At 72.2% G+C, this 57,016-nt stretch carries 50 protein-coding genes, 1 tRNA gene and 1 pseudogene (1 of these 52 cut by a window edge); 31 read left to right on the forward strand and 21 right to left on the reverse strand.

Annotated features, from left to right (window positions below; genetic code table 11):
* The 3 genes from ACFQE5_RS19315 to trxA all read left to right on the forward strand — a co-directional run.
* On the forward strand, positions 1-853 hold an 853-nt coding region (locus ACFQE5_RS19315), incomplete at its 5' end, for an alpha/beta fold hydrolase (RefSeq protein WP_379586965.1).
* 52 nt (positions 854-905) lie between these two features.
* A complete protein-coding gene (locus ACFQE5_RS19320; RefSeq protein ID WP_379586966.1) occupies positions 906-1,076 on the forward strand; it encodes a hypothetical protein in 171 nt (56 codons plus the stop codon).
* 262 nt (positions 1,077-1,338) lie between these two features.
* Complete coding sequence (gene trxA / locus ACFQE5_RS19325; RefSeq protein ID WP_379586968.1) at positions 1,339-1,719, forward strand: thioredoxin; 381 nt, start codon at positions 1,339-1,341, stop codon at positions 1,717-1,719.
* A 32-nt stretch (positions 1,720-1,751) separates the two neighbouring features.
* Here the strand turns inward: trxA and ACFQE5_RS19330 are convergent.
* The 6 genes and pseudogenes from ACFQE5_RS19330 to ACFQE5_RS19355 form a co-directional block, all read right to left on the reverse strand.
* Positions 1,752-3,457, reverse strand: a pseudogene (locus tag ACFQE5_RS19330) (acyclic terpene utilization AtuA family protein).
* Positions 3,454-4,260: a TIGR03084 family metal-binding protein gene (locus ACFQE5_RS19335; protein ID WP_379586970.1), complete on the reverse strand. Its 807-nt coding sequence runs from the start codon at positions 4,258-4,260 to the stop codon at positions 3,454-3,456. The pseudogene ACFQE5_RS19330 and the gene ACFQE5_RS19335 overlap by 4 nt, the downstream one beginning before the upstream one ends.
* Position 4,261: 1 nt before the next feature.
* Positions 4,262-4,390 (reverse strand): hypothetical protein, encoded by a 129-nt coding sequence (locus ACFQE5_RS19340; RefSeq protein WP_379586972.1) that lies wholly within the window; start codon positions 4,388-4,390, stop codon positions 4,262-4,264.
* Positions 4,387-6,381, reverse strand: coding sequence for an acetyl/propionyl/methylcrotonyl-CoA carboxylase subunit alpha (locus ACFQE5_RS19345; protein WP_379586974.1), 1,995 nt, complete (start codon positions 6,379-6,381; stop codon positions 4,387-4,389). The genes ACFQE5_RS19340 and ACFQE5_RS19345 overlap by 4 nt, the downstream gene beginning before the upstream one ends.
* 8 nt (positions 6,382-6,389) lie before the next feature.
* Positions 6,390-7,988 (reverse strand): acyl-CoA carboxylase subunit beta, encoded by a 1,599-nt coding sequence (locus tag ACFQE5_RS19350; RefSeq protein ID WP_379586976.1) that lies wholly within the window; start codon positions 7,986-7,988, stop codon positions 6,390-6,392.
* 149 nt (positions 7,989-8,137) lie between these two features.
* A complete protein-coding gene (locus ACFQE5_RS19355; RefSeq protein WP_379586978.1) occupies positions 8,138-9,289 on the reverse strand; it encodes an acyl-CoA dehydrogenase family protein in 1,152 nt (383 codons plus the stop codon).
* Between the two features lie 67 nt (positions 9,290-9,356).
* On the opposite strand from ACFQE5_RS19355, the gene ACFQE5_RS19360 reads away from it, so the two are divergent.
* A complete protein-coding gene (locus ACFQE5_RS19360) occupies positions 9,357-9,983 on the forward strand; it encodes a TetR/AcrR family transcriptional regulator (RefSeq protein WP_379586980.1) in 627 nt (208 codons plus the stop codon).
* On the opposite strand, the gene ACFQE5_RS19365 is transcribed toward ACFQE5_RS19360, so the two are convergent.
* Complete coding sequence (locus ACFQE5_RS19365; protein WP_379586982.1) at positions 9,973-10,140, reverse strand: hypothetical protein; 168 nt, start codon at positions 10,138-10,140, stop codon at positions 9,973-9,975. The two genes, ACFQE5_RS19360 and ACFQE5_RS19365, sit on opposite strands and share 11 nt — an antisense overlap.
* 491 nt (positions 10,141-10,631) lie before the next feature.
* Between ACFQE5_RS19365 and ACFQE5_RS19370 the strand changes: the two genes are divergently transcribed.
* From ACFQE5_RS19370 to ACFQE5_RS19385, 4 genes are all read left to right on the forward strand, one after another.
* Positions 10,632-11,045, forward strand: coding sequence for an STAS domain-containing protein (locus ACFQE5_RS19370; protein ID WP_379586984.1), 414 nt, complete (start codon positions 10,632-10,634; stop codon positions 11,043-11,045).
* A gap of 282 nt (positions 11,046-11,327) precedes the next feature.
* A complete protein-coding gene (locus ACFQE5_RS19375) occupies positions 11,328-12,380 on the forward strand; it encodes a hypothetical protein (RefSeq protein WP_379586986.1) in 1,053 nt (350 codons plus the stop codon).
* Between the two features lie 377 nt (positions 12,381-12,757).
* Positions 12,758-13,510, forward strand: coding sequence for a helix-turn-helix domain-containing protein (locus ACFQE5_RS19380; protein ID WP_379586988.1), 753 nt, complete (start codon positions 12,758-12,760; stop codon positions 13,508-13,510).
* The gene (locus ACFQE5_RS19385) at positions 13,507-14,163 is read left to right on the forward strand and encodes a hypothetical protein (RefSeq protein WP_379586989.1); all 657 of its coding nucleotides are present in this window, start codon (positions 13,507-13,509) and stop codon (positions 14,161-14,163) included. Before ACFQE5_RS19380 ends, ACFQE5_RS19385 begins: the two co-directional genes overlap by 4 nt.
* 28 nt (positions 14,164-14,191) lie before the next feature.
* Here the strand turns inward: ACFQE5_RS19385 and ACFQE5_RS19390 are convergent, their stop codons facing one another.
* On the reverse strand, positions 14,192-14,650 hold the full coding sequence (locus tag ACFQE5_RS19390; protein ID WP_379586991.1) for a TIGR03618 family F420-dependent PPOX class oxidoreductase: 459 nt from the start codon (positions 14,648-14,650) through the stop codon (positions 14,192-14,194).
* 132 nt (positions 14,651-14,782) lie between these two features.
* Between ACFQE5_RS19390 and ACFQE5_RS19395 the strand changes: the two genes are divergently transcribed.
* Positions 14,783-16,195: a S1C family serine protease gene (locus ACFQE5_RS19395; protein ID WP_379586992.1), complete on the forward strand. Its 1,413-nt coding sequence runs from the start codon at positions 14,783-14,785 to the stop codon at positions 16,193-16,195.
* A gap of 53 nt (positions 16,196-16,248) precedes the next feature.
* Here the strand turns inward: ACFQE5_RS19395 and ACFQE5_RS19400 are convergent, their stop codons facing one another.
* The 3 genes from ACFQE5_RS19400 to ACFQE5_RS19410 all read right to left on the reverse strand — a co-directional run bounded on the left by ACFQE5_RS19400 (position 16,249) and on the right by ACFQE5_RS19410 (position 18,841).
* Positions 16,249-17,409: a CaiB/BaiF CoA transferase family protein gene (locus ACFQE5_RS19400; RefSeq protein WP_379587187.1), complete on the reverse strand. Its 1,161-nt coding sequence runs from the start codon at positions 17,407-17,409 to the stop codon at positions 16,249-16,251.
* Positions 17,410-17,543: 134 nt separating this feature from the next.
* Positions 17,544-18,329: an E3 ubiquitin ligase family protein gene (locus tag ACFQE5_RS19405; protein ID WP_379586994.1), complete on the reverse strand. Its 786-nt coding sequence runs from the start codon at positions 18,327-18,329 to the stop codon at positions 17,544-17,546.
* Positions 18,330-18,430: 101 nt separating this feature from the next.
* A complete protein-coding gene (locus tag ACFQE5_RS19410) occupies positions 18,431-18,841 on the reverse strand; it encodes a pyridoxamine 5'-phosphate oxidase family protein (RefSeq protein ID WP_379586996.1) in 411 nt (136 codons plus the stop codon).
* 170 nt (positions 18,842-19,011) lie between these two features.
* Between ACFQE5_RS19410 and ACFQE5_RS19415 the strand changes: the two genes are divergently transcribed.
* Positions 19,012-20,457 (forward strand): MFS transporter, encoded by a 1,446-nt coding sequence (locus ACFQE5_RS19415; RefSeq protein ID WP_379586998.1) that lies wholly within the window; start codon positions 19,012-19,014, stop codon positions 20,455-20,457.
* 30 nt (positions 20,458-20,487) lie between these two features.
* Here the strand turns inward: ACFQE5_RS19415 and ACFQE5_RS19420 are convergent, their stop codons facing one another.
* On the reverse strand, positions 20,488-20,874 hold the full coding sequence (locus ACFQE5_RS19420) for a VOC family protein (RefSeq protein WP_379587000.1): 387 nt from the start codon (positions 20,872-20,874) through the stop codon (positions 20,488-20,490).
* Positions 20,875-21,090: 216 nt separating this feature from the next.
* On the opposite strand from ACFQE5_RS19420, the gene ACFQE5_RS19425 reads away from it, so the two are divergent.
* The 4 genes from ACFQE5_RS19425 (at position 21,091) to ACFQE5_RS19440 (ending at position 30,621) form a co-directional block, all read left to right on the forward strand.
* Entirely contained in the window at positions 21,091-22,380 is a 1,290-nt protein-coding gene (locus ACFQE5_RS19425; RefSeq protein ID WP_379587002.1) for a bifunctional 3,4-dihydroxy-2-butanone-4-phosphate synthase/GTP cyclohydrolase II, read from the forward strand.
* Positions 22,377-22,862, forward strand: coding sequence for a flavin reductase family protein (locus ACFQE5_RS19430; RefSeq protein WP_379587003.1), 486 nt, complete (start codon positions 22,377-22,379; stop codon positions 22,860-22,862). The genes ACFQE5_RS19425 and ACFQE5_RS19430 overlap by 4 nt, the downstream gene beginning before the upstream one ends.
* A gap of 79 nt (positions 22,863-22,941) precedes the next feature.
* Positions 22,942-24,936: a 3-oxoacyl-[acyl-carrier-protein] synthase III C-terminal domain-containing protein gene (locus tag ACFQE5_RS19435; protein WP_379587005.1), complete on the forward strand. Its 1,995-nt coding sequence runs from the start codon at positions 22,942-22,944 to the stop codon at positions 24,934-24,936.
* Positions 24,937-24,987: 51 nt separating this feature from the next.
* Complete coding sequence (locus ACFQE5_RS19440; RefSeq protein WP_379587007.1) at positions 24,988-30,621, forward strand: ATP-binding protein; 5,634 nt, start codon at positions 24,988-24,990, stop codon at positions 30,619-30,621.
* A 74-nt stretch (positions 30,622-30,695) separates the two neighbouring features.
* Here ACFQE5_RS19440 and ACFQE5_RS19445 read toward each other — a convergent pair whose 3' ends face one another.
* The 4 genes from ACFQE5_RS19445 to ACFQE5_RS19460 form a co-directional block, all read right to left on the reverse strand.
* Entirely contained in the window at positions 30,696-31,901 is a 1,206-nt protein-coding gene (locus tag ACFQE5_RS19445) for a glycoside hydrolase family 3 N-terminal domain-containing protein (RefSeq protein WP_379587009.1), read from the reverse strand.
* A gap of 184 nt (positions 31,902-32,085) precedes the next feature.
* The gene (gene pcaG / locus ACFQE5_RS19450; RefSeq protein WP_379587011.1) at positions 32,086-32,646 is read right to left on the reverse strand and encodes a protocatechuate 3,4-dioxygenase subunit alpha; all 561 of its coding nucleotides are present in this window, start codon (positions 32,644-32,646) and stop codon (positions 32,086-32,088) included.
* The gene (gene pcaH, locus ACFQE5_RS19455) at positions 32,639-33,358 is read right to left on the reverse strand and encodes a protocatechuate 3,4-dioxygenase subunit beta (protein WP_379587013.1); all 720 of its coding nucleotides are present in this window, start codon (positions 33,356-33,358) and stop codon (positions 32,639-32,641) included. The genes pcaG and pcaH overlap by 8 nt, the downstream gene beginning before the upstream one ends.
* Positions 33,355-34,542: a 4-hydroxybenzoate 3-monooxygenase gene (locus ACFQE5_RS19460; protein WP_379587015.1), complete on the reverse strand. Its 1,188-nt coding sequence runs from the start codon at positions 34,540-34,542 to the stop codon at positions 33,355-33,357. The genes pcaH and ACFQE5_RS19460 overlap by 4 nt, the downstream gene beginning before the upstream one ends.
* Before the next feature lie 67 nt (positions 34,543-34,609).
* Between ACFQE5_RS19460 and ACFQE5_RS19465 the strand changes: the two genes are divergently transcribed.
* The 4 genes from ACFQE5_RS19465 to ACFQE5_RS19480 all read left to right on the forward strand — a co-directional run bounded on the left by ACFQE5_RS19465 (position 34,610) and on the right by ACFQE5_RS19480 (position 38,191).
* On the forward strand, positions 34,610-35,362 hold the full coding sequence (locus ACFQE5_RS19465) for an IclR family transcriptional regulator (RefSeq protein WP_379587016.1): 753 nt from the start codon (positions 34,610-34,612) through the stop codon (positions 35,360-35,362).
* Between the two features lie 92 nt (positions 35,363-35,454).
* Positions 35,455-36,465 (forward strand): acetamidase/formamidase family protein, encoded by a 1,011-nt coding sequence (locus ACFQE5_RS19470; protein ID WP_379587018.1) that lies wholly within the window; start codon positions 35,455-35,457, stop codon positions 36,463-36,465.
* Positions 36,466-36,478: 13 nt separating this feature from the next.
* A complete protein-coding gene (locus ACFQE5_RS19475; protein ID WP_379587020.1) occupies positions 36,479-37,240 on the forward strand; it encodes an SDR family NAD(P)-dependent oxidoreductase in 762 nt (253 codons plus the stop codon).
* Positions 37,241-37,555: 315 nt separating this feature from the next.
* Positions 37,556-38,191, forward strand: coding sequence for a hypothetical protein (locus ACFQE5_RS19480; RefSeq protein WP_379587021.1), 636 nt, complete (start codon positions 37,556-37,558; stop codon positions 38,189-38,191).
* A gap of 92 nt (positions 38,192-38,283) precedes the next feature.
* Here the strand turns inward: ACFQE5_RS19480 and ACFQE5_RS19485 are convergent, their stop codons facing one another.
* Both ACFQE5_RS19485 and ACFQE5_RS19490 read right to left on the reverse strand, forming a co-directional pair.
* Positions 38,284-39,483 carry an FIST signal transduction protein gene (locus ACFQE5_RS19485; RefSeq protein WP_379587023.1) on the reverse strand — a complete coding sequence of 400 codons (1,200 nt, stop codon included), beginning with the start codon at positions 39,481-39,483 and terminating at the stop codon, positions 38,284-38,286.
* A 138-nt stretch (positions 39,484-39,621) separates the two neighbouring features.
* Positions 39,622-40,941, reverse strand: coding sequence for a competence/damage-inducible protein A (locus ACFQE5_RS19490; protein WP_379587024.1), 1,320 nt, complete (start codon positions 40,939-40,941; stop codon positions 39,622-39,624).
* A 154-nt stretch (positions 40,942-41,095) separates the two neighbouring features.
* Between ACFQE5_RS19490 and ACFQE5_RS19495 the strand changes: the two genes are divergently transcribed.
* The 4 genes from ACFQE5_RS19495 (at position 41,096) to ACFQE5_RS19510 (ending at position 43,568) form a co-directional block, all read left to right on the forward strand.
* On the forward strand, positions 41,096-41,482 hold the full coding sequence (locus ACFQE5_RS19495; RefSeq protein WP_379587026.1) for an STAS domain-containing protein: 387 nt from the start codon (positions 41,096-41,098) through the stop codon (positions 41,480-41,482).
* 24 nt (positions 41,483-41,506) lie between these two features.
* A tRNA-Sec gene (locus ACFQE5_RS19500) sits at positions 41,507-41,602 on the forward strand.
* Between the two features lie 63 nt (positions 41,603-41,665).
* A complete protein-coding gene (locus ACFQE5_RS19505; RefSeq protein ID WP_379587028.1) occupies positions 41,666-42,226 on the forward strand; it encodes a hypothetical protein in 561 nt (186 codons plus the stop codon).
* A 25-nt stretch (positions 42,227-42,251) separates the two neighbouring features.
* Complete coding sequence (locus tag ACFQE5_RS19510; RefSeq protein WP_379587030.1) at positions 42,252-43,568, forward strand: amidase; 1,317 nt, start codon at positions 42,252-42,254, stop codon at positions 43,566-43,568.
* Positions 43,569-43,706: 138 nt separating this feature from the next.
* Here the strand turns inward: ACFQE5_RS19510 and ACFQE5_RS19515 are convergent, their stop codons facing one another.
* The gene (locus ACFQE5_RS19515) at positions 43,707-45,113 is read right to left on the reverse strand and encodes an alkaline phosphatase PhoX (protein WP_379587032.1); all 1,407 of its coding nucleotides are present in this window, start codon (positions 45,111-45,113) and stop codon (positions 43,707-43,709) included.
* A gap of 295 nt (positions 45,114-45,408) precedes the next feature.
* Here ACFQE5_RS19515 and ACFQE5_RS19520 point away from each other — a divergent pair, with 295 nt between their 5' ends.
* Together ACFQE5_RS19520 and ACFQE5_RS19525 are read left to right on the forward strand one after the other, a co-directional pair.
* Positions 45,409-46,134, forward strand: coding sequence for a hypothetical protein (locus ACFQE5_RS19520; RefSeq protein ID WP_379587033.1), 726 nt, complete (start codon positions 45,409-45,411; stop codon positions 46,132-46,134).
* Positions 46,131-49,367 carry a bifunctional cytochrome P450/NADPH--P450 reductase gene (locus ACFQE5_RS19525; RefSeq protein ID WP_379587035.1) on the forward strand — a complete coding sequence of 1,079 codons (3,237 nt, stop codon included), beginning with the start codon at positions 46,131-46,133 and terminating at the stop codon, positions 49,365-49,367. The genes ACFQE5_RS19520 and ACFQE5_RS19525 overlap by 4 nt, the downstream gene beginning before the upstream one ends.
* Positions 49,368-49,390: 23 nt before the next feature.
* On the opposite strand, the gene selD is transcribed toward ACFQE5_RS19525, so the two are convergent.
* Positions 49,391-50,434 carry a selenide, water dikinase SelD gene (selD, locus tag ACFQE5_RS19530; RefSeq protein WP_379587037.1) on the reverse strand — a complete coding sequence of 348 codons (1,044 nt, stop codon included), beginning with the start codon at positions 50,432-50,434 and terminating at the stop codon, positions 49,391-49,393.
* Positions 50,435-50,526: 92 nt separating this feature from the next.
* Between selD and ACFQE5_RS19535 the strand changes: the two genes are divergently transcribed.
* The 5 genes from ACFQE5_RS19535 (at position 50,527) to ACFQE5_RS19555 (ending at position 55,468) form a co-directional block, all read left to right on the forward strand.
* Positions 50,527-51,237 (forward strand): hypothetical protein, encoded by a 711-nt coding sequence (locus ACFQE5_RS19535; RefSeq protein ID WP_379587039.1) that lies wholly within the window; start codon positions 50,527-50,529, stop codon positions 51,235-51,237.
* A gap of 146 nt (positions 51,238-51,383) precedes the next feature.
* Entirely contained in the window at positions 51,384-52,706 is a 1,323-nt protein-coding gene (selA, locus tag ACFQE5_RS19540; RefSeq protein WP_379587041.1) for an L-seryl-tRNA(Sec) selenium transferase, read from the forward strand.
* Between the two features lie 48 nt (positions 52,707-52,754).
* Positions 52,755-54,566 (forward strand): selenocysteine-specific translation elongation factor, encoded by a 1,812-nt coding sequence (gene selB / locus ACFQE5_RS19545; protein WP_379587042.1) that lies wholly within the window; start codon positions 52,755-52,757, stop codon positions 54,564-54,566.
* Positions 54,567-54,616: 50 nt separating this feature from the next.
* A complete protein-coding gene (locus tag ACFQE5_RS19550; RefSeq protein WP_379587044.1) occupies positions 54,617-55,030 on the forward strand; it encodes an anti-sigma factor antagonist in 414 nt (137 codons plus the stop codon).
* Between the two features lie 144 nt (positions 55,031-55,174).
* Positions 55,175-55,468, forward strand: a complete 294-nt coding sequence (locus ACFQE5_RS19555; RefSeq protein ID WP_379587046.1) for a WhiB family transcriptional regulator — start codon at positions 55,175-55,177, stop codon at positions 55,466-55,468.
* A gap of 19 nt (positions 55,469-55,487) precedes the next feature.
* Here the strand turns inward: ACFQE5_RS19555 and ACFQE5_RS19560 are convergent, their stop codons facing one another.
* Positions 55,488-55,949: a hypothetical protein gene (locus ACFQE5_RS19560; protein ID WP_379587048.1), complete on the reverse strand. Its 462-nt coding sequence runs from the start codon at positions 55,947-55,949 to the stop codon at positions 55,488-55,490.
* 325 nt (positions 55,950-56,274) lie between these two features.
* Between ACFQE5_RS19560 and ACFQE5_RS19565 the strand changes: the two genes are divergently transcribed.
* Both ACFQE5_RS19565 and ACFQE5_RS19570 read left to right on the forward strand, forming a co-directional pair.
* Positions 56,275-56,811, forward strand: coding sequence for an ATP-binding protein (locus ACFQE5_RS19565; RefSeq protein WP_379587050.1), 537 nt, complete (start codon positions 56,275-56,277; stop codon positions 56,809-56,811).
* Positions 56,808-57,016 carry the 5' portion of a SigB/SigF/SigG family RNA polymerase sigma factor gene (locus ACFQE5_RS19570; RefSeq protein WP_379587051.1) on the forward strand. 571 nt of this gene lie beyond the right edge of the window, so the window shows 209 of its 780 coding nt (coding positions 1-209); it begins with the start codon at positions 56,808-56,810; its stop codon lies off the right edge, out of view. Before ACFQE5_RS19565 ends, ACFQE5_RS19570 begins: the two co-directional genes overlap by 4 nt.

A 57,016-nucleotide genomic window follows, 5' to 3' on the forward strand; every position in this document is an offset into this window, starting at 1 on the left:
CCGGCTGTGGGCCGAACAGCTCGGCCCGGAGATCGCCGCGGACGCCGGCGCACCCGACCCGATTCTCCTGATCATGGGAGCCAACGCCTCCGGGCTGGCCTGGCCGGACGCACTGGTCTCGCGGCTGGCCGAACGGCATCCGGTGATCCGGTACGACCATCGCGACACCGGCCGCTCGACCTGGGCCTTCGACCGGATCCCCTACCGGGTGGCCGACCTCGCCGAGGACGCCGTCGCCGTTCTCGACGCGTTCGGCATCGAGCGCGCACACGTCGTCGGCATGTCGATGGGCGGGATCCTCGTGCAGCTGCTGCTGCTCGACCACCCCGACCGGCTGCTGACCGCCACCATGCTGTGCACGTCCGCGCTGGGCACCGGCCTCGCCGGCGCCGCTGCCGGCCTGCCCGGACCCGATCCGGCCCTGCTGCGGCTGTGGCAGGAGATGGACGACCCCCGTGACGCCGAGCGGGAGATCGCCTGGCGGGTCGAGCACTGGCGGCTGCTCAACGGCACCGGCACCCCCTTCGATCCCGTGGAGTTCCGGGCGCTGGAGGAGCGGATCATCGAGCACACCGGCTGGTACGACTGCCCGTCGGCGCACGCCCGGGCAGATCCTAGCGGGCTCGAGCGCGGCGCCGAGCTCGCCACGGTCGACGTGCCGACGCTGGTCATCGAGGCGCCGGAGGATCCGGTGAATCCGCCTCCGCACTCCGGGCACCTGGCCAGGGCGATCGGCGACGCCCGGATGGTGCGCGTGCCCGGGATGGGCCACGCGCTCAACGCGACCGTCGTGGAGCCGGTGGCGGCGGCGATCCTCTCCCACGCCGCGCGAGCGACGGCGAGCACGTCGTGAGCCGCGCCCGCAAGCGGGTGTAACGGCGCACCCAACCGGATATCCGGCCGTCATGGGCATCGAGGATCCCGACGAGGACGTGCTCGAGCAGCAGCAGACGGTGCAGCCGGACTCCGAGGACGAACCGGCCGATGAGGAGGTGCCGGGTTCGCTGCCGCTGGAGGCCAACCCCGCCGACGTCGCCGAACAAGGCCAGACCTACCCGAACGACGACGAATACTGAGCTGTGAGTGCGTAACAGTGTTCTAACACTGTTACGCACTCACAGGAGCGTTCCACCTGCGGCTTCAGCCGACCGTACGGGGCGAACCCGATACGCCACCGGACGGGCGCGATCCGTGCCCTCACCTCGCTCACCGCTCTGCCTCAGCGAGCGTTGATATGGGCTCCCGACCACCTTGGTCAACGCATGGTGAATTCCATGGAAGAGATCATGCGCACGAGCTGTTGGGAGGGGGGTACCCATGCGAGAAGGAGGTGGCCGCGTGGCCACGATCGAGCTGACCACGGAGAACTTCAACGAGGTCGTCGGCGCCGACGGAACGGTGTTCGTCGACTTCTGGGCGGGATGGTGCGGCCCGTGCCGCCAGTTCGCACCCGTGTTCGAGCAGGCCTCGGACAAGCACACCGACATCACGTTCGGCAAGGTCGACACCGAGGCCGAGACGGCCCTGGCCCAGGCCTTCGCCATCTCGTCGATCCCGACGCTGATGGCCGTGCGCGACGGCGTCGTGCTCTACTCGCAGCCCGGAGCGCTACCCGCTGCCGCGCTCGAGAACCTCATCGAGCAGGTCCGTGCCGTCGACATGGACGAGGTGCGCCGCAAGGTCGCCGAGCAGCAGGCGGGGCAGCAGCCCGGGTCCTGACCCCACGCCCGGAGGATCCCCGCGGGTTCCGCTCAGCCCAGCAGCGCCTCGGGGACCTCGACGAGGCGGCTGCGCAGATACTCGCCGAGCCCCTTGGCCTGCGGGTCGGGGCGGGTCGACGCGGCCACCCCGGCACCGAGCAGGCCACGCACGACGACGTTGAGCGCGCGCAGGTTCGGCAGCTCGAACCGCTCGATCTCGAGGCCGGCGGCATCGGGCCCGAGCAGCTGTCGAAGCCGCTCGACGGTGAGGTGGGCGCACATCCACCGGTAGCCCGCATCGTCGCGGGCCCACAGTCCGATGTTCGCGTCGCCGCCCTTGTCGCCCGACCGCGCCCCGCAGAGCCGTCCGAGCGGTACTCGCAGGGTCGCACCATCCCCCGTCGGCACCGAGGTTGTGGTCGACGGGACGTCGGCGGGTCCGCGATCGTCCGGCGGCTACCGTCGGGCAGCACGACGAGGTGCCGCACGGCTTCGCGCGGCACCACCGCGGGCCGGTAGACGCCGTAGACGGACTCCGCGGTCGGCGGGGTCGTCGTATGGAATCCCGCGTAGCCGGCCAGCGCCAGCTCCATCGTCGCGTTGGAGAACGCTCGGCCGACCTTCGCCGGGTCGGGGTCCTTGACGGTGATCCGCAGATGCGCGGTCGCCTGCTCGTTGGACGGCGCGTCGGGCCGGTCGTAGCGCAGTAGGCGGACGTCCACCTCGGCGAAGCGGTCCTTGCCGCCGAGGATCTCGAACAGCATCGCCTCCGCACGGGCGGCCTTGGCCTCGATGTCGAGGCCGGTGAGCACCAGCGTCATCGTGTTGCGGAAGCCGCCGACCTCGTTGAGCGCCACCTTCAGCGTCGGTGGCGGCGGGCTGCCGCGCACCCCGCTGATCCGCACCCGGTGCTCCCCCCGCGGGGCGAGCCGGATCGTGTCGAAGTGGGTCGTGACGTCGGGGCCCAGGTAGGCGGGCTCGGCGATCTCGTAGAGCAACTGGGCGGTGACCGTCCCGACCGAGACCAGCCCGCCGGTGCCCGCGTGCTTGGTGATCACCGACGACCCGTCGGCCGCGACCTCGGCGATCGGGAACCCGGGATAGCGCGGGTCGCTGATCTCGTCGAGGAACGCGTAGTTCCCGCCGCTCGCCTGCGGCCCGCACTCGATCACGTGCCCGGCCGCGACGGCGCCGGCGAGAAAGTCCCAGTCGTCGCGCCGCCAGCCGTGCCACCACGCCGCGGGGCCAACGGCCAACGAGGCGTCGGTGACCCGCCCGGTGACGACGACGTCGGCGCCCGCGCCGAGCGCCTCGGCGATGCCCCAGCCGCCGAGGTAGGCATTGGCCGAGACCGGCCTCCCGTGCACCGGCGGGACGATCGCGGCGAGGTCACCGCGCAGGTCGTCGCCCTCGACGTGCGCAACCCGCACGCCCACCCCGAGCCGCTCAGCCAGCGCGCGCACCGCGGCGGCCAGCCCGGCCGGGTTGAGCCCACCCGCGTTGGCGACGACCTTGATTCCGCGGTCGGCGCACGTGCCGAGCACCTGCTCCAGCTGGGTCAGGAAGGTCTTGGCATAGCCGGCGTCGGGATCCTTGGCCTGCGCCTTGGCGAGGATGAGCATGGTCAGCTCGGCCAGGTAGTCGCCGGTGAGCACGTCGATCGGTCCGCCCTCGACCATCTCGCGCGCCGCGGCCAGCCGGTCGCCGTAGAAGCCCGAGCAGTTGGCGATGCGCACCGGTGCCCGCACACCCGTCATGCCCGAGCCTCCGTGAACTCGCCGGGCCGCCGGCCCGGCCCCGGCGGCCCGGCGAACGCCTGCGCGAGCGCCATCCACTCCCGCGCCACCGGCCCGGTGATCTGCAGCGCCGTGTCGTCGCGGTGGCGGCGCTGGGTGACCGCGAGGCAGAAGTCCAGGGCCGGGCCCGTGACCCGGTCGGTGGCGTCCTCGGGGCCCCAGGTCCACACCGCCCCACTCGGCGCGATCAGTTCGACCCGCACGGGCGCCGTCGGCACCTCCCGACCGTTCACGGCGTAGCTGAACGCCCGCGCCCCGACGCCGATGTGCGCGACGTGCCGCAGCCGGTCGGTCGGCCGGCGCGCGACGCCGACGGCGTCGGCGATGTCCTGGCCGTGCGCCCAGGTCTCCATGATCCGTGCGGTGAGCGAGGACGCCGCGCTCATCGCCGGCCCGAACCACGGCACCCGCAGCGCGGGATCGAGCCCGCGGAAGGCCTGGATCAGCCGGGCCCGTGCCGCGTCGAACCAGGCGAGTACCTCGGTGCCGGTCATCGATCGGTACCGGCCGGCGACGGTGTCGGGGTCGATCCCGCCGGCCTCCTCGATCCGCGCCAGCTCGGCGCGGAACGCGTCGGGCTCCACCGCGGACTGCACCGCGATCTCGTCGAAGTGCGCGAGATGGGTGACCTGGTCGAGGACGGACCAGCCGGCAGCCGGGGTCGGGCGGCACCAGCCCGCCTCGTCCAGCGGGGCGAGCAGCGCCCTCAGCTCCGCCGACTCGGCCGCGAGATCGTCGGTGAGCGCCTGCATCGACACGGGCATGTCAGCGTCCCCTCCAGACGGGGGCGCGCTTCTCCCGGAACGCCCGCGGCCCCTCCTGCACGTCCTCCGACAGATCCCGTAACGGGCGGGACGGCGACGCGGCGCGCCGCGACAGGTTCGCGATGTTCATGTCCCCTCCTCCGTCTCCTCGGACACCACGGCGAGCACCTGTCCGGTGTCGACCTGGTCGCCGAGCGTGACGTGTACCGCTGCGACCGTGCCGTCAACCGGGGCGGCGACGGTGTGCTCCATCTTCATCGCCTCGAGCACCACCAGCGGCTGCCCGGCGGCGACGACGACGCCGGCTTCGGCGAGCACCCGCACGACGGTGCCCGGCATCGGGGCGCGCAGCGAGCCGGAGCGCGGGACCTCCGACGGGTCGCGGAACCGGGGCACCTCGACCAGCTCGGTCGACCCCAGCGCGCTGTCCACGTAGACCGCGTCGCCGCGGCGGTGCACGGCGACGCAGCGGCGCACCCCGGCGACCTCGAGGTCGACCTGCTCCGGGGTGGCCCCGAGCAGCCGCAGCCCCGGCAGGGGCTCGCCGTCCAGGTCGACCGTGACGCCCTCGCGCCCGAGCCGGTAGGCGACCTCGAGGGTGCGCTCGCCGCAGGTGTAGGTGATGTGCTGCGGCCCGCGGGCGGTGTTGCGCCAGCCCGACGGCATGGCCGCCAGCACCCTGGCCGCGGCGCGGCGCTCCGCCTGCCCGGCGAGCGCCGCCGCGGCGGCGTGCAGTGCGACCGCCCCGGCCGGCGGCGCCGCGAGCGCGACCGGATCGTGCCGGGTGAGGTAACCGGTGTCGGTGCGGCCGGCGAGGAACTCCTGCTCACGCAGGATCCCGACGAGCAGGTCGCGGTTGGTGGCGACCCCGTGGATCCGCGCCCCCGCCAGCGCCCGCGCCAGCAGGCGGGCGGCGTCGGCGCGGGTGCGCCCGTGCGCGATCACCTTGGCCACCATCGGGTCGTAGTGCGGGCCCACGACCGAGCCGTCGACCACTCCGGCGTCGACCCGCACGCCCGGTGGCACCGCGAACCGGTGCAGCACCCCGGTGGCCGGCAGGTACGCGGTCTCGCCGTCCACGGTGGCGACCGTCTCGGCGTAGAGCCGCGCCTCGATCGCGTGGCCGCTGATCCGCGCGTCGAGGACCGCCGCCGGCAGCGGCTCGCCCTCGGCGATCCGCAGCTGCAGCTCCACCAGGTCCAGGCCGGTGACGAGCTCGGTGACCGGGTGCTCGACCTGCAGCCGGGTGTTGACCTCCAGGAAGTGGAACGTGCCGTCGGCGGCCAGCACGAATTCGACCGTGCCGGCGCCGACGTAGCCGATCGCCTTGCCCGCGGCCACCGCCGCCGCCCCGAGCTCCTCGCGCAGGGCATCGTCCACCGCGGGCGACGGACACTCCTCGACGATCTTCTGGTGGCGGCGCTGGATCGAGCACTCGCGCTCGAACAGGTGCACGACGCATCCGTGGGTGTCGGCGAGGATCTGTACCTCGACGTGGCGCGGGTCGAGGACGTAGCGCTCGAGGAAGACGGTCGCGTCGCCGAACGCGGCGGCGGCCTCGCGGCGTGCGCCCTGCACGGCCTCGGTGAGCTCGTCCGCGTCGTGTACCACCCGCATGCCCCGCCCGCCGCCGCCGAAGGCGGCCTTGACCAGCAGCGGGAACCCGACCCGCTCGCCCACGGCCCGCAGGTCGGTCTCGGGCGTGACGGTCGCGCCGGGCAGCACGGGCACGCCCGCGGCCGCCATGAGCGACTTGGCCTCGATCTTGGAACCCATCGACGCGATGACCTCCGGCGGCGGCCCGACGAACACCAGCCCGGCCTCGGCACAGGCGCGGGCGAACGCCGCGTTCTCCGACAGGAAGCCGTAGCCGGGGTGCACCGCGTCGGCGCCGGTCGCCCGGGCCGCCTCGATGATCGCGTCGGCGCGCAGGTAGGTGTCGGCGGGCGCGGCGCCGGGTAGCCGGACGGCCTCGTCCGCGAGCGCGACGAACGGCGCGTCGGCGTCCGGGTCGGAGAACACCGCGACGGTCGAGATCCCGAGCGCGTGCGCGGTGCGCATGGCCCGGGCGGCGATCTCGCCGCGGTTGGCGACCAGCAGTTTCGTGATGGGCCGTGGCATCGGGCGCCTCACATCCGGAAGACGCCGAAACCACGACGTCCGGTGATGGTGTTCGAGTGAACGGCCGACAGCGACATCCCCAACACCTCGCGCGTGTCGCGGGGATCGATGATGCCGTCGTCGTAGAGCCGGGCGGTGACGAAGAAGGCGTGCGACTCCGCCTCGATCTGCGCCTCGATGGCGGCGGTGCGCTTCGCGTCGGCCTCCTCGTCGAACGGCCTGCCCTGCGACGCTGCCGACGCGCGCCCGACGATCGACAGCACGCCGGCCAGCTGCGCGGCGCCCATCACCGCGAGCTTGGCGCCGGGCCAGGAGAACATCAGCCGCGGGTCGTAGGCGCGCCCGGACATCCCGTAGTTCCCCGCCCCGAACGACGACGCCATGTTGATCGTCAGGTGCGGCACGGCGCTGTTGGTCACCGCGTTGATCATCTTGGCGCCGTCCTTGATGATCCCGCCCTGCTCGTAGCTGGTCCCGACCATGTAGCCGGTGGTGTTCTGCAGGAAGACCAACGGGGTGTCGGTCTGGTTGGCCAGCAGGATGAACTCGCTGGCCTTCTTGGCCTCCTCGCTGAACAGCACCCCGCGGTGGTTGGCCAGAATCCCCACCGGATGGCCGTGCACCGACGCCCAGCCGGTGACCAGCGACGATCCGTAGAGCGACTTGTACTCGTCGAACTCCGACCCGTCGACGACGCGGGCGAGGATCTCCCGCGGGTCGAACGGCACCTTCACATCGGAGGAGATGATCCCGAGAATCTCGTCGGGGTCGTACCTGGGCGGCTCCGGGTTCGGGGCGGGTGGTCGGCCGAGCTTGCGCCAGTTGATCCGCGAGATGATCTCCCGGCCGATCCGGATCGCGTCGCACTCATCCACGGCGAAGTGGTCGGACAGCCCGGAGACCCGCGAGTGCATCCGGGCGCCGCCGAGGGCCTCGTCGTCGGCGTCCTCGCCGGTGGCCATCCTCACCAGCGGCGGCCCGCCGAGGAAGACCTTCGCCTGGGTGTCGACGAGCACCGCGTAGTCGCACATGCCCGGCACGTACGCCCCGCCCGCGGTGGAGTTGCCGAACACCAGCGCGACGGTCGGGATCGCCATCGCGGACAGTTCGGTGAGCTCGTGGAAGATCCGCCCGGCGGGGACGAACAGATCGGCCTGGGTGGGCAGGTCGGCGCCGCCGGATTCGACGAGGTTGATCACCGGCAGCCGGTTGACCCGGGCGATCTCCAACGCGCGCAGCGTCTTGCGCAGCGAGTAGGGGTTCATCGCCCCGCCGCGAACGGTCGGGTCGTGCCCGATGACCACGCACTCGACCCCGGAGACCACCCCGATGCCGGAGACGATGCTGGCCCCGACCGTGAACTCGGTGCCCCACGCCGCAAGGCTGGACAGCTCGAGGAACGGGCTGTCCCGGTCGAGCAGCAGCTCGATACGTTCGCGGACCAGCAGCCTCCCGCGGTCGCGGTGGCGCCGCTGGTAGCGCTCGCCGCCACCCGCGATGGCCAGTTCCAGTTGCTCGTTCAGCTGGTCGAGGACGGCGAGCTGGGCCGCCCGGTTGGCCCGGTAGGTCTCACCGCGGACGTCCACGGCCGTCCGAAGTACGGCCATCACCGACCGCCCCCATCCTCGTCAGCGGGCATGGTCGGTCGACCCGGTCGGTGCGCTCCGCGTCGGTCCCGCGCCGCGGCGCCGCGGGTGAGCGAGTCGCCGACGTCGCCGACGTTGCCCTGCCGGATGAGGTTCACCACGTGCGCCTCCTAGTAGGAGCGGGGCAGGCCGAGGCTGTGCTGGGCGACGAAGTTGAGGATCATCTCCCGGTTCACCGGGGCGATCCGCAGCAGCCGGGCCAGCCCCCAGTACGGCAGCAGCCCGAACTCGGCGGACAGGCCGTTGCCGCCGTGGGTCTGGATGGCGGCGTCGACGGCGGCGAGGGCGGCCTCGGCGGCGGCGTACTTCGCCATGTTGGCCGCCTCGCCCGCCGGCAGGCCGCGGTCGTGCAGCCAGGCCGCCTTCTGGGTCATCAGCGCGGCGAGCTCGGTGTCGATCGTGGCCTTCGCCAGGGGGTGCGCCACGCCCTGGTGGGCACCGATCGGCCGGTCCCAAACCTGGCGGTCCTGCGCGTAGGAGGCGGCCTGGCCCAACACGTAACGGGCGAGGCCGACGCCCAGCGCCGCACCCGTGATGCGCTCCGGGTTGAGTCCGTGGAAGATCTGGCGGAACCCCGCGCCTTCCTCGCCGACGAGGGCCCCCGCCGGCACGCGGACGTCGTCGAGATGCAGGTCGAACTGCTTCTCCGGCAGCATGACGTCCATCGGCAGCGGTGTGCGGACCAGGCCCGGCGCGTCCGTGGACACGAGGAACAGCGACAGCAGGGAGCGCCCCGCGGTGCTCTGTCCGCTGCGCGCGACGACGAGCAGCGCGTCAGCCTCGTCGACCCCGGAGATGTAGTGCTTGGTGCCTCGTAGCATCCAGCCGTCCCCATCGCGGGTGGCCGTGGTGGCGATCCTGTGGGTGTTGGAACCGGCATCGGGTTCGGTGATCGCGACGACGACCGTGCTGGTGCCGTCCGCCAAGCCGGGGAGCCAGCGTTTGCGCTGCTCCGCGGAGCCGAACTCGGCGATCACCTCGACCGAGATGGCCGAGGAGACCAGCAGGAGCAGCAACGGGGTGCCCTGGGCGGCGAGCTCCTCGCTGACCAGCGCGAGCTCGGCCAGACCGCCGCCCCCGCCGCCGTACTCCTGCGGGACGTTGACGCCGATGAAACCGGCTGCGCCGAGCGTCGCCCACAGCTCGCGGCACGGCTCCCCCGCGCGGGCGTGCTCGGCGTAGTAGCGGCCCCCGAACCGCGCCGCGATCGCCCCGACCGCGGCTCTGAGCTCGCGGTGCTGGTCATCGTCGAGGAAGTCCACCCTGACCCCGCAGTGACTAATGATTCACTATTGGCGCACCTTACTGCCCGACTGCCATCATGGCCAGATGCCGAGTCCACCCCTCAGGCGCCAGCGCGATCCCGAGCGCAAGGAGCGGATCCTCGTCGCCGCGGCCGAGCTCGCCGCACGCCGCGGGTTCCACACCGTCGGCATGGCCGACATCGGCGCGGAGGCCGGCATCGTCGGGTCCGGCATCTACCGCCACTTCGACAGCAAGAACGCCATCCTGGTCGTCCTGCTCGACCGCGTGATGGACCGGCTGCAGTCCGGCGCCGAGGCCATCCTCGCCACGGCGCCGAACGATCGCAGCGCGCTATCGTCACTGGTGAGGGACCACATACGGGTGGCGGTAGAGGATCGCAGCGTGCTCGCGGTGTACCACCGGGAGATCCACAACCTGCCCGAGGAGGACCGCCGCAGGCTACGTCGCAAGCAGCGCCACTACGTCGAGGAGTGGGTCCACGTGCTCGCCCCGCTGCGCCGCGACCTGGCCGACGGCGAGCTGCGGCTGGCCGTGCACGCCGCCGTCGGAGCCGTGCAGTCGACGCTGTTCTTCCGCAGCGGACTGGCCACCGAGCGGCTCGTCGAACTGCTCGACACGATGGCCCACGCGTGCCTCGGGGTCGATCCGGCACCGATGGATTCAAGTGAACCAGTATTGACTAACTTGTGATCCGTCCGGATTCAGGCGGGATGCCGGCGGAGGTTCGAGCAGCGCAGGAGCTGCCATGCGGATCGACCTCGAGGCCGGCGCCGCACGCGGCCGCGGCGAGCGCCCACAGCCCGGGCGAGTCGACGCGGTCGTCGTTCGTGATCAGCGTGCGGGCCACGCGCCCACTGTGGAGAGGAATACCCACCGCAGGAGAGGCGCGGGCGACGTCACGCCGGTGACCCCACCACCCATCGGGACAAGCCGACGCCCTGACCGGACATTCAAAAACAGTGTTGATCGGACATCCAGAAACGGTATCCCCACTGCCGAAAATGCGAAACGAGTCAGGGTCTCGACATCTGGCAGAAATGGGAACGTAACGCGACCGTCATCCGATCATGCATTCACGCCGCGGCTCCCCGCGACTGATCGACAATCCGCCCGCCGGTCGGCGCACGACCTCGAGCCCGGCGGGCTCTTCCCAGGTCACCGACTCGATCCGGCCGTCACATAGGGGGGTTGCGGGAGACTTCCGCCTCACTTAAGGTGATTCCCGGTTGGAAACCACTAGCCGAGTGGTCAGCGTGCTCGGGGGGAAGTGGTTGCAGATCATTATCTCGCCATTCCGCTCCGGCCGCGCCGCAATGGGGCAGCCGAGGGGAGTCAGGAATGGGGATGCTGGACCACGAGCGGCACCCAACCGGAAGCACCGGAAAATTGACCATCAGTTCCGTACAGCCCGACCGCGATCATGCGTTGCTCACGGTGGTCGGCATGCTCGACCACGAAGCGGTGGCGGAACTGTGCCGGCGCACGGCCGGGCTGCTGGTCGCCGGCGCGCGATACCTGGTGGTGGATCTGTCACAGGCACACGGCGCCCACGCGGAGCTCCTCGGGATGCTCGCCGGGGTGAGTCGCCGGCTGGTCGCGCGCCGGGGTTGGCTGAAGCTGGTCGGGGCGGGTCCGGCCGTCATGGAGGAGCTCGATGAGGCGAGCCTGTCCGACCTGTTCACGCTCTACCGGGCGGTGACCGGCGGGGACGCCGCCGGGGCCGCGTCCGTCATGCGCCATTGCGTCGCGTGAGGGTCCACCTGCGTTCCGCCGGAGCGAAGGAGCCGGCGCATCACCACCAGGATGCGACCGTCCGGGGCCGTCCATGCCCTCGGGACGGGACTGCGCTGCGCCCGGTGGCGAATCGGCTGGTCGGGGCGGTTCCGGCGGCACCGGTACCAGTCGGCCGACGCCGGGGTCGTCCGCTACGGGCCGCGATCGCCGACGGTTCCCCCGAACAGGTGTACTGAGGCCATTCGGGGCATCCCCGGTCGGCATGTTGCCACATTTTGTGATCAGCACCACTCTGAGTTGATGCCGCCTACCACCGTCCACCTGAACGGCGGCGTCAATCTTCCCGACGCCGAGACCGTGATGCGCGAGGTCCTTGCCCGGGTGCCGACCGGACTGCGAGCCCTGCCGGATGGCGAGACCGGAGATCGCCAGCAGTGGATCTTCTTCCAGCTGCAGAAGTTCTGGCAGACGCCGGGGGTCGAGGAGGCCGGAACCGGTGACCAACCCACCGAGGGCTACGACGCGCTGCCCAAGGTCCGGCTCGCCGAGGGTGTCGACCCCGACGCCATCAACTGGGCCGACCTCGGCTATGCCGCGGCCTACCGGGAGTCCTACCTCACGTTCCAGCGGCTGCGAAAGGAAGGTGTCGTCCCGGACGGCCTGCGCTTCCAGGTCCAGTACCCGACCCCGCTCGCGTCCGTCAACGCCTGGTTCGTCCGAGAGGACCAGAACCGGGTCGAGGCCTCCTACGAGCGGGCGCTGTACGCCGACCTGGACCGGCTGACCGAGGCGCTGCCGCACGACGAGATCGCCGTCCAATGGGACGTCGCCGTGGAGATCGCGATTCTGGCGGGCGGCTTCGCCGCGGCCCCGGGTCAGGGGTTCGACGAGATCATCGCGCGCCTGGCGCGCTGCGTGGACCGGGTTCCGTCCGACGTCCCGGTCGGGCTGCATCTGTGCTACGGCGACTACCAGCATCGGCATTTCGCCGAGCCCGAGTCACTTGGCCTGCAGGTTCGTGTGGCCAACGCGGTGGACGCGGCGGCGCACCGGCAGGTCGGCTGGTACGCGTTCACCGTCCCGCAGTATCAGCGCGACCCGGCCTACTTCGCGCCGCTGCGCGAGCTTCGCCGCCGCGAGGGGACCGAACTGTTCTTCGCGCTCGTGCCCTACCACCCCGAGGAACAGGAGCCGGGCACCACCGAGGAGCAGGTCCGGCTCGTCGACGAGTACCTGGCGGGCGGCGGCGAATGGGGGATCTGCACCGAATGCGGCATGGCCCGCGCCGAACCGCAGGAGATCCCGATGCTCCTGGACCGGCACCGGGAGATCCTCGCCGCCTACGCCTTGTAGCCCGACGGCGGGCGATCAACCGACCCGGGTCCGGGTCCGCACCCGCGTGTCGCGGTGCAGCCGAGACAGGAACCGTCCGGTCCGCTCGGCATACGTGGCGTAGGCCTCGTGGGCGTCCGCAGACTCGGTTCGCACACCGCCCTGGCTCGGCTCTGCACCGCCACCACCAGCAGCACCGTGGCCAGCACCCCGATCAGCGTCGACTCCATGAGCAGCGTGCCCCCGATCGCGACGACGGTGCCGGTCAGGCCGGGAGGCTGTCCATACGGGCAGGCCCACTCCTCGATCTCAGGCCGAAGCCGACGACCGGAAGATCCACCGGTCCTCGCCGGGGTTGCGCTTGACCTTGCCGCAGCGTCAACGTTTCCAATGCGGACATGCGAATCGGCGAGCTGGCGGCGCTGGCCGGGGTATCCACCCGTACCGTGCGCCACTACCACCATCTGGGGCTCTTGCCCGAACCGGAACGGCTGCCCAATGGCTATCGGGAGTACCGGCTGCGCGACGCCGTGGCGCTGGCTCGCGTCCGCAGGCTCGTCGCGCTCGGCATGTCGCTGGAGGAGATCCGCGACGTGCTGGCCGACGACCAGGGCCGGGAGCTGCGGGAGGTGCTGCAGGACCTCGACGCCGACCTGGCCAGGCAGCAGGAGGCGATCAGTGCCAGGCGGGAGCGGCTGGCGACGCTGCTGACGGAGGCGGACCTGCATCCCGACTCGACGGTGTCGCCCGAGATGGCGGCCGTGCTGCGCGGCCTGCCCGCGGACGGTTCGACGTTCGGCAGGTTCGACCGCGAGATGCTGGCGTTGATCGACAGTGGAGCCGACCCGGCCGATCGGGCCGGGTTCATCGAGCTGTTCCGCCCGTTCACCGAGCCCGAGGCGGTCGCCCGGGGACACACCCTCTACGCCCGGCTGGACGAGATCGCCGACGCCGACCCCGCTGATCCTCGCGTCGCCGCCCTCGCCGTCGACCTCGCCGCCCACATTCACGACGAGCTGGCCACGGTGATCATCACGAGCCTCGACGACGCCCGGACCGCTCACTGGCTGGCTGCGATATCGCTTGACATGTCCGCCGCGCAGACCGAGGTCTTCCGGATGCTGATGATCGAACTGAAGGAGCGCGGATGAACGCGCGGGTGCTGCTGAGGGTCGCGCGCAGGATCCTGGGGTTCGACCTGAAGGGCGTGGTCAGCCTCGTCCTCTGGATCGCCGGGCGCCGGCACGGCGTGCCGCCCGGCGCCACCGCCGTGTCGTACGCCCGCGCGCAGACGTCGCTGATGATGATGTTCCTGTTCGCCATGGTCGTGGAGCTGGTGGCCGCGGAGATCCTGCTGCGGGCGATCGGCGCACCGGCAACCCTGCGTATGGCGGTCCTCGTGATCGACGCCTACGGGGTCCTGATCGGGCTCGCGACCGTCGCGGCCGGCGTCACCCGGCCACACGTCGTCTCCGCCGACGAGCTGCGCATCCGCTACGGTGCATTCTTCGACCTGCGCGTTCCCCGGGCACAGATCACCACGGTGCGTCACCGCCGCAACCTCAACGAGCACCGGACGATCACGGTCGCGGACGACCATCTTGCCGTGGCGGTGTCCGCCCAGACCAACATGCTCATCGAGCTGGCCGAACCGATCACCGCCGTCCGCCCACTCGGGCGCCGGGCGGAGGTCAGCACGATTCGCTTCTTCGCCGACGATCCCCGGGCCGCCGTCGCGGTACTGCAACCCGCTGGCGACCCGCGCCCGGATCCCCAGGGCGTCACCGGATCGCCCGCGGCGTGATCGCCGGGGGCGCGTCCGGCGCCGACCGCTATCGCTGGTTCGAGTAGACGCGCTCGGGCGCCACGAGCACGGCCGCGCGGCGCTCCCGGCGCATGACCTCGTCGTAGGTGTCCCAGTCCTCATGGGTGCCTCCGGCCCCGGCGAAGACCTCGCGGAGCAGCAGCCGAAACCGTTCGGCGTCGATCCCGTCGGCCGGGTCGTCCGGCCCGATGATCTCGGCCGCCCCCTCGACCGTGTACCAGCTCCAGCCGGAGCGGAATGTCAGCGCCAGCCGTGGACGTGCCCGCAGGTTGGCGAGCTTGACCTTTCCGTAGGTCACGAACCCGACGAAGGGGGCGCCGGTGAGCGGGTGGGCGACAGGGCCGGCGTTGACCACCGACGCCTGCACCGATCCGTCGGCACGGGCGGTGGCGACCACCGCCAGGAACTTCTCCGATGCGGCGAGCTCCCAGACGTCCGCGAGTTCGCCCGTGGCGCGCGACGGCATCGGCCCACCATAGCCGCGGCTGTGAGTGCGTAACAGTGTTAGAACACTGTTACGCACTCACAGGTCAGGGAGACGTGCGGATTCCTAACTTCTCCACAGCCGCGTCTCAGCTTGCCCGCGCATCGTGGAGGCATGAACGACGAGCAGCGGGGGCAGGGCAGGCCCGATGGAGCGGGCGAGCCCAGCGAGCCCCGAATCCAGCAGCCCTCGATGCACGACGCGGGTCGGCCGTCCGGGCAACCCGGTGACCAGGCCGCACAGTGGCCCTACGGGGCCGGCCCGTACGGCACCCCCTGGGTCGGCCAGCAGCCGCCCTACGCGCCCCTTGGTTCGGCCGGCGGCGGGCCCGGCCACCGGACGGCGACGCTGCCCGCCGACCCACCGCGCAGACGCCGGCCGATGGTCGGCATCGTCGCGGCCGCGCTCATCGCGGGCCTGGTGGGCGGCGGCGCCGGCTTCGGCGGCGCCTACGCCCTGCTCGACCACAACCAGGGCGGTGCCCGGCCCGCGCTCACGGCCACCCCGGCCGGCGGGACGAGCACTCCGGCGCCGGACGGGACCGTGGCGGCCGCGGCCGCCACGGCTCTGCCGAGCACGGTCGACATCCTGGTGCCGATGTCCCAGGGCACCGCCGAGGGCAGTGGGGTCATCCTGACCGCCGACGGCGCCGTCCTCACCAACAACCACGTCGTCGCCGGCGCCGCCGGTCCGATCGCGGTCACCCTCGCCGACGGCAGCAAGCACAGCGCCACCGTCGTCGGCACCTCACCCAGCTACGACCTCGCGGTGATCAAGCTGGACGGGGCTTCGGGGCTCACCCCGGCCACCCTCGGCCGCTCGCAGGACGTCAAGGTCGGCCAGCAGGTGGTCGCGATCGGCTCCCCGCAGGGCCTCAGCGGCACGGTCACCACCGGCATCGTCAGCGCGCTCAACCGCACGGTCTCGGTGCAGGGCCAGAACGGCTCCGGCGTCGTCTACAACGGCCTGCAGACCGACGCCCCGATCAACCAGGGGAACTCCGGCGGCCCGCTGGTCAACCTCGAAGGACAGGTCATCGGCATCAACTCGGCGATCGCGACGGCGAGTCAGAGCACCGGCAGCATCGGGCTGGGCTTCGCCATCCCGGTCGACCAGGCTCGCCGGGTGGCCCAGGAGATCCTGGACACGGGCAAGGCCACCAAGCCGGTACTGGGCGTGGAGGGCAGCACCGCCCCGAGCATCCGGAACTCCAGTACCGCGGGGGGTGCGACGATCCAGCAGGTGCAGAACGGCTCGCCGGCCGCGGCGGCCGGGCTCAAGGCCGGCGACGTGGTCACCAAGGTCGACGACGGAGGCGTCAACGACTTCGCCGACCTCGTCGCCCGGATCGGTTCCTACGCGCCCGGCGACAAGGTCACGCTCACCGTGGCGAGCGGTGGGTCGACCCGTACCGTCGAGGTCACCCTCGCCGGCGTGGCCGACCAGGCACCGACGACGAGCAGCGGCCGGTCGCTGCCGGACCGCGGAGCACCGTTCGGCGGGCTCAGCCCGTTCGGTGACAACTAATCCGCGGACAGCGGGGATGGGCCGCATTGGGGGCGGCCCATCCCCTTCGGTGCTCACGCTTCGTCGGCGAGCAACCAGGCGCGCACCTCGTCGCCGTCAGCCCCCAGCCCGGGCGGGGACCTTCGGTAGGACGGCGGGGTGGCCGAGTACTCGACCGGGTTGCGCACCGTCGGCACCGCGGCCGCATCGCCCGGATGCACCACCGGATCCAGACCGAGTTCCTCGGCGAGCGCGACGCCCTCGGCGACGGAATTGATCGGGCCGCAGGGCACGCCGACGCCGGTGAGAATGGTGAACCACTCCTTCGCCCCGCGGGCCGCCAGCTTCTCCACCAGCACCCCGCGGATCTCGTCCCGGTGGGCGATGCGCTGGGTCATCGTGGCGAACCGCGGGTCGTCGGGCAGCCCGGACGCGCCGACGGCCTCGCACAGTCTGCGGAACTGCCGGTCGTTGGCGGCGATGACGATCAGCTCGCCGTCGGCGGTGGGCATCGGCTCGTAGGGGAACACGCTCGGGTGCTCGTTGCCCATCCGATGCGGGACCACCTCGCCCGCGACGACCGCCGAGGTCTGGTTGACCAGGCTGGACAGCGCCGCGGACAGCAGGTTCGTCTCGACCCGCTGCCCCACCCCGGTCCGCTCCCGGTGGCGCAACGCCGCCAGCGTCGCGATCGCGGCGTGCAGCCCGGTCATCACGTCGAACACCGCCACCCCGGCCCGGTACGGCTCACCGTCCGCGGCGCCGGTCAGGCTCATCAACCCGGACGTCGCCTGTACCAGCAGGTCGTAGCCGGGCAGATGCGCGCCACCGCGGGTGCCGAAGCCACTGATCGAGCAGTACACGATGCCCGGGTTCCGCTCGCGGACGGCGTCGTAGTCGAGCCCGAAGCGAACCAGCCCGCCGGGCTTGAAGTTCTCCACCATCACGTCGGCACGCGCGGACAGCCGGTGCGCAACCTCCTGGTCGGCGAGGTCGGCCAGATCCAGCACGATGGACCGCTTGTTCCGGTTGATCGACAGGTAGTAGGTGGCCACGCCGTCCCGCTCCGGCGGCCGCCAGGTGCGGGTGTCGTCGCCGTGCGCGGACTCGACCTTGATCACCGTGGCACCCAGATCGGCCAGCAGCATCGTCGTATAGGGCCCGGCGAGCACCCGGGAGAAGTCGGCGACCAGCACCCCGTCCAACGGACCACCGGCCGGCTTCTCACCGGGCAGCCCCCCTGGCTCCGCCGCCTCGACGCCTCGGTCCCGCCCCTCGCGCACGTTCGGCTCTCCTCGTCCGGTTACCGCTGCGGTTCCGATCGTAGGTCGCTTCGCCGGATTGCTCGGCCTCGTCATGGTGATGCCGGTCAGCCGACCAGTCCGGCCACCACCATGACGAGGCCGAGCACGATCAGCCCGGCGCCCCCCCAGGCGAACCAGCGCTGCCTCGTCCGGCCGCTCGCGGTCAGTTGAGCCTCGGAGCGCGTCGAGAGAACGAACGGATGCTTGCGGTCGGCGGGCGGCGCGATGACCAGCGAACCGGTCGCGTCGTGCACCTCGCCGAGCACGTACATCTGTATGCCGGGACGCAGCACCCACTCGGTGTACTGGTAGCCGATCGTCTCGTCCCGGCCGCTTCGCGCCACCGCGCCGAGCGTCTCCAGCCAGCCACCGCCGGCGGAGCCCGGCCCCGACCGCTCGAATCGGTCGGCCACCTGCTCGACGCCATCGGGGCGCCGTCCCCCATGGTCCACCCCGATCGTCCGCCCGTCGCTCAGCAGCGCGAATCCCGCCTCGGAGGCATGTTCGGCGACGGTCTCGGTGCGGGTGGTGACCGTGGTGCGGCCCTCGCTGTCACGCTGGTAGTGCTTGTAGCGACGTTGCACCCGGTGGCCGTGCCAGACGCATTCGGTGCCGGTGAGCTCCGAACGGAGCAACCCGTGCGGTCCCGGGTGGGTCAGCCCGACCACCTCGCATATCTTGCGGAAGCTGCCGCCGGCGCCCAGCTCGTCGGAGATCGCCCGCATCTGCTCGAGCGCGGGCACGGGTAGCGTCTCCGCGGCCATCATGGCGTAGACGAGGCGCTGCTGCCTGATCGCGGCGTACAGGCAGCCCGCGCCCGCCAGCAGCAGGATGACCCCGATGAACCACATGCCCGTCGCTCCCCTCCGCCGAAATCCGACCGGCCGCCAAGTACCTCCTTCCGGCCTGCGGCTACCTGGCGGGAACGTTAGCGGTGGGTCCGTCGAGCGGGTCAGGCCATCCCGAGGACCCGGTCGATGCTGATCTCGATGACGACGCGCTGCGGGTTGACCCGCGGCGCTCGATAGCGTGCCTCGTAGCGGCGTTCGGCCTCGGTGACCGACTCGCGATCCTCGCACACCACGGCCCGGCCCTCCAGGCTGGACCAGCGGCGACCGTCCACCTGCGACACCACGGCCCGCACACCCGCGGGCCCGCCTGCCGCCACGTTGCGGGCCTTCTGCGAGCCGCGGCTGCAGATCACCCGCGCGAGCCCGGCCTCGACGTCGAGCGTGACCCCGACCGCGACGACGTGCGGGGTTCCGTCGCGGCGCGGGGTGACGAGGATCCCGGTCCTGCGCTGCGCCCAGAACTCCCGGAACTCCGCCGACACCTGGTCCGGGTCCAGCCCGCGTCTCGTCATGGTTCCAGCCTGCCCGCCCCGGTGGAACCACCGGGCAACGGCCCCTGCGCTGCGCCGGAATTGACCGCCGGGAAAGTCGTTTGCAATGGTACCTATTGCTCCTGCCACCCGACCGCGGCGCGCTCCGCTGTGGGGTGAGCACACGTTCACCCATCTGGGAGATCTCGCCCGTGGCCGATTCCGCCCGCCCGCACTCTCAGGCTGCCGCCGTGATCGGGGTGCTCGCCTCCTGCGGCATCGCGGTCTCACTGGTACAGACCTTGGTCGTCCCCTTGCTGCCGCGCTTTCCGCAGCTGCTGTCCACCACTCCGGCGACCGTCTCCTGGCTGGTGACCGCCACCCTGGTCGCGGGCGCGGTGTCCGCACCGGTGCTCGGGCGGCTCGGGGACATGTACGGCAAGCGGCGGATCCTGCTGATCGCGCTCGCGCTGATCACCGCCGGGTCGGCGCTGGGCGCGGTCGCCCCGAACGTGCTCGTGCTGCTCGTGGGACGGGCACTGCAAGGGGCCTCGTTCGGGGTGATCGCGCTCGGGTTGAGCATCATGCGCGACGAACTGCCCGCGGGCCGGGTCGGCAGCGGGGTCGGCCTGATGAGCTCATCCCTGGGCATCGGCGGTGCGATCGGGCTGCCGCTCGCCGGGGTGGTGGCCCAGACCATGAACTGGCGCTGGTTGTTCGCGGCGATGACCGTTCTCGGCCTCGTTCAGTTCCTGCTGGTTCGCTGGATCGTGCCCGAGTCCCCGGAACGTACCGGCGGACGGTTCGACCTGCCCGGGGCGATCGGGATCGGGATCGGTCTGGTCTGCCTGTTGCTGGCGATCTCCAAGGGCCCCGAGTGGGGCTGGACCAGTCCGGCGATCCTCGGGCTGGTCGCGGCTGCGGCGGTGGTCTTTCCGCTGTGGGGGTATCACGAGCTGCGCCGTGAGAGCCCACTCGTCGATCTCCGGGTGAGTGTCCGGCCCGCGGTGCTGTGGACGAACCTGGCCACGATCCTGATCGGCTTCGCGATCTTTGCGTCCTTCATCGTGACCACCCAGATCCTGCAGGCCTCCCCGGCCACCGGCTACGGCTTCGGCCTCTCGCTGATCACGGCGGGGGTGATGCTGCTGCCGATGGGCGCGGCGATGACGATCTTCTCTCCGGCGTCGGCGCGGCTGTCGAGCAGGCACGGGCCGCGGACCACGCTGGTCGTCGGCGGGAGTGTGCTGACAGCCGGCAACATCGGGGTCGCGCTGCGGCCACCGACGCTGCTCTGGATCGTCGTGGCGACGACCGTGATCGCGATCGGGGCGGCGCTGGCCTACTCGGCCCTTCCACTGCTCATCATGCGTGCGGTGCCGTCGAGCGAGACGGCCGCGGCGAACAGCCTCAACACGCTCATGCGCCAGCTCGGGACCTCGGTGTGCAGCGCCGGGGTCGCCGCGGTCGCCACCGCGCTGACCGTCCGGGTCGACGGGGTCGACCAGCCCGCGCCGACCGCCTACACGGTGATCTTCCTCGTCGCGGGCGGCACGGCGGCGCTCGCCACGATGATCGCCGCACTCACCCCCGGACCCGCGACTCCGGACACGGCACCCGAGCCCGCGGCGGTGGCCGGCCAGTGCGGCCCGCGCTGACCGGGGCGTCCGCCGCGGCGAGCGCCCCGGTCAGGGCGTGCGGCTGTCGCGGCGGATCGGATGCTCGCCCGGAACCTCAACGAGCACGATGCGGGTACCGTCCGGATCGGTGATCCACATCTCGTCGAGGCCCCAGGGCTCCCGGCGGGGCTCGCGCAGCACCGGCACCCCCTTGCCGACCAGCTCCCGGTGGGTCGCGGCCAGGTCACGGACCTGCAGCCACAGCCGCAGGCCCGCCTCGTCGGTGGCCTTGCCGTCGCGCTGCCCGGACACCTCGAGAAAGCCGCCACCGAGGAAGAACACGGTTCCGCCGGGGAACTCGCGGTAGATCGCGAGCCCGAGGGTGTCGCGGTAGAACTCGAGGGAGGCCTGCGGGTCGGCCGGCCGCAGGATGGCTCGGCTGCTCAGGATCTCCACGATGTGACCTTAACGTCGATCTTCCGCGCCGACCCGGGTTTTCACTCCCCGGGCCGCGGAGCCGCTCCCGCCATGATCGACCCCTCGGCGGCGCGGACCGCGGATGTCGCGGCGGCAGCCTCCGAAACGCCGATCACAGCCGAGCCTGCCGGGCGCGGGCCGCCGTGTTCAATAGTCGGACACCTCGGGCGGGCCCGTCGCCCCTACCGTCGGCGCATGCACCAGGGTGATGGCAACGCCGCCGGCAGGGACCGCTCGGCATCGGCGGTGGAGGCGGCGCTGGCGGAGTTGCGGCGGGGGCGGATGGTGCTCGTCGTCGATGACGAGGACCGGGAGAACGAAGGCGACCTGATCATGGCCGCCGAGAAGGTCACACCGGAGGCGATGGCCTTCTTGATCCGCCACACCAGCGGGGTGGTGTGCGTCGGGCTCACCGAGCAGCGCGCCGACGAGCTGCGTCTGCCGCTGATGGTGGCCGACGGCGACGACCCGCGCGGCACCGCGTTCACCGTCTCGGTCGACCTGCGGGCCGGCACCACCACCGGGGTCTCGGCCGCCGACCGGACGGCCACCATCCGCGCCCTGGCCGACCCGGCCACCCGGCCCGAGGACCTGACCCGGCCCGGGCACATCTTCCCGCTGCGCGCCCGCCCCGGCGGGGTGCTGCGCCGGGCCGGGCACACCGAGGCCGCGGTGGACCTGTGCCGGCTGGCCGGGCTGACCCCGGCCGGGGTGCTGGCCGAGGTCACCAACGACGACGGCACCATGGCCCGCCGCCCGCAGCTGGCCGCCTTCGCCGCCGCCCACCACCTGGTCACGATCGCGGTGGCCGACCTGGTCCGCTACCGGCGCCGCACCGAGACCCTGATCCGCCGCGAGGCCGCCGCCCGGGTGCCCAGCGACCACGGCGAGTTCACCGCGATCACCTACCGCACCCTCCTGGAGACCGAGGGGACCGAGCACGTCGCGCTGGTACGCGGCGAGGTCAACCAGACCGGTGACCCGGCCGCCGACCCGCTGCTGGTGCGGGTGCACTCGGAATGCCTGACCGGTGACGTGTTCGGCTCGCGGCGCTGCGACTGCGGTCCGCAGCTGGCCACCGCGATGGCCCGCATCGCCGCCGCCGGCCGCGGCGTGCTGGTCTACCTGCGCGGGCACGAGGGCCGCGGCATCGGCCTGTCCCACAAGCTGCGCGCCTACACCCTGCAGGACGCCGGCCTGGACACCGTGGACGCCAACCTCGCCCAGGGCCTTCCGGTCGACAGCCGCGAGTACGGCATCGGCGCCCAGATCCTGCGCGACCTGGGCGTCCGCAAGATCCGGCTGATGACCAACAACCCCGCCAAGTACCGCGGCCTGACCGGCCACGGCATCCACATCGCCGCCCGCGAACCGTTGATCATCCCGCCGAACCCGGACAACATCGCCTATCTGACCACCAAACGCACCCGGCTGGACCACGCCCTGGGCGAAGGCCCCCTGTCGGGCGAGAGCGAGGTCTCGTGAGCACCACCACGGAGCAGGCCCAACTGTTCCGCGAGGCCATGGCCTCCTTCCCCAGCGGCGTCACGATCGTCACCACCACCGACGCGGACGGGCGCTGGTGGGGCTTCACCGCCACCTCGTTCTGCTCGGTCTCCCTCGACCCCCCGCTGGTGCTGGTCTGCCTGGCCCGCACCGCCGAATGCCATCCGGTGTTCGCGGCGAGCGACCGCTGGATCGTCCACGTCATCCACCCCGACCACGCCGACCTGGCCGTCCGCTTCGCCACCCGCGGCGCCGACAAGTTCACCGACGCCGGCTTCCGCCCGGACCCCCGCGGCCTTCCCGTCCTCCCCCGGGCCTGCGTCACCCTCGACTGCACGACCCACGCCACCTACCCCGGAGGGGACCACACGATCCTGCTCGGCCGAGTCCAGCACACCCGCCTCGGCGAGACCGAACCGGCGATCTATTTCCGCCGCTCCTTCCGCACCGTGAGTGCGTAACAGTGTTCTAACACTGTTACGCACTCACGGGCCGCTAGGTTGGGCGAGGACACCCGGCGGACCGGCTCGGAGGCGGACGATGGAGCCCTTCGTGATCAACCGCCTCGGTCGGTTGGTCTTCCCGGCCACCGTCCTCGCCGAAGTCGACTTCTCGGTCATCGACTCCCTGGAACGGCTCACCGAGGTCGTCACGCGCGACTGCGCGGCCACGGCCCCGACCGGCTCGGACATCCTCGCCAGGATCGAGGCGCACGCCTATTCCGGCCGTTACGACCTGTTGCGCGACATCGGCCAGAACCTGTACTGGGTCAACCGCTACTCGATGATCATGTTCGAGAAGCGTCCGACCCGATGGCGTGACCTGCCGCGGTCCAACCGGCACGTCTTCCTGCCCTCCGTGACCCCGTGGCAGGAGGGCGCGCGCACGGTCGCCGCCGTCGCCGACGGCTACCACCGGCTGCCGGCGACGTGGGACTCCGGCACGGAGGACCGGATCTTCGGGCTGCTGTTCGACGTGTTCCGGAACCGGCGTCACCACGCCACCGTCAGCTCGGCGATCCAGCCGACGGTCGCGCAGTTCCTCGCCGCCCCGGACGCGCTGACGATCGTGCTGCCCGGGCACGACCCCGACTATCCGACCTTCGGCATCGACGAAATCCTCGACTGCGGCGAGGAGGTCCCGGAGCTCGAGGCGCTGATGCGGTGCGCGATGGTGCTGCACGACCAGTACCCGTGGGACCGTTCCACGGCCGAGCTGCGACCGGTGAGTCGGATCGGCGACGACGACTTCGTCGTTGCACTCCACCCCCGCACCCGCGAGGTCGCCGCGTTCATCGACCGGGTCACGAGACGCCGGCGGCCCAGCTTCGCGCGCCGCGCCGTGCAGCGGCCCGCACCCGGGCCCGCGCTCGAGCCGGTGCGGCCCTACCCGCCGGTGCGGGTCGGCGAGACGTTCGCGGTCCGGCCGAAGCTGGAGGCGCTCGCGATCGTTCGCGGCGAGCACGTGTGCGACAACGCCGACGTCATCCGTAATGCCAGCTACTCCTGGTCCCCGATGACCGCGGGCCAGATCGCGGCCACGACCGGTATCGAACGACGTCGCTACACCGCCCGTGACCTCGCCGACCTCGCCCTCGACGCCGCCCGCGCCGCCGTGGCCCATGCCGGGCGGATACCGCAGGAGATCGGCGCGGTGCTGGTCAGCACGTGCACCAGCACCCAGCTCATCCCATCGATCGCCTGCTGGCTGTCCGGCGAGCTGGGCCTTCGGCAGACCCACGCGGCGTTCGACCTGGTGGCGTCCTGCGCCGGGCTGCCCTACGGGCTCGCGGAGGCTCTGCGGCTGCTGCAGGAGGTCGACCGTCCCGTCGTGCTGGTGTGTGCCGAGAAGTTCTCCGACAAGATCGGCGCCGTGCGCACCCCGCGAATGATCTTCGGCGACGGTGCGGCGGCGCTGGTCGTCGCGCCCGCCGGACCCGGCGAGCCCGGCGACGTCGATGTCGTGCAGACCTACACGAGCGGCCCCTGGACCGAGGTGAACTCGATCCGCTGGCCCAACCCGGCGTTCGACAACGACATCACGGTGTGCGGGCCCGAGGTCAGGTCCCTGGTCCGGCGCTACCTGGCCCAGATGTTCGACGAGCTGTGCACCCAGCCCGATCCCGACGCTCCCGGCCGCTCGCTGCTGGCCGGCATCGACCTGATCGTCCCGCATCAGGCCAACAGGACGATCGTCGAAAGCCTCGCCCGGGAGGCCGGCTTCTCGGTCGACCGGCTGTACTTCAACATCAGCGAGATGGGCAACGTGTCCGCGGCGAGCATCCCGATCGCGCTGTTCGACGCGATCCGCGACGGCGTACTTGACCGTCCGATGCGCGTCTTCGCCCCCGGTTTCGGCGCGGGGGCGGTCAGCGGATACGCCGTACTGCGCGTCGATCCGGCGATCGCCGCACCCGAAGTGATCGGGTCGGACGTGTTTCCCGTCGTGCCGGGTCGAGCACGCGACGATTCCGTAGCAGCATCGTGGCCGATGCCCACGACCACCGACGACATGCGGATCGCCTTCGGTGAGTGATGCCGCCGATGAACCGCGACGACCAAGGACGAGCTCAAGGATGATCCCTGCATGAACCCCGTGACCCAACCCTTCCAGCGTCTGGCGATCGTGAACCGCGGCGAACCCGCGATGCGGCTGATCAACGCTGTCCGCGAGTGGAACGCCGAGCTCTGCTCGCCGGGATCGACCATCGGTGCGGGTCGCCCACCGCTGCGCACGATCGCCGTGTACACCGCGGTCGACCGGCGGGCGATGTTCGTCCGCGAGGCCGACGAAGCCGTGCTGATCGGTCCGGACGACCCCGACCACCTCGGGCCGAGCCCGTACCTCGACCTGGTCGAGCTGGAGCGGGCGCTGCGGCGCAGCCGGGCCGACGCCGTGTGGCCGGGCTGGGGGTTCGTCTCGGAGAAGGCCGAGTTCGCCGAGCTGTGTGAGCGGTTGGGGGTCGTTTTCGTCGGCCCGTCCGCCGAGGTCATGCGCAGGCTTGGGGACAAGATCGAGTCGAAGCGCATCGCGGAGCGGGTCGGGGTGCCGATGGCCGCGTGGAGCGGCGGCCCGGTGGCCGGGATCGAGGAGGCACGCGCCCACGCCGAGTCGATCGGATACCCACTGATGGTCAAGGCCACCGCGGGTGGGGGCGGGCGCGGCATCCGGCTCGTCACCCGCGCCGAGGAGCTGGACGAGGCGTTCGAGCGGGCGCGTTCGGAGGCCTCGAGGACGACCGGGGATGCGACGGTGTTCCTCGAACGGGCGGTGTCCGGCGGCCGGCACGTCGAGGTACAGGTCATCGCCGACGCCACCGGAGAGGTGTGGACGCTGGGCGTGCGCGACTGCAGCGTGCAGCGGCGCAACCAGAAGGTGATCGAGGAGTCGGCCTCGACCGCGCTGGACGCCGAACAGGAGGAGCTGCTGCGCACCTCGGCCGCGCGGCTGGCCAAGGCCGTCGGTTACGTCAACGCCGGGACGGTGGAGTTCCTCTACGAGCCCAAGGAGCGGCTGCTGTCGTTCCTGGAGGTCAACACCCGGCTGCAGGTCGAGCACCCGGTCACCGAGGCCACCACGGGTGTGGACATCGTCAAGCTGCAGCTGCACGTGGCCGCTGGCGGCAAGCTCGCCGAGATCGCCGCTGCCGCACCGGCCGCGGCCGGGCATGCCATCGAGGCCCGGCTCACGGCCGAGGACCCGGAGCGGGGCTTCGCCCCCGCCCCGGGGCGCATCGAGCACCTCTCGCTGCCCAGCGGCCCCGGTATCCGGGTCGATACGGGGGTGGCCGCGGGCGACCTCATCCCGCCCCAGTACGACTCGATGATCGCCAAGGTCATCGCGTGGGGCCGGGATCGTCCCGAGGCCCGCGCCCGGCTTTCCCGCGCGCTGCGCCAGACCGCCGCCGTCATCGACGGCGGCACCACGAACAAGGCGTTCTTGCTCGACCTGCTCGACCGGCCGGAGGTGCTGCACGGCGCGGTCGACACCGGCTGGCTCGACACGATGATGGCCGAGGGCTACACCCCGCCGCGACGCCTGGACGTCGCGCTGGTGGCCACGGCGGTCGAGGCACACGACGCGCACGTCGACCGCCAGCAGGCGCGGCTGTTCGGCTCCGCGGAACGCGGCCGTCCCGAGGTCGGGCACGAGACGTGGCATCAGATCGACGTGCGCGCCGCGGGCCAGGCCTACCGGCTGCGGGTCGCCCGGTCGCGGCCGCGGCGTTACCGAGTGGAGCTGGACCTGCCCGGCGGCGGGATCCAGGCCGTCGACGTGGATGTCGAGCACACCGGCCGGTTCGAGCGCAGGCTCACGGTGGGCGGGGGTGACCCCTTCGCCGTCCTGTCCGTCGCGCAGGGCCCCGACTATCTGATCGAGGTCGACGGCGCGGTGCATCGGATCTCCGGCGGCGAGGCGGGGATGGTGCGGGCACCCGCCCCCGCGATGGTCGTCGCGCTCCCGGTCGGCCCGGGGGACACGGTCGCCGAGGGCGACGTCGTCGCGATCGTGGAGAGCATGAAGCTCGAGACCGCGCTGCGCGCGCCGGTCTCCGGACAGGTGGCCGAGGTGCTCGTCGCGGCGAACACCCAGGTCGAGGGTGGGACCCGGCTGGTCCGGCTGGATCCCGCACCGGAGTCGGGGGACGGCGCCACGGCGGCGGACCGCGCCGACTTCGGTCAGCTCATCCGGCCCCGGCAGGACACGGGTGACCCCGCGGCCCAGGCCACGGACGCCCTGGACACCCTGCGTTCGCTGGTGCTCGGTTTCGACATCGACGAGCGGGCCGCGCGCCCGATGCTGGCGCAGCTGGCCGCCGCTCGCGCCGAACTGCCCGACGATCCCGCGCTGCTCGCGGCCGAGACCGGCGTCCTGCAGATCTTCGCCGACCTGTGTGCGCTGTCCCGCAACCGCCGCGTGGAGAACGGGGCGCTCGACGAGGTGTCGGCCGTCGACGCCGAAGCCGCCCGCAACCCGCAGGAGTATCTGTACGCCTACCTCCGGTCCCGCGACGCCGACGCCGAGGGCCTTCCCGAGTCGTTTCGGATCAAGCTGCGCCAGGCGTTGGCCCACTACGGCGTCACCGATCTGGAACCCTCGGCGGAACTGGGTCCGGCGCTCTACCGGATCTTCCTCGCGCACCGCCGGGCGGCCGCCCATCTGCCGGTGCTCTCCGAGCTGTTGCAGTGGCGACTCGCTCATCCCGATTCGCTGCCCGAGGCCGCCCACGACGAGTACCGGAAGGTCCTGGACAACCTGGTCGCCGCCACCCAGCTGCGGCATCCGGTCGTCGGCGACCTCGCCCGGCAGGTCCGGTACCGCCTGTTCGACGCCCGGTTGATCGCGCAGGGCAGGGCCCGAGTGCAGCAGCACGTCCGCGAGCGGCTCGACCATCTGGCCACCGACCCGGCCGAGCGCGCCGCGCAGATCGACGAGATCGTGGCCGCCGGAGAGCCGATTCTCGAGGTGTTCGCCGAGCGGCATCACGCCGCGATGCTCGAGGTGATGACCCGCCGGTACTACTGGATCCGGCCGGTCGGACCGACTCAGGTCATCGACAACGGCGGGCGGCCGCTGCTGCGCGCCGAGTACCGGCACGATGACCGCCCCTACACGATCCTCGCCACCGTCGCGAGCGGCCGGGCCGGCATCGACGACCCGAGGGCCGACGCCCCAGCCGCGGTGTCCACCGACCTGCACCGAATCCTCGAGACGCTGCCGGCCCAGCACACCGCGCTCATCGACCTCTACGTCACCTCCGACGACTCCGCGGGCGTCGAGCCGAACGCCCGCGCCGAGCGGATCCGCGCCAAGCTCGGCACCATTCCGCCGTCGGTCGCCCGGGTCGCCGTCGCAGTGCGCCGGGCGGACGGCGACGGCAGCGGCACGACGATGTGGTTCACCTTCCGCGGCGACCCGGACGGCCGACCGGTGGAGGACCGGATGCTGCGCGGCCTGCACCCCATGGTGGCCGAGCGGCTGGGGCTGTGGCGGCTGTCGAACTTCGAGCTGACCCGGCTGCCCGCGGCCGTCGACGTCCACCTGTTCCGCGCCCAGGGCCGCACCTTGCCCGACGACCAGCGGCTCATCGCGCTCGCCGACGTTCGCCAGCTCACCATGGTGCGCGACAACCACGGCAGGCTCACCGGGGTGCCCGAGATCGAGCACGTCCTCGATGCCTGTCTGGACAGCCTGCGGGCCGCCCGCTCGGCCGATCGCACGATGGCCAAGCCGGAGTGGAACAGGGTGTTGCTCTACGTCTGGCCGGTGGTGGACGTGCCGTTGCGCGAGCTCGACGAGGTCGTCCGGGCGCTGGCTCCGCGCAGCCAGGGCCTCGGGCTGGAGCAGGTGCTCGTGCAGTTCCGTACCGCGGGCCCGGACGGTGGGCCGCGCGAACACATGCTGCGGTTGTCCCGGCCGCCCGGTGCCGGATTGACGCTGCGGATCACCGACCCGCCGACGCATCCGCTGCGCGAGTTGGACAGCTACGCGCAGAAGGTGATCCGGGCGCGTCGACGCGGCGCCGTGTATCCCTACGAGCTGGTCGGGTTGCTCACCCGCTCACCCGACGGCGGCGCGCCGGGGACGTTCACCGAGTACGACCTCGACGAGACCGGTGTGGCGGTCCCGGTCGATCGGGCGCCCGGCGGCAACTCCGCCAACCTGGTGCTCGGTGTCGTCACCACGGCGACGGCGCGTTACCCCGAGGGCATGACCCGGGTCGTGCTGCTGGGTGACCCGACGAAGGCGCTGGGTGCCCTTGCCGAACCCGAATGCGCCCGGGTGCTCGCCGCGATCGACCTGGCGCGCAGGCTCGAGGCGCCGATCGAGTGGTTCGCCGTCTCGGCCGGCGCCAAGATCGCGATGGACAGCGGCACCGAGAACATGGACTGGATCTCCCGGGTGCTGCGCGGAATCATCGAGTTCACCCAGGACGGCGGCGAGATCAACGTGGTGGTCGCCGGGATCAACGTCGGCGCCCAGCCGTACTGGAACGCCGAGGCCACGATGCTCATGCACACCAAGGGCATCCTGGTGATGACGCCGGACTCGGCGATGGTGCTCACCGGAAAACAGTCGCTGGACTACTCCGGCGGCGTCTCGGCCGAGGACAACTTCGGGATCGGCGGCTACGACCGGATCATGGGCCCGAACGGGCAGGCGCAGTACTGGGCGCCCGACCTGTCCGGGGCGATCGGCGTGCTGTTCGCCCACTATGCGCACACGTACACCGCCGCCGGGGAGCGCTTCCCGCGGCCGGCGCCGACGACCGACCCGCTGGACCGGGACATCAGCGAGGGGACGCACACCGGTCCGGGCACCGAGTTCACCCGGCTCGGCGAGATCTTCTCCGCCGCCACCAACCGGGAGCGCAAGAAGCCGTTCGACATCCGGTCGCTGCTGCGCGGGGTCGCCGATGCCGATCACCCGCCCCTGGAGCGCTGGGCCGACTGGCGGGACGCGGAGTCCGTCGTCGTCTTCGACGCGCACCTCGGGGGGCAGCCGATCGCGCTGCTGGGCATCGAGTCGCGCCCGCTGCCGCGGCGCGGGCGCTCGCCCGTCGACGGGCCGCCGCAGTGGACCGCGGGCACGTTGTTCCCGCGCTCGTCGAAGAAGACCGCGCGGGCGATCAACGCCGCCAGTGGTAACCGACCGCTGGTGGTGCTGGCCAACCTGTCGGGCTTCGACGGCTCCCCGGAGTCGCTGCGGGAGCTGCAGCTGGAGTACGGGGCGGAGATCGGGCGGGCGATCGTGAACTTCGACGGGCCGATCGTGTTCTGCGTGGTGTCGCGCTACCACGGCGGTGCGTTCGTGGTGTTCTCCCACACCCTGAACGACAACATGGAGATCGCCGCGGTGGAGGGCTCGTACGCCTCGGTCATCGGTGGTGCACCGGCCGCGGCGGTCGTGTTCTCCGGGGAGGTCAACAAGCGCACCGCAGCCGACCCTCGGGTCGCGGGCCTCGAGGCTCAGCTCGCGGAGGCGGTCGAGGGCGGCGCGCAGGACGAACTGGCCCGGCTGCGCTCCGAGCTCGCCGCGGTCCGGGCCGCGGTGCGGGCGGAGAAGCTCGGCGAGGTCGCCGACGAGTTCGACGCCAAGCACAGCATCGAACGCGCCCGCCGGGTCGGGTCGGTGCACGAGATCGTCCCGGCCGAACGGCTGCGGCCCTACCTGGTCGAGGCCGTGCGGCGCGGGATGGCCCGGACCTTGCTGCGCTGACCCACCTGTGAGTGCGTAACAGTGTTCTAACACTGTTACGCACTCACAGCCCCGTCTGACGTCCCCGGGTGCGGTCAGGAACGCGCAGCGCAGACGCCCTTGGCGGCGAGGATGCGGGCGACGGCGCGGTCGTTGTCGCCCGCATCGAGCGTCCCCTCCGCCAACGCCTGCTCCAGCGTGGCCAGCACCGGACCGACCGGGGTGACGTTGGAGGACAGCGCGACGTCGGCGCCCGCCTGCAGCGCCGCGAGCGTGGCGCGGGGCAGCGAGAACTGGTTGCTGATCGCCTTCATCGCGCCGAGGTCGTCGGTGATGACGACGCCGTCGAAGCCGTACTCGTCGCGAAGCAGCCGGTAGACCGCAGGGGTGAGCGACGCGGGCAGCCCCTCGGTGAGGCCCGGGACGTCGAGATGCCCGACCATGACGCCGGTGTCCAGGCCCGCCAGCGGCCTCCCGGGGCCGACGAGCGCCGAGTAGGGGCGCAGATCGTCGCGCCTCAACCGGTCCAACGGCGGCGTGCTGACCCGGCCCGCGTGGGAGTCACCGTTGGCGTGACCGTGCCCGGGGAAGTGCTTGAGTACCACGGCCACACCGGCCTCGCGCTGCCCCTCGGCGAACGCCTGCGCGTACCGCGCGACGACCTCGGGATCGTCCGAGAACGCCCGATCCCCGATCACCGAGCCCGCGGGCTGGCGGCCGACGTCGACGGTCGGGGCGAAGTTCATCGTCACCCCTCGGGCGCGCAGCTGGCGACCGCGCTCGAATCCCAGCACCCGGACCTGCCCGGTGGTCATGTCCGCGGCCATCCGGCGCGCGCTGGGCATCGGTCCGTCGAGCGTGCCGATGCGCTGCACCCGCCCGCCCTCGTCGTCGACGGCGACGGTGACCGGCAGCGCCGTCGCGGCCTGCACCGCGGCGAGCTTGTCGTCCTGCAACAGCGCGGTGGCCTTCCCGCCCAGGAAGATCCCGCCGACGCGCCAGGAGCGGACGATCTCGGCGGCCCCGGCGGGGTCGGCCGCGTCGACGCCGACCATCAGTCGCTGGGCCAGCCGGTCGCGTTCGGAGAGGCCGGCCACGACGGCGTCACAGGCCGGTGGGCCGGGCGGCGGGACAGGCTCGGCCCGCTGAGCGGCTGCGCCACCGGTGGACCCGGCCGAGCCGGTCAGGGTGGGTAGGACTCCGGTGCCGACGCCGAGCCCCGCGAGGAGCGCGCCGACCACCAGGCTGGACACGATTCCTACCGCGGCGCGCGGCCGTCGGCGCTGCTGACCAATGGACATCGGGACGAATTCTCCCCTGGCACCGTCCCGGGCGTCGCGGCGCCGGGCCGGGCGGGTGACGCAGCCCTCCCCCATGATCGACGTTCGGGAGCCGGTGGCCGCGGATTCCGCGGCTGCCGCTGCCCGAACGCCGATCATGAGGCGGGCGGGCCAGGGCGGCGCATACCGCACCCCGGCCGGGCCGTCAGATCCGGAAGAACACCGTCTCCCCCGCACCGTGCAGCCGGATGTCGAAACGCAGCTCACCGGGGCCGACGGGCCGGGCGATCAGCGTCGGCACGCGGTCGGCCGGCACCTCGGCCAGCAGCGGGTCACGGGCGTTGGCGGCCTCTTCATCAGGGAAGTAGATCCGGGTGACGACCCGGTCGAGCAGGCCGCGGGCGAAGACCGAGACGTCGATGTGCGGCGCCTGCTCGCCGATCGCGCCTGGCTTGACGGTCCGCACCTCCCACCACCCCTCGGCGTTGGTCGCGCATCGGCCGAACCCCCGGAAGCCGGGCACCGCGACCCGCCCGCGCGGCTCGCTCTCCGGGTGGTCGAACCGGCCCTCGGGGTCGGCCTGCCAGGTCTCGACCAGCCCGTCGGGCACCGGCTCGCCGTTGCCGTCGCGGAGCACGCCGCCGATCCGGATCGCTGCGGGCGTGCCCTCGGGCACGACGTCGGCTCCGTCCGGCCAGACCAGCCCGATATGCAGGAACGGGCCGACGGTCTGTGCGGGGGTGAGGCCGAGCTGCGTCTCAGTCATGGGGCTCCTCGAACGGGGTCTGCTCACGGCCCCGCAGCACGATGTCGAATCGGTAGGCCAGCGCCCAGCCGGGCCGGGTGGCCGCCAGGTCGAACGTCGAGATCATCCGCTGCCGCGCTGTCGGGTCCGGGACCGAGTTGAAGATCGGGTCCTGGTCGAACAGCGGGTCGTCGGGGAAGTACATCTGGGTGACCAGGCGCTGGGTGAAGGCCCGGCCGAACAGTGAGAAGTGGATATGCGACGGCCGCCAGGCGTTGTGGTGGTTGCGCCACGGGTAGGCGCCCGGCTTGATCGTGGTGAACGAGTAGGCGCCCGCCGAATCGGTGACCACCCGGCCGCCGCCGGTGAAGTTCGGGTCCAGCGGCGCGGGCCAGTTGTCGCCCGCGTGCGCATACCGGCCCGCGGCGTTGGCCTGCCAGATCTCGATGAGCGTGTCGGGCACCGCACGGCCGTCGGAGTCGCGCACCCGGCCGAACACGACGATCCGCTGACCGAGCGGCTCGGCGCCGTGCTGGGCGGTGAGGTCGTGGTCGTGCTCGCCGATCCGCTCTCCCGACAGCAACGGACCGGTCACCTCGGTGAGCCGGTGCGCCAGCACGATCGGGGCCTGCGACGGTGCCCGCAGCGCGGTGCTGCGGTAGTCCGGGTAGTCCAACGGCGGGTGGGTGCCGTCCGGCGCGGGCCGGTAGCCGACGGGACGGGAAAGAGTCATGTGTTCGCTCCGAAGGGCAGTCCGACGTAGTTCTCGGCGAGGCTGGTCGCCGCGGCATGGGACGACACGGTGTAGCGCAGCTGGGACAGCTGCAGCCGGCGCCCGAAGGGGTCGCCGCTCTCGGTGGCCGGGTCGAACCGGTGCAGCATCGAGGTCATCCACCAGGAGAAGTGCTCGGCCCGCCACACCCGGCGCAGGCAGGTCGTCGAGTACTCGTCGAGCCCGGCCTGCGAGCCGCGGGCGAAGAACCCCTCGAGCGCGTCGGCGAGCACCCAGACGTCGGCGACGGCGAGGTTCATCCCCTTCGCCCCGGTGGGTGGGACGATGTGCGCGGCGTCCCCGGCGAGGAACAGGCGTCCGTGCCGCATCGGCTCCGCGACCATGCTGCGCATGCCGGTGACCGAGGGGCGCTCCAGGAACGGGCCCTCGTTGAGGGTGAACCCCTCGGCCGCGAGGCGGGCGCCGAGCTCGTCCCAGATCGCGGCGTCCGACCAGGCGCAGGCGTCCTCGTCGGGCGGTACCTGCAGGTAGAGGCGGGTCACCTCGGGACTGCGCATCGAGTAGAGGGCGAACCCGCGCTCCGCGGCCGAGTAGATCAGCTCGTCGTGCGTGGGCGCGGCCTTGGCCAGCACGCCGAGCCAGCCGAACGGATAGGTCCGCTCGTACTCCCGCGGACGATAGGCCTGGCGGGCCACACCGTGGTATCCGTCACATCCGGCGATGACGTCGCAGTGCAGGTCGCGCGCCACACCGGTCACATCGGTGTAGGAGAGGGACGGCGAGGTCGTGTCGATGTCGTGCAGCGCGACGTCGGTGACCTCGAACTCGATGATCCCGCCGTCGCGCAGCCGGGCGGCGATGAGGTCCTTGACGACCTCCTGCTGCCCGTAGACGACGATTCCCTTGCCGACGAGGCCGACGAAGTCGATCCGGTGGTCCTCGCCGTCGAAGCGCAGCGAGATCCCCTCGTGCCGCATGCCCATGGCGTCCATCCGGTCCCCGACGCCGATCTCGCGCAACAGCTGCGCGGTCGGGTGTTCCAGAACCCCTGCCCGCACCCGGTGCTCCACATAGCTGCGGCTGCGCGCCTCCAGGACGACCGAGTCGATGCCCCGGCGGGCCAAGAGGTGGGACAGCAGAAGGCCGGCCGGCCCGGCCCCGACGATTCCGACCTGGGTACGCATGACCTCAGGCTTGCGCACCGACCGCCCCGGACTCGACGGCTCTTCCGTTCAACGGAAGAATGAAGTCATGACCTTGCCGTCCCCGCGATCCACGGTGACGGCTCGGGTGCTCGCCGTTCTCGCGGCGTTCCAGGCCGCGAACCCCCGGCTCACGCTCACCGAGATCAGCCGGCGCGCCGGTTTGCCGCTCACCACGGCGCACCGCATCGTCGGCGAGCTGGCCGCGTGGGGCGCGCTGGAACGGGCCGGGGACGGGCGCTACCGGATCGGGCTGCGGCTGTGGGAGGTCGGCTCGCTCGCCCCACGCAGCCTGGGTCTGCGCGAGACGGCGATGCCGTTCCTCGAGGACCTCTACGAGGTGACCAGGCAGAACGTGCAGCTCGCCGTTCTCGACGGCACCGAGGTGGTCTACGTCGAGCGACTCTCGGCGCGCACGGCGGTCAACGTGATCACCCGGGTCGGCGGCAGGCTGCCGCTGCACGCGACGGGGGTGGGGCTGGTCCTGCTCGCCCATTCACCCCCCGAGCTGCAGGAACAGGTCCTGGCCGGGCCGCTGCGCCGATACACCAGCAGAACGATCTGCCAGCCCGACGAGCTGCGCCGGGTGCTGGCCGACGTTCGACGCACCGGCGTCGCGATCAGCGAAGGTCAGATCGAACTGGTGTCGCTGTCGGTCGCGGCACCGGTGCGCGGACCCGGCGGTGCGGTCGTCGCGGCGGTGTCGGTGGTCGTGCCCGCCGCGGAGACGAACCCGCTGTCCTACGTGCCGGCGGTCCGGGCCGCCGCCCGCGGGATCTCCCGCACCCTCGGCCATTCCTGATCCTCAGGCCCGACCATCGAGAGGCCCGCTCCCGCGGGCCCGTCCCACGACCGGACCTTGCGCACCCGCACGGGCGGGTCGACGATCGCCCTGTGGACGTCGTGGAATTCCGGCCCGAACGCCACCAGTACGTCTGGACCTTCGGCGGGGTCGCCCCCAGCCACCGGATCACCCCGGGCACCCTGCTGCGGCTGTGGACCGAGGATGCCTTCTCCGGACGGCTGACCCGCACCGGCGACCGGGCGAGCGAAGTGCTCGACATGACGCAGGTCAACCCGCAGACCGGTCCGTTCTACGTCGAGGGCGCCGAGCCGGGGGACACGCTCGCCCTGCACATCGTCGAGCTGACCCCGGCGCGGGACTGGGCGGCGTCGACGACGATCCCGTTCTTCGGCGCGCTCACCGGCACCGACCGCACCGCGCTGTTGAACGACCCGCTGCCCGAGCGGACCTGGATCTACCAGCTCGACCGGGCCAAGGGAACGGTGTTGTACGAGGCGCCCAGCGCGCAGCTGCGACTGGAGCTGCCACTGAGTCCGATGCTCGGCACGGTCGGGCTGGCCCCGGCGGGGCGTGAGGTGCGCTCGAGTCTGGTCCCGGACAAGTTCGGGGGCAACATGGACACCCCCGAGATGCGCGCCGGGGTGACCTGCTACCTGCGCGTCAACGTCGAGGGTGCGCTGTTCTCGATCGGCGACGGGCACTACCGGCAGGGTGAGGGCGAGAGCTGCGGCACCGCCGTCGAGGGCACGATGGACGTGACGCTGCTCGTCGAGCTGATCAAGGCCGGCGGCGGTCACAGCGCCCCGGAGTGGCCGCGGATCGAGAGCGACACCCACTACATCGTCGTCGGGTCGGCCCGGCCGCTGGAGGATGCCTGGCGGGCGAGTCAGGTCGGCATGATCACCTGGCTCGGCGAGCTGTACGGCCTTGACCGGCTCGACTCCTACCAGCTGCTCACCCAGATCAGCGAGTCGCCGCTGGCGAACGTCTGCGACACGAACTACAGCGCGACCACCAAGCTGGCCAAGGATCTGCTTCCGACCGGGGACGCCTTCGGCGGGATGCACCGGCACCTGCGCGAACGGGCCCGCGACCTGTAGGGGAGGACTCACCGTGGATCTTCAGCTTGCCGGCAGGAAGGCCCTGGTCACCGGCGGGACGAAGGGAATCGGCCGAGCGATCGTCGAGGCTCTGGTCGGCGAGGGGGTCGCGGTCGCCTTCTGTGCCCGCACCGAGGCCGACGTCAAGGAGGCCGAGCAGACGCTGCGCGGCCGCGGAGCCGAGGTCAGCGGGACCGTGCTGGACGTCGCCGACGGCGCGGCGCTCACCAACTGGGTCGGTACGGCGGCCGGGCAGCTGGGCGGCATCGACATCGCGGTGGCCAACGTCAGCGCGCTCGCGGCGGCCCCGGGTGAGGAGAACTGGCGGGCCAGCTTCGAGGTCGACGTGCTGCACGCCGTGCGACTGGTGGAGGCGGCGCTGCCCCATCTCGAACGCAGCGACGCCGCATCGATCGTCACGATCTCGAGCGTGTCCGGGCGAGAGATCGACTTCGCCGCAGGCCCGTACGGAACGATGAAGGGCGCCCTGGTGCACTACACGCACGGACTGGCCGTCCAGCTCGCGCCCAAGGGGATCCGGGCGAACAGCGTCTCCCCCGGCAACGTCTATTTCGACGGCGGGTTCTGGCAGAGCGTCGAGCAGAACAACCCCGAGCTCTATGAGCACGCGCTCGGGCTCAACCCGACCGGCCGGATGGGTGACCCGGAGGAGACCGCCTACGCCGTGGTCATGCTGGCCAGTCCGCGAGCCCGCCGCATCAGCGGCACCAACCTGGTCGTCGACGGCGCGCTGACCCGAGGGGTACAGCTGTAGCGCGCACGTGCCGGATCGAGGCTTCAGCCGGGACGGACCCGAACGACCCATCCACTACACAGAGTTTGTGAGCAACCGCTCAGGTGCAACAGAGAGTGTCCATAGCCTCCACATTCACCGCACTCCGTCGGCAATTCAGGTGATGCGGGTCACATATCTGGAACACCCGTAACCCCATCGGGTGGGGCTCGTTGGACGGGTCAGTCGCGCTGCCGCGAACCAGTACCGACCCCGTCACCGTCCACTGCGTACAACGTTCACATTTCAGTCCATAGTGGACGGACGGACCGAACGAGGAGAGCTACTCCCATGCAGATGAGCAAGACCGCCCGCCGGGTCGTCGCCGCCTCCGCCCTGGCCCTGCCGATCGCGGTGGCTGCGCCGGGCCTGGCCAGCGCCGGGACCGGTCACGACGACCACGGTCACCGCGGTCACGGCCACCGCTGCCACGGCGGTGACCAGACGGCCGTCCAGGGTGGGAGCCTGATCGACCTGCTGGCGCAGGTGAACCCGGCGGCCAACGTCGGCGGCATCCTCAGCTTCGCGCCCGTCGAGCAGAACGCCGTCGCCGACAGCGACGCCAACTCCGGCATCCAGCAGTTCGGCGGCACCTGCGGGGGCGGCCAGGAGTCCTTCCAGGCCGGCGACCTCGTCTCCGGCCTGCTGCAGGTGAACCCGGCGGCCAACGTCGGCGGCATCGCCAACTTCGCGCCCGTCGAGCAGAACGCCGTCGCCGACAGCGACGCCAACTCCGGCATCCAGCAGTTCGGCGGCAACGGCGGCCACCACCACGGTGGCGACCAGACCGCCGTCCAGGGCGGGGACCTGATCGGGCTCGACCTGCAGGTCAACCCGGCGCTCAACGTGGGCGGCATCGCCAACTTCGCGCCCGTCGAGCAGAACGCCACCGCCTCCGGCAGCCAGAACTCGGGTATTCAGCAGCACCGCTGAGCCCACGCGCCGGCCGATCCCCGAACACTGCCGCGAACGACGCCGTCACCAGGCGGTGCCGTTCGCGGCAGAGCTGTTCGTGCGACGGCGCGTCAGCGAAAAGCGAGCACCGACGCGGTGAAGCCATGGAGCTGGTTGCGACCGCCGACCGGCCCGATCTCACCGGCGGCGAAGAACCCGGCCACCCCGCCGGTGCGCAGCCCGGCGCGCACCGCCTCGACATCGTGGTCGGCCGTCGGAAACATGAACCTCCCGCGACCGTTGCAGGAGAACAGCAACGCCCCCCTGGCGGGGCCCTCGGCCACCGCCCCGGCGAGCAGTTCCGTCAGGTCCTCGTCGGCGGCTTCGGCATCGCGGACCTGGAACCGGACCGTCTGGCCCGGTTCCACGACATCGCCGACCGCGACCGCACCGCTCTGCGGGTCGGCCCCCAGAACACCGCGGATGAGAAAGTCGCCGCGGCCGTGGTCCTCGGCGTACTCGTTCATCGCGATGCCGAGGTGCAGCCCACGGCCGGCCAGCGTTCGCTCGGCGGGCGAGAGCGAACCGAGGATGTCGCGCAGCCGCACGTAGGCAGGCAGCCCGGCCAGCTCGATCAGGATGTTCTGCTCGGCGCGGGTGACGGTCATGGTCGGCCCGATCGGGCGGCACCCCTGGCTGACGATGGTGCGCACGGCGACGTCGCCCCCGAGCAGGAACCCGACCCCGCCATCGCGGTGGATCTCGCCGTCGAGAAACAACCGGTTGCCGCTCGCCCCTGCCCCGCTGGCCAGCCCGCCGACCAGCGGGAACTCCGGGTACGCAGCGTTGCACCGGTCAAGGAAGCGGGCGATGGGGAACGAGGAGGGGTCGACGAGCAGCACGCCGACCCGATCGTCCGCGCGCGGCTGTGGCAGCCCCGCCGATCCGGTCTCCATCATGTCCAGCCCGGCCTCGAGGCGCACCGGCCGGACCGTGACGCCCGGGAGCGCGGCCGCCCAGACGGCGATCGCGGGCTCGCCCTCGACGCCGCGGCCGTCGCCGATGACGCCGCCCGCGGTGGCGCCGATCGCGGTCCGGGCACCGGCGAGCTCCATGACCCGCAGGCCGGCCGCGGCCGCGTCGTCACCCGAGCCGCAGACGAAGACGCACAACAGATCCGGCCGTGCCCCGGCGAGTGGGCCGAGCGCCTGGGTGACGGCCACCTCCGCCGCCCCTCGCAGGTCGGGGCCGACCGCGAGACCGTCGCCGAAGCGGCGACCGGACGACTGCGCCATGACCTCGTCCCGGATGGACCCGAACTCAGTGGACATGGGGATTCACCTCCCGCGCGACGGTGCCGCGCGGCCAATCCTCCCAGCCCACCCGCGCCGGGCCAACCGACCGGCCGGACCTGGCCTTCGGAGCGCCTCACGGCTCCATAACGGGTCCAGACACGGCGGCGGACAGCGTTATGGCTCCCCGACGCGCGGTCGGCCGCGGTGCGGCAACCCGCCCGCGGCCCGCAGGATCAGCTGCATCGCCACATCCACCGAACGCTCCCGGATGTCGCCGCGGCCGCCCGGCAGTACCGGGTCGCGGGCGATGACGGTGCCGTCGACGGTCGTGACACAGAGGCAGACGTAGCCGACGGGCTTGGCCTCGGTGCCTCCGTCCGGACCCGCGATGCCGGTGACCCCGACACCGATACCGGCACCGAACCGTTCCCGGGCGCCGTCCGCCATGGCCCTGGCGACCTGCGGCGACACCGCACCGTGCTCGGCGATCATCTCGGCGGGCACGCCGAGCAGCGCCGTCTTGGCCTCGTTCGAGTAGGCGACGACCCCGCCCGCGACATACGCCGAGGACCCCGGCCGGTCGACGAGCCGGGCCGCCAGCAGCCCACCGGTGCACGACTCCCCCGTCGCAACGGCTCGCCCGCCGCCCAGCAGGGCGCGCGCCACCAGCTCGTCGGTGGTGCTGCCCTCCGCGCTGACCAGGTGCTTCGCATGCCGTCCCGCGAGCTCCTCGGCCAGCTGCGCCGCCACGGTGTCCGCACCCGGCTGCGGCCGCAGATCGACCTCCAGCTCGGAACGACGCAGACAGGTCGTGATCTCCACGCCCGTGAGGTCGAGGCGGGACCCGATCTCCCGCAGCGTCGCCGCGATCTCCGACTCGGGCAGCCCGAAATAGCGCAGCGACCGGGCCGCCGCAGGGGGCACCCGCTCGAGCAGCTCGGCGAACGGGGCCGCTTCGAGGGCGGCGGGCCACATCCCCTGCAGCTCACGCGGGGGACCGGGCAGCACGACGACCAGCGGGCCGCCCAGCCGCTCGACGAGCAGTCCCGGCGCGGTACCGACCGGTAGCAGCGGCGTGGCTCCGCGCGGGATCATCGCCTGCTTGCGGTTGGCCGCCTCCAACGCGGGCCCGGCGAACCCGGTGCGCGCCGCCCAACGGGACAGGATGCCGGCGATATGAGCCTGCAGCGCCCGGTCCAGGACGATGTCGGCTCCCGCGAAGCGAGCCACCACCTCGACGGTCAGGTCGTCCGCGGTGGGGCCGAGACCACCACTGGTGACGATCAGTTCGACGCCCGCGTCGGCGACGAACCGCAGCGCCTCGGCCAGGTCGTCGGGCCGATCGCCCACCAGCAGCAGATGCGCCACCTCGAACCCGCGATTGCTCAGCTCACGCGCCAGCCACGGCCCGTTCCGGTCATCGATGGCGCCGGTCAACAGCTCGCTTCCGGTGACCACGATGCCGGCCCGTGGCCGACCTGCTTCCGCACCCATGCGGCGACGGTAACCGCTGCCGAGCCCGCCGCGCGATCACGCGGTCGCGGCGACCGTTGTTGTGCGAGGTCGGCCGCCGGTCGTAGGGTGGTGCGCCGTTGAGACACGGCTCGCACCCGGGTCCGCAAAACGGTATCGAGGAGCAGCGGTGCGCATGAACGGTCAGTCATCCGCCGGGGCCGGCGCCTCATCCGCCGACCAGATCGTCCGGTTCGAGATCGTGGACCACGGGCGGGACGCGCTCGTCGTCCATGTTCTCGGCGAGATCGATACGCTGACGGCGCCGGTGCTGCGGGAGAAGCTCGACGAGCATCTGCCCACGACACCTTTGGTGGTGCTCGACCTGTCGGCGGTGACGTTCCTCGGGTCGGCGGGGCTGGCCGTGCTCGTCTCGGCCAGGGACACGGCGGAGCAGCACGGCCACCGGCTGCGGCTCGTCTGTGGTTCCCGGATCGCCACCCGCGCGCTCGAGGCCACCGGCCTGCTCACCCTCTTCGATGTCGCCGACGGGGTTTCCGAAGCCCTGGGCGCTCCCGGCTGATCCGGCTGTCCTAGGCTCGCACCTGGAGGCGTCTGGGTGCCTGGTGGCCCTCGCGGTCTTCAAAACCGACGTGGCCGAGCACCTCGGCCAGGCGGGTTCGATTCCCGTCCGCCTCCGCCAGCCCTGGTTCGGTTCCTGAGAGTCTTCAGGTTTCTCTCAGCTACGGCGAGGACTCTGGGCGGCGTGGCCGGTCTGACCGTACTCGACCTCCTCGTCATCGCCCTCGTCCTGCTCGCCGCGATCGGCGGGTTCCGCCGCTCCGGCGGCGCCGAACGCACCGGCAGGCTCATCGGGCTGCTGTTCGGCGCCGCGATCGCGCTCCCGCTGGGCGCCCTGTTCGCCGCGGCCGGGGCGAGTCCGCTGGCACAGGGCTTGCTGCGGCTCGCCGGACTGGTGCTCGGCCTGCTCATCGGGGTCTGGGCGGGTGGTCTGGTCGGCGGACTGGTCTCCCGCGGCCTCGTCCGCGGCAGGCTCGGGCTCGTCGATCGGGGGCTGGGCGCCGTGGCCGCCGCGGGCACCACCGTGTTGGTGCTGTGGGTACTGGCCACTGCGGTACCGCTCATCATCGGAGCCGAAACGCTCGCGCCGGTGACCGCCGCGCTGCAGCCGCTCGGCGGTCACAGCCAGCTGCTCGACGAGTTCGGCAACCGGCTCCCGCTTCCCCGACAGGCCCTCGACCAGGCCGTCAGCACCGTGTCCTCCATCAACCCTCGGATGGGTTTCGGCGGGTCGGCACAGTTCTGACCGGCACCGCTGGCACAGTGTGCCGGTGCCAGCCGGGGTTTCCGCCGATGTCCGCGAGCTTGCGGGGCTCGACGCAGCGGGACTCGCGGCCCTGGTGCGCGAGGGCCGGGTCACCGCCGTCGAGGTGGCCAGGGCCCATCTGGCCCGGATCATCGCGGCCGACTGCCGGGTCGGCGCCCTGACGGCCGTCGACCGGGAGCGGGTGCTCGCCGAGGCGCACGGGGTGGACGCGCGGCCCGATCGCTTCGCGCTGCCGCTTGCGGGCGTCCCGGTGGCGATCGGGGATGACGTGGACGTCGCCGGCTTTCCGACCCGGTACGGCTGTGCGGCGTCCTCGTCCGCACCGGCCCGCCGCGACGACGAACTGGTCAAGCGCCTACGTGCCGCGGGCGCGGTGGTGGTGGGCAAGGCCCGCACGCCCGGGCCTGCGGCCTGGGGGTTCGCGCACGACCCGGTGTCGTCTGCGCCGGGCCCAGGCGGCTGCGGCGGTGCCGCGGCGGTGGCGGCCGGGATGGCCGCGCTCGCGGTGGGCACCGACGGGGGCGGCGCGATCCGGATGTCCGCCGCCTACCTGGGCCTGGTCGGGCTCAAACCGGGTGTGGGCGTCGTTTCGCCCACCGCGGCCGAGCGGCGCTGGTGCGGGCTGAGCGAGCCGGGTCCGATCGCCCGGACCGCCGACGACGCAACGCTGATGCTCGAGGCGCTGTCCGGGCGGCGCATCGGAGACCTCGCGGCGGTGGGTCTGCCGAACCGGGTGGCGGTCTCGTTGCATCATCCGTGGCCGGTGGGCCGGTTACGGCCCGCCCAGCACGACGCCGTGCGCAAGGCCGTGCGCCGGTTCGCCGAATGCCGGATCCGCACCGTCGCGGCCGAGCCGCCGTATCCGAGCACCCTGGTCCTGCGCTGGCTCCGGCGCTGGCAGGCGGGGGTCGCCCGCGACGTCGAGGCGCTGGGGATCGACCCACGCGGGCTCGAGCCGCACCCGGCGGCGGTCGTACGGAAGGGCCGTCGGGTACTACGCCGCGGGATCCCGGAGCCCGACACCGCCTTTCGGGACCGGTTCGTCGGCTGGCTCGACGAGGGTGGCAACGACCTCCTGGTGCTGCCTGCGGTGGCCGGCCCGGCGGTGCCCGCGGACGAGCTCGCCGGGCGCGGCTACCTGTCCGCGCTGGTCATCTCGGCCTCCCGGGCGCCCTACACGCAGGCCTGGAACGTGGCGGGGTTGCCCGCGCTCGTCGTGCCGGTCCGGTGGGGTGTCTCCCGGGTCCCGGTGCAGCTGGTGGGACGCCCGGGCAGCGAGCCGCTGCTGCTGGCCACCGCCGCCCGCCTGGAGCGGGACTGACCGCCCAGGACAGCGCGCGGTACTCGCGGTGCTCCCGTTCGGTGGTCTGCGTCGCGTACTGCTCCGGATCGGGCTGCTCGTCCAGCACTCAACGCAGGTCACGCCCGCCTGTGAGTGCGTAACAGTGTTAGAACACTGTTACGCACTCACAGGTGGGTTGGACCAGGGGCCGGTGATCGCGAACATCGTGCCGGGGTCCTGGATGTTGGCGAACAGGATCTTCCGGTTCGGCGAGTACACCGGTCCGGTGAACTCGACGTCGTCGGCCTCGTTGCGGGCGATCGGGAACGTCTGTCCGCCGTCGGTCACACCGAACAGGTGCTGGAGTCCGTTGCCGTCCTCGGCCACGATCACCCCGCCGTAGGGCGACACGGCGATGTTGTCCGGGCCGTCGAACACGTCCGAGACGGCGGGGTCGGGGTTGACGCCCAGCCGCAGCGTCAGAGTGAGGGTCGAGCACCTGGGGTCGTAGAACCAGATCTGACCATCGTGGTGTGCCCCCGGGCTCTCGTTGCGGGAGAAGCTGGTGACGATGTAGGCGCCGGACGCGCCACCCCGCTTGCCCCACCACGCGCCCTCGAGCTTGCGGCCACGGGTGACGTCGCCGTCGCCGAGCTGCCGGCGGATCGGGGTCGACCGCGCGTCGCGGTCGGGCACCGGCGTCCATCGGGCGTGGTAGACGGTGCCGATCTCGGTGGCTCGGGACAGGTCGTCGATGTGCCGGCCCGCGCCGTCGGTCGCCCGCAGCGCGGCGAGGTCACCCGCATCGGCGGCGAGCGTGCGCAGCGCACCCTTGCTCGCGCGGTAGTCCTTCGGCGGGGTCCACCGATAGAGCAGGCCGTTGGGCTTGCTGGCGTCCTCGGTCAGGTAGATCTCGCCCGTGCGCGGATCGACGACGGCGGCCTCGTGCTCGAACCGGCCCAGCGCCTTGATCGGCTGCGGGTCGAGGTTGGCCCGACGGTCGAACGGGTCGACCTCGAAGACGTAGCCGTGATCCTTGTGATAGCCGTTCTTCCCCTCAAGGGCATCGACCTCCTCGCAGGTCAGCCAAGTGTTCCACGGGGTCACCCCACCCGCGCAGTTGGTCGAGGTGCCGGCGACGCCGACGTACTCCTTGATCCGCTTCCCGTCGCGGTCCACCTCGACGACGGTGCACCCGCCCGCTGCGCCGGGGTCGTAGACGAGCCCGTCGACATGCGGGACGGGCAGGTCGGTGCCCCAGGGATCGCGGATCTCGTGGTTGTTGACCAGGACGGTCCGTCCGCCGCCGGCCCGGAAGGCGCCGGTGCCGTCGTGTTTGCGTGGGGTCGGCTCACCCGACTCCAGGGTGGTGACCCCGGCCTCGGTGACGATCGAGTAGGAGAAGCCCGGAGGCAGCGCGAGCCGCCTCGCCGGATCCGCGACCAGGTCGCCGTACCCGATGCCCCGCCCCGGCGCCGCCGAGGCGGGTGTCGTCAGCAGCATCTCGGTGCTGCCCACGAGGACGAGCCCGGCACCGGCGGTCGCGGCGCGCTGCAGGAAGTCCCGGCGAGAGAGTCCGGCCATATCCGCCCTCATTCCGTCGTCATGACCCCAGCGAGTGGTTGCCGATCCGGAAGGGTGCAGGACGTGGTGGACCTTCGCGTGAATGCCGCGTGATCATCACCTGACCGGGCATCGACCCTCCGGATCGGGCGTCCCGGTGGCGCCGAGCAACGACCATCTGTCGGCCGTGATGCGACCAGATAGCCCAAATCTGCGCCCGAACGGCGGCGGGCGCATTGACCGGTCGGCACGGTCGGAGGACGGTGCCAGTGGTCTGTCCCAGCACCGCGACGGCTGTTCCGGGGAGACGATGCGAGTGCCGACACGACGGCGGGATACCGGAACCGCCGCTGCCGACCAGGTCGAACAGCTCGACGACCAGCGGCAGATCATCGGGCACGCCCGGCTGGCGGGCTGGTCGGGCGTGACGTTCGCGGTGCTGTTCGTTCTCGGCCTCGTCCTCGTCCGGCAGGCTCCCGGGCTCGACGCCCCGGACGAGGCCTACGTCTCGTTCTATGCCGCGGGCGGCGGCAACACGTTGATGATCCTCGGCCTGTACCTCGTCCCGTTCGCCGGGATCGCGTACCTCTGGCACATGAACGCGACCCGGACGCTGCTACAGGTCCTGCGGCCACGGTCGTGGTCGCAGATCCCACACTGGCTGAACCTGGCCTCCGGCATCGTGTTCGTCGCCATGCTGTTCGTGGGCGCCGCCGCCGCCGGCGCCGTGGCACTGCTGGCCCGGTTCTCCGCCGCCCCGCTTCCCTCACCCGACATCGCCCGCGCGCTGACCGCGGTCGGCTACGCGACGGTCTTCGTCTACGGGGTGCGGGTAGCCGGGATTTACATGATCACGACGACCGGATTGGCCAGGTCGGCCGGGCTGCTGCCGCGGCCGGCCGTCGTCGTCAGCTATCTGGCGGCGGCGTTCCTGCTGGTGAGTACTACCTTCCACCCCGCGATCCTGCTGGTGTTCCCGGGTTGGGTGCTGCTGGTCAGCATCCTGCTGCTGGCGCGCCGGCCGTCAGGAGCGATCCCATGAGCACACCGATCGGTCTCGACGAGATTCCCGGCCCGCGCGGACTGCCCGTGGTCGGCAACATCTTCGACATCGACGCGGCCAGCCCGATCGAGGGCTTCGTCCGGATGGCCGAGGAGTACGGTCCGCTGTACAAGCTCACGACCCCCACGGGAGTCCGGCTGATGGTCTCCGGCCCCGACCTCGTCGAGCAGGTCTGCGACGACACCCGCTTCGACAAGGCCGTCGGCGGCGGGCTGTCGAGCCTGCGGGGCAGCGTGGTGGGCACCGGACTGTTCACCGCGGAGACGACCGACCCGCTGTGGCACCGTGCCCACAACATCCTGATGCCGCCGTTCAGCCAGCAGGCGATGCGCGACTACATGCCGAAGATGCTCGACATCGCCGAGCAGCTGATGGACAAGTGGTCGCGGCTCAACCCCGGCGAGGACGTCGACGTGCCCGCGGACATGACCCGGCTGACGCTGGACACCATCGCGCTGTGCGGTTTCGGCTACCGGTTCAACTCCTTCTACCGCGAGACGCCCCATCCGTTCGTCGACGCGATGGTGCGTTCCCTCCTCACGGCGCAGGCCCAGGTCCGCCGGCTGCCCATCCAGAACCGGCTGCACATCCGCGAGCAGCGGCAGACGGAGGAGGACCAGGCCTTCATGGCCGATCTGGTCGGCCGGCTCATCTCCGAACGCCGCGCGCAGGGCGACAAGGCCGACAACACCGATCTGCTCGGCCGCATGCTCACCGGCGTGGACAAGCAGTCCGGCGAGAAGCTACCGGACTCCAACATCCAGGCGCAGTGCATCACCTTCCTCGTCGCCGGGCACGAGACGACGTCCGGGCTACTGTCGTTCGCGGTCTACTTCCTGCTCAAGAACCCTGAGGTCCTGCAGCGGGCACGGGCCGAGGTGGACGAGGTGCTCGGCACCGCGGCATGGCCGACGTTCGAGCAGGTGCACCGGCTGCCCTATGTCCGGCAGGTGCTCGACGAGACTCTGCGGCTCTGGCCGACCGCACCCGCCTTCACCCGCGCCCCGTTCGAGGACATCGTGCTCGGCGACCGGTTCGCCATCCCGGCGGGCACCCCGCTCACCGTGCTGATCCCGGCGCTGCACCGCGCCACGTCGGTCTGGAGCCCGGACGCGGCCGAGTTCAACCCGGACCACATGGCCCCGGAGCGGCTGGCGCAGCTCCCACCGAACGCCTACAAGCCGTTCGGCACCGGGCAGCGGGCCTGCATCGGCCGGCAGTTCGCCCTGCAGGAGGCGACGCTGGTGCTCGGCATGCTGCTGCACCGCTTCGAGCTCATCGACCACCTCGACTACCAGCTGAAGACCAAGACCACGCTCACGATCAAGCCCGACGACTTCCGCATCCAGGTCCGGCCGCGGGCCGATGTCCACATCGACCGCTCCGGCCCCCCCGCCGAGGCAGCCGCGACCGCGGTCGCCGGCACCACTGCTGCCGCCGCGCCCACTCTGCTGGCGCCGCGGCACGGCACCCCGCTGTCGGTGCTGTTCGGCTCGAACCTCGGCACCGCCGAGTCGATCGCCACCCGGCTGGCCCAGGAAGGCACCGAACGCGGCTTCGACGTGACCCTCGGCGCCCTCGACGACCACGTCGAGGACCTGCCCGCGGACGGGGCGGCGGTCATCGTGTGCTCGTCCTACAACGGGACCCCGCCGGACAACGCGGGCGAGTTCTGCCGGTGGATCAGCGCCGCGGACGGCCCCCGGCTCGGCGGCGCCTACACCGTGTTCGGCTGCGGCAACACCGAATGGGCGGCCACCTACCAGGCCGTGCCCACGCTGCTCGACACCCAGCTCGAGGCGCATGGCGCCCGCCGGGTGCACCCGCGCGGCGAGGGCAATGCCGCGGGGGACTTCGACGCGCAGTACCGCAGCTGGCACGCCGATCTCTGGCCGGACCTGGCCGCGGCACTCGACCTGCCCGCGGAGGTCGCGATGGCCGACGCGACCGGTCCGCGGCTGTCGATCACGTTGACCAACCGGCAGCTGACCAATCCGGTGATCATGTCCTACCGGGCCCGCCTGGGCCGAGTGGTGGCGAACCGGGAGCTGGTGCAGGGCGGCGACGGCAAGCCGCCCGAGCGCTCCACCCGGCACCTCGAGATCGCGCTCCCGGCCGGGACGACCTATCACGCGGGCGATCACCTCGGGGTCCTGCCGCGCAACAACATCGACCTCATCCGCAGGGTGATGACCCGTTTCGGGCTGGACGCCGGGCAGTACCTGACGATCATTCCGAACAGCGGGACGCACACCCACCTGCCGATCGACGAACCGGCGCCGCTGCTCGGGGTCCTGGGCAGCTGCGTCGAGCTGCAGGACGTCGCGACCCGCACCGACATCGAGACCTTGGCGCGCTACACCGACGACCCCGAGCAGCGGGCCGCGCTCCAGGCGCTGACCGGCGACGACGAGGCGTCGCAGGCCCGCTACCGCGAGCAGGTGTTCGCGGCCAACCGGTCCACGCTCGACCTGCTCGAGGAGTTCCCGGCCTGCGCGGTGCCGTTCGAGGTCTTCCTCGACATGCTGCCGCCGCTGCGCCCGCGCTACTACTCGATCTCCTCGTCGCCACTGATCAGCCCGGACACCTGCAGCATCACCACCGGCGTGCTGCGCGGCCCGGCGCGGTCGGGCGCGGGCACGTTCACCGGGGTCTGTTCGGGCTACCTGTCGGCGCTGCCGGAGGACGGGACGGTGTTCGCGTTCGTCCGGGAGCCGACGATCGAGTTCCGGCCGCCGGAGAACCCACACATCCCCATGATCATGGTCGGGGCCGGGACCGGGCTCGCGCCGTTCCGCGGCTTCCTGCAGGAACGCGCCGCGCTACGCGACCAGGGCACGCCGATCGGGGCGTCGCTGCTGTTCTTCGGCTGCCGCAGCCCGCAGTCCGACCTGCTCTACGCCGAGGAGCTGCTCGACTACGAGCGGCGCGGCGTGGTGCGGGTGGAGAACGCGTTCTCCCGGGCGCCCGGCGCGCCGCGCCGGTACGTGCAGGACGCGATGCTCGACTGCGCCGACGAGGTATGGGGGCTGCTGCAACAGGACGCGGTGGTGCTGGTGTGCGGCAACGCCTCGACGATGGCGCCGGGCGTGCGCGCCGCGCTGACCCGGATCTTCCGGGACCGCACGGGTGCCGGTGAGGGCGACGCGCTGGCCTGGCTGGCCGGGCTGCGCGCGGCGGACCGGTTCGTGGAGGACATCTGGGGCGGGTGATGCTGGAGCAGGCGACCGGCCGTTCAGCGCAACACGACCCGGCCCGTGCCAGAGCGCGCCGACCCGATGACCGCCGCGGGCACACCGCGCGCGGCCAGGTCGGCCGCCGCCGCCCGCGCGCGCCGCGGCTCGGCGCCGAAAAGCAGCCCACCGGAGGTCTGCGCATCGGCGAGCAGCAACACGTCGAGCTCGCCATAGCGACCGGCGTCGACGACGTCGGCGGTCCAGTCGCGGTTGCGCCGCGAGCCCCCGGGCACCGTGCCGGATTCGGCGAGCTCCCGGACCCCGGCCAACAGCGGCACGGCCGGGACCTCGACCTGGACATCCACCCCGGACGCCGCGGCCATCTTCGCCAGGTGCCCGAGCAGCCCGAACCCGGTGATGTCGGTGCAGCCGGTGGCACCCGCCGCGATGGCGACGTCCGCGGCGGCGGCGTTGCTCGCGGTCATCGACGCCACCGCGTCCGCGATCAGCGACTCCGGCGCCGTCCCGGCTTTGATCGCGGTGGTGGCGATGCCGATGCCGAGCGGCTTGGTGAGCACCAGCGCGTCCCCGTCGCGCAGCCCGGCGTTGGTGAGGATCGTGTCCGGATTCACCTCGCCGACCACGGCGAGGCCGTACTTGGGCTCCGGGTCGTCGATGGAATGCCCGCCGACCACCGCGAACCCGCATTCGGCGCCCACGTCCGAGCCCCCCGCGAGGACCTCGGCGAGCAGCGCTGTCGGCAGCTCGGTCGACGGCCACCCGACCAGGTTGAGCGCGAACAGCGGCCGGGCCCCCATCGCATAGATGTCCGACACCGCGTTCATCGCCGCGATCCGGCCCCACGTGCGGGCGTCGTCGACCACCGGGGTGAGGAAATCGGCCGTGGCCACCAGCGCACGCGCAGCGTCCAGCCGCCAGACGGCCGCGTCGTCACCGGTCTCGGTGCCGACGAGGAGGTCCGGATGGGTGGACGGGGTCAGCGTGCGCAGGACCTGCGCGAGCTCGCCGGGGGCGAGCTTGCACGCTCAACCCGCGCCGTGGCTGAACTGCGTCAGACGACGCACCATGGGCTCGGTGGACATGGTCGCGAGCCTAGCGAGCGCGGAAAGGCAGTCATGACCAGCATGGCGGTACGGGCGGTCCCGGGCCCGCCGAGTCCCTGAGCCGGCCCCCGATGGACGTCCAGATCATTCTCGGCGGCGGTCCCGGACGCTGGGCGCTCGGGTGGCTGCTCCTGGCGTTTCTCGCCACGTTCCTTCTCACCAGGGGGATCACCCGGCTCATCCGGGCCGGACGCGGACCGTTCCGCAACACCCGGATCGGCGGCGTGCACGTGCACCATCAGGTCGTCGGGATCTTCTTGATGCTGATCGCGGGGGCCGGGGAGTTCACCTACCGCCCGGACGCGCCGTGGTTGCAGGTCCTCGCCGCGGTGTTCGGCACGGGCGCCGCGCTGACCCTCGACGAGTTCGCGCTGTGGCTGCATCTCGAGGATGTCTACTGGGCACAGCAGGGGCGCAAATCGATCGATGCGGTACTGGTCGCGGCGGTGATCGGAGCGCTGCTGCTGTTCGGCGCCACGCCATTCGTGGACGACCCCGAACTCGGCGGCGAGGCCGCCGTCGCAACGTTCGCCCTTGCGCTGCTGTGCTCGGTCGTCGCGATCGCCAAGGGAAAGATCGCCTGCGGACTGATCGGGGTCTTCCTGCTGCCGGTGTCGTTGTTCGCCGCCGTGCGGCTGGCCAAGCCCGGCTCTTTGTGGGCCCGCTGGCGCTATCCGGATGGTTCCCGGCGACGGGCGCGCGCGCTGAGCCGCTATCCGCCCGGCCGCCGCACGAGCTGGGACCTCGTCAAGGACGTCCTGGGCGGCACCCCGGACCGATAACGACGGTGCGCCACCGCTCGCCGGTGAGCCCTCCCCTGGGTCATGATCGGCGGCTCGGCGGCGTGAGCCGCGATGGTCGCGGCCTCAGCCGCCCGTACGCCGATCACCGCGCGAAGGCCCAGGGCACGACGACGTAGGGTGCGCGTGTGACCGACACCGCGGCAGACCCGCGCCGCCTGGTGCCGCGCACCGACGCGGTGCTCGCCGACCCGCGGCTCGCGGCGGCCGCCCAGCGGCTGGGCCGGAACCTGGTCAAACGAGCCGTCGTCGCGGCCCAGAAGCGGGCGCGGCGCGGGGAGATCCCGCCCGACGCGGTCGCAGGCACCGCCCTCGACGCGCTGCCCGCCACCGCCACCGGGCTGCGCCCGGTGCTCAACGCGACCGGGGTGCTGCTGCACACCAACCTCGGCCGGGCCCCGCTGTCGGCCGCGGCCCGCGAGGCGCTGGCGCTGGCCGCCGGAACGTGCGATGTCGAACTCGACCTGACCACCGGGGGGCGCGGGCGGCGCGGCGCCGCGGCCATCGACGCCCTCCTCGCCGCGGTGCCCGGCGCCGGCGCGGCGCATCTGGTCAACAACGGTGCCGCCGCGCTGGCGCTCGTGGCCGGCACGCTCGCCGTGGGCCGCGAGATCGTCGTCTCCCGGGGCGAGCTCGTCGAGATCGGCGACAGCTTCCGCATTCCCGATCTGCTCACCGCGGCCGGGGCCCGGCTGCGCGAGGTCGGCACGACCAACCGGGTGCATCCCGGCGACTATGCCGACGCGATCACCGATGAGACCGCGTTCGTGCTCAAGGTGCATCCGTCGAACTTCACGATCACCGGCTTCACCCGGGCCGTGGGCCTTCCGGAGCTGGCCGCGCTCGGCGTCCCGGTCGTGGCCGACATCGGGTCCGGGCTGCTCCAGCCGCATCCGCTGCTCCCCGGGGAACCCGACGCCGCGACCGCGCTCGCCCAGGGTGCCACGCTCGTGACGGCCTCGGGGGACAAGCTGCTCGGCGGGCCGCAGGCCGGGCTTCTGCTCGGCTCCCCGGGCGTCGGCGCCGACCTGGTGCAGCGCATCCGCCGGCACCCGCTCGCGAGGGCGATGCGGGTGGACAAGCTGACCCTGGCCGCGTTCGAGGCGACCCTGCGCGGCCCCTCCCCGCCGACCCGGGTGGCGCTCGACGCCGACGCCGCCGGGCTCCGAGTCCGCGCCGAGGCGCTGGCCGCGCGGCTGGCCAGCGCGGGTGTCGAGGCCGAGGCCGTTGACTCCGCGTCGACCGTTGGCGGCGGCGGTGCGCCGGGGGTGGTGCTGCCCAGCGCGGCCGTCGCGCTGCCCGAGCGGTTCGCCGCTGCGCTGCGTCGCGGTGAGCCTGCTGTGCTCGGCCACCTGGAGAACGGCCGCTGCCTGCTCGATCTGCGCGCGTTGCCACCCGAGGCCGACGACACCATCGCCGATGCCGTCCTCGCAGCTCATCGGGGGCTGTGAGTGCGAAACAGTGTAAGAACACCGTTACGCACTCACGGGCGGCGGGCAGTGGTCGCGACGGCCGGGCACGTCGATCACGGGAAATCGACGCTGGTCCGCGCGCTGACCGGGATGGAACCCGACCGCTGGGCCGAGGAGCGCCGGCGTGGGATGACGATCGACCTCGGATTCGTGTGGACCACACTGGCCGACGGGGCCACCATCGCGTTCGTCGACGTTCCGGGCCACGAGCGGTTCGTCAGCACGATGCTGGCCGGCGTCGGTCCGGCGCCCGCGGCACTGTTCGTGGTGGCCGCGGACGAGGGCTGGATGCCGCAGTCCACCGAACATCTCGACGCCCTCGAGGCCCTCGGCGTCCACGACGGGCTGCTCGTGATCACCCGCAGCGATCTGCTCGACCCCCGGCTCGCCCGCGAGGAGGCCGCGGAACACCTGGCCGGCACCGGCCTGGAGCACGTGCCCGCGGTCTGTGTCTCGGCGGTCACCGGCGAGGGGATGGACGAGCTGCGCGCCATGCTCGGCCAGCTCGTCACCGCCCTGCCGGTGCCCGACCCCGACGCGGACGTCCGGCTGTGGGTCGACCGCTCGTTCTCCGTCCGGGGTGCGGGCACCGTCGTCACCGGGACGCTTGCGGCCGGCCGGATCCGCGTCGACGACGAGCTGGAGCTGATCGCGGCCGACGACAGCCGGCGGGTCACCGTCCGCGGCCTGCAGAGCCTCGGGGAGCAGACCGACGAGGTTCGCGGGGTCGCGCGCGTCGCGGTCAACCTGCGCGGGGTGCCGCGCGAGGCGGTCGCCCGCGGGGACGTGTTGCTTCGCCCCGGCGCCTGGCTCACCACCGACCTGCTCGACGTGCGGCTGCGCGGGGTGGGCGGGGCCGCATCCGACCCGGCGGAGATGCCCGTGGAGCTGACCCTGCACATCGGATCGGTGGCCGTCGCGGCCCGGATCCGCCCGCTCGGCGCCGACACCGCGCGGCTGCGCCTGCGGCATCCGGTGCCGCTGCGGATCGGGGACCGGGCCGTGCTGCGCGACCCCGGTCGCCGCCGGGTCGCCGCCGGCGTCACGGTCCTCGACCCCGCGCCGCCACCACTGCGCCGCCGTGGTGCCGCGACCCGTCGGGCGGCGGAGCTGGCGGGGATGGACGGCGTTGCGGACGCCGCCGCCGAGCTGGCGCGGCGCGGGATTGCCCGGCGCGACGAGCTCGTCGCGATGGGGGTTGCGGCCGGCGACGTCGACGCGCTCGCCGCCGCCGGGCATCCCGCAGCGGCGGGTTGGCTGGTCGACGCCGGGCGGGTCGCCGCACTCACCGCCCAGCTCACCAGCGCCGTCGCCGCCCACGACGACGCCGATCCGCTCGACCCCGGACTGCCGATCGAGGCGGCCCGTCGCGCCGCCGGGCTGCCCGATGCCAGGCTCGTCGAAGCGCTTCTCCGGGCCGCCGCCCGCACCGAGGGCGCCGTGCTGATGCTCCGCGAGGGCCGGGTCACGCGATCCGTGGCCGCTGGACTGCCCGAGGCCCTGCTCAGCGCGCTGGGGACGCTGCGCGCTCAGCTGAGCCGCGACCCCTTCGCCGCCCCCGAGGCGGACCGGCTCGCCGAGCTGGGACTCGGACCCAAGCAGATCGCGTCCCTGGTCAGGGCCGGTGAGCTGCTCCGCGTCGCCGACGGCGTGGTGCTGCTGCCCGGCGCCGACGACCGTGCGGTGGAGGTGCTCGCCACGCTCGGTCCGGAGTTCACGCTCAGTGCCGCCAGGCAGGCGCTCGGCACCACCCGACGGGTCGCGGTGCCGCTGCTGGAGCTGCTCGCCCGCACCGGCCGAACCGCCCGGACCCCGGCCGGCGGTCACCGGCTGACCTGAGGTTCGGTTCCAAGTGGCGGCCGGCACACCGGAGGCTTACGGTCGCCGGAATGGCCGACACGCACGCGCCCTTCCCCGGCGACCCGTCACCGATCCGCCGCGCCAGCGAGGTGGATGGCCAGATCACCGTCGCGGTGACCGCTCCGGCCCCGGGGACGGCGGTCATCACCGTCGGTGGGGAGCTGGACATGCTGACCTCCCCGCAGCTGCGCGCGGTCATGCTCGACCAGCTGGGGCCCGGGGGCGCACTCGAGCTGATCGTGCTCGGTCTGAACGACGTGACCTTCCTCGGCACCAGCGGGCTCGCCGTGCTGATCGAGATTCGTGAGGCCGCGTTCGAGGCCGGGGTGGGGCTGCGACTCGTGTGCACCGGGCACCGGGTACTGCGCCCACTGTCGATCGCCGGGCTGCTGCCGATGTTCGACATCCGCGGCAGCGTCGAGGAGGCACTCGAACCGCCGTGAGCCGCCCATCTCGCTCCCGGCGAGCGAAATCGGCTCATGTCCTGGACGCCAGGGGTTTGACGACCCGTGACTTGTGGGAATCACGCCTGCGATCACCCGGCACACCGACGTCGGGTCGCAGGAGAAGAACGAGGTGGGCCCGCGATGACCGATGTTTCCCGACTTCCTGGACCCATGGACCACGCCTGGGAGTGGCAGCGCCTCGGCGCCTGCCGCGGGATGGACAGCGCTGTGTTCTTCCACCCCGACGGTGAGCGAAACCCGTCCAGAGCTCGCCGAACGGCGCAGGCCAAGCAGGTCTGCAGCCGCTGCCCGGTCATCGAACAGTGCCGTGAGTTCGCGCTGCGGACCCGTGAGCCGTTCGGAGTGTGGGGCGGGCTCGCCGAAACCGAGCGGCGGGTCATCCTGGAACGTCGCGGGATGGCCGCGGCCAGCTGACTCGCCCGGCGCCGGCGGCTCAGGCCGAGTCGGCGACCACCGAGAACTCCAGGCAGCGGTAGCGCAGCACGGGCAGGCCGTAGATCTGGGCGATGCGCTGGGCGGCTCGCACGACGGCCGTCCGGTTCGGGTCGGTCGGCGCCGGGAGCGGCGCGAGACAGTAGACGCCTGGTTCGGGATCGAAGCCGACGAGCTCGCTCATCGCGGCCAGCAGGTCGGCCTCGCACTCAGGTCCGAGCGGTGCGCGGAGCCCGAGTCGGTGCAGCCGCAGCCCGGGCAGGTCGAGCTGGGCCACCGCGGCCCGTACCTCATCGGATTCGTGCAGGTCCGCGTCCTCGTCGTCCTCGTAGTCCGGATAGTCCAGGTAGCTCGCGCCGCTCGTGTCCTGGGCCGCCGGCCCGTCCTCACAGGCGACGAGCAGGTCGGCGACAGTGTCCTTGAGGATCCGGGCGAGGTCGGATCCGGGCCGGAGGATTTCCATCGGACTCACTGCGATGGCAACCAGGCGGGTCGGGACGGGGCACCGCGCCGACGCCGAAGGAATCGGAACCACGGCTCCGGGTAACCCGACTCCGGGAACCGCAACCATGGGTGTCGTCCCTCCGGTTAGCGCCGCGCGTCGTGGCGGCGATCCTCTCGATGGTGACCTAACCGGCCGCTGGGGCACATCGTCCAGCCGAGGCGAGCCGATACGGTGAACGGCGGCCGATCGTCCGTGAATGGCGGGAGCCGGCGGACCCCCGATACGCCCAATCGGGCACGAATGGCGTCCTCGAGCGGACGAACGGTATCGACGTGCGTGACCTGTGACCGCGGCGGGCACCTCGGTGATTGATCCCCGCTCGGACCGGGTAGTAAGATGGCGACCTGTCCCAAGGAAGCCGGAGAGAAGGAGATGCCTCCGCGTGCCCACCAAGGACTCGGCCGGCTCCGCAACCGTTGCGGACGGCGCGTCCGCCGTCGAGATCAGGACGGTAGCGACGGCCGCCCTGATCCCGACCATCCGAGCGGTCGCCTCTGATCTCGCAGCCCGGGCCGACTTCGATCTCGACGCCATCTCCGACCTGCGCATGGCGGTCGATGAGGCGTGCGCCACACTCGTCGACGTGGCCGCTCCGGGCTCCGGCCTGCACTGCACGTTCCTGGTCTTCCCGGAGCGCATCCAGGTCAGCGCCCAGGTCATGGCAGCCGCCACGGACACGACGGTGTCGACCGATACGTTCGGCTGGCGCGTCCTCGAGACGCTGGCTGACGAGGTCGCCGTCGAGCATTCGGCCGACGCGGACGGTCACGCCACCGTCAGTATCGTGCTCGGCAAGAGCGCGGGCGCGCCATCGCAGTGACCCAGTCCGACCCCGAGTACGGTCACCTCATCCCGCTGCTCGAGGAATATGCGGGGCTCGCGGCGGACGACCCGCGCCGGGAGTCGCTGCGCGAGGAGCTGGTGACCGGTTTTCTGCCCGTCGCCCAGCACATCGCTCGTCGCTTCGCCCACCGCGGCGAGCCGCTCGACGATCTGGTGCAGGTGGCCACCGTCGGGCTCATCAA

Origin of the sequence: Pseudonocardia hispaniensis, from assembly GCF_042658695.1 — a bacterium.
Taxonomy (GTDB): domain Bacteria; phylum Actinomycetota; class Actinomycetes; order Mycobacteriales; family Pseudonocardiaceae; genus Pseudonocardia; species Pseudonocardia hispaniensis.

Coding starts and splice junctions, on each gene's coding strand:
- ACFQE5_RS19320 (WP_379586966.1), top strand. CDS start 906: ATGGGCATCGAGGATCCCGACGAGGACGTGCTCGAGCAGCAGCAGACG.
- ACFQE5_RS19335 (WP_379586970.1), bottom strand. CDS start 4,260: ATGCCCGTGTCGATGCAGGCGCTCACCGACGATCTCGCGGCCGAGTCG.
- ACFQE5_RS19340 (WP_379586972.1), bottom strand. CDS start 4,390: ATGAACATCGCGAACCTGTCGCGGCGCGCCGCGTCGCCGTCCCGCCCG.
- ACFQE5_RS19345 (WP_379586974.1), bottom strand. CDS start 6,381: ATGCCACGGCCCATCACGAAACTGCTGGTCGCCAACCGCGGCGAGATC.
- ACFQE5_RS19350 (WP_379586976.1), bottom strand. CDS start 7,988: ATGGCCGTACTTCGGACGGCCGTGGACGTCCGCGGTGAGACCTACCGG.
- ACFQE5_RS19360 (WP_379586980.1), top strand. CDS start 9,357: ATGCCGAGTCCACCCCTCAGGCGCCAGCGCGATCCCGAGCGCAAGGAG.
- ACFQE5_RS19370 (WP_379586984.1), top strand. CDS start 10,632: ATGGGGATGCTGGACCACGAGCGGCACCCAACCGGAAGCACCGGAAAA.
- ACFQE5_RS19375 (WP_379586986.1), top strand. CDS start 11,328: ATGCCGCCTACCACCGTCCACCTGAACGGCGGCGTCAATCTTCCCGAC.
- ACFQE5_RS19380 (WP_379586988.1), top strand. CDS start 12,758: ATGCGAATCGGCGAGCTGGCGGCGCTGGCCGGGGTATCCACCCGTACC.
- ACFQE5_RS19385 (WP_379586989.1), top strand. CDS start 13,507: ATGAACGCGCGGGTGCTGCTGAGGGTCGCGCGCAGGATCCTGGGGTTC.
- ACFQE5_RS19390 (WP_379586991.1), bottom strand. CDS start 14,650: ATGCCGTCGCGCGCCACGGGCGAACTCGCGGACGTCTGGGAGCTCGCC.
- ACFQE5_RS19395 (WP_379586992.1), top strand. CDS start 14,783: ATGAACGACGAGCAGCGGGGGCAGGGCAGGCCCGATGGAGCGGGCGAG.
- ACFQE5_RS19405 (WP_379586994.1), bottom strand. CDS start 18,329: ATGTGGTTCATCGGGGTCATCCTGCTGCTGGCGGGCGCGGGCTGCCTG.
- ACFQE5_RS19410 (WP_379586996.1), bottom strand. CDS start 18,841: ATGACGAGACGCGGGCTGGACCCGGACCAGGTGTCGGCGGAGTTCCGG.
- ACFQE5_RS19425 (WP_379587002.1), top strand. CDS start 21,091: ATGCACCAGGGTGATGGCAACGCCGCCGGCAGGGACCGCTCGGCATCG.
- ACFQE5_RS19435 (WP_379587005.1), top strand. CDS start 22,942: ATGGAGCCCTTCGTGATCAACCGCCTCGGTCGGTTGGTCTTCCCGGCC.
- ACFQE5_RS19440 (WP_379587007.1), top strand. CDS start 24,988: ATGAACCCCGTGACCCAACCCTTCCAGCGTCTGGCGATCGTGAACCGC.
- ACFQE5_RS19445 (WP_379587009.1), bottom strand. CDS start 31,901: ATGTCCATTGGTCAGCAGCGCCGACGGCCGCGCGCCGCGGTAGGAATC.
- pcaG (WP_379587011.1), bottom strand. CDS start 32,646: ATGACTGAGACGCAGCTCGGCCTCACCCCCGCACAGACCGTCGGCCCG.
- pcaH (WP_379587013.1), bottom strand. CDS start 33,358: ATGACTCTTTCCCGTCCCGTCGGCTACCGGCCCGCGCCGGACGGCACC.
- ACFQE5_RS19460 (WP_379587015.1), bottom strand. CDS start 34,542: ATGCGTACCCAGGTCGGAATCGTCGGGGCCGGGCCGGCCGGCCTTCTG.
- ACFQE5_RS19465 (WP_379587016.1), top strand. CDS start 34,610: ATGACCTTGCCGTCCCCGCGATCCACGGTGACGGCTCGGGTGCTCGCC.
- ACFQE5_RS19480 (WP_379587021.1), top strand. CDS start 37,556: ATGAGCAAGACCGCCCGCCGGGTCGTCGCCGCCTCCGCCCTGGCCCTG.
- ACFQE5_RS19485 (WP_379587023.1), bottom strand. CDS start 39,483: ATGTCCACTGAGTTCGGGTCCATCCGGGACGAGGTCATGGCGCAGTCG.
- ACFQE5_RS19490 (WP_379587024.1), bottom strand. CDS start 40,941: ATGGGTGCGGAAGCAGGTCGGCCACGGGCCGGCATCGTGGTCACCGGA.
- ACFQE5_RS19495 (WP_379587026.1), top strand. CDS start 41,096: ATGAACGGTCAGTCATCCGCCGGGGCCGGCGCCTCATCCGCCGACCAG.
- ACFQE5_RS19515 (WP_379587032.1), bottom strand. CDS start 45,113: ATGGCCGGACTCTCTCGCCGGGACTTCCTGCAGCGCGCCGCGACCGCC.
- ACFQE5_RS19525 (WP_379587035.1), top strand. CDS start 46,131: ATGAGCACACCGATCGGTCTCGACGAGATTCCCGGCCCGCGCGGACTG.
- ACFQE5_RS19535 (WP_379587039.1), top strand. CDS start 50,527: ATGGACGTCCAGATCATTCTCGGCGGCGGTCCCGGACGCTGGGCGCTC.
- ACFQE5_RS19550 (WP_379587044.1), top strand. CDS start 54,617: ATGGCCGACACGCACGCGCCCTTCCCCGGCGACCCGTCACCGATCCGC.
- ACFQE5_RS19555 (WP_379587046.1), top strand. CDS start 55,175: ATGACCGATGTTTCCCGACTTCCTGGACCCATGGACCACGCCTGGGAG.
- ACFQE5_RS19560 (WP_379587048.1), bottom strand. CDS start 55,949: ATGGAAATCCTCCGGCCCGGATCCGACCTCGCCCGGATCCTCAAGGAC.